At 40.8% G+C, this 57,671-nt stretch carries 37 protein-coding genes and 1 pseudogene (2 of these 38 cut by a window edge); 15 read left to right on the plus strand and 23 right to left on the minus strand.

Annotation, left to right across the window (positions count from 1 at the left end; all coding sequences use genetic code 11):
• On the plus strand, nucleotides 1–1,841 hold the final stretch of the coding sequence (locus tag AC1F2U_RS04365) for an alpha-2-macroglobulin family protein (RefSeq protein ID WP_480260002.1). The gene continues 3,829 nt to the left of window position 1, outside the view; only the last 1,841 of its 5,670 coding nucleotides appear in the window; the start codon falls outside the window, past its left edge; the stop codon is at nucleotides 1,839–1,841.
• Nucleotides 1,842–1,918: 77 nt separating this feature from the next.
• On the opposite strand, the gene AC1F2U_RS04370 is transcribed toward AC1F2U_RS04365, so the two are convergent.
• Nucleotides 1,919–2,062: a type II toxin-antitoxin system HicB family antitoxin gene (locus tag AC1F2U_RS04370; protein ID WP_480260003.1), complete on the minus strand. Its 144-nt coding sequence runs from the start codon at nucleotides 2,060–2,062 to the stop codon at nucleotides 1,919–1,921.
• A gap of 159 nt (nucleotides 2,063–2,221) precedes the next feature.
• Here AC1F2U_RS04370 and AC1F2U_RS04375 point away from each other — a divergent pair.
• The 4 genes and pseudogenes from AC1F2U_RS04375 to AC1F2U_RS04390 form a co-directional block, all read left to right on the plus strand.
• A pseudogene (locus AC1F2U_RS04375) lies at nucleotides 2,222–2,400 on the plus strand (alpha-2-macroglobulin family protein); the annotation flags it as partial.
• Nucleotides 2,401–2,912: 512 nt separating this feature from the next.
• A complete protein-coding gene (locus tag AC1F2U_RS04380; RefSeq protein WP_480260004.1) occupies nucleotides 2,913–3,626 on the plus strand; it encodes a hypothetical protein in 714 nt (237 codons plus the stop codon).
• A gap of 67 nt (nucleotides 3,627–3,693) precedes the next feature.
• The gene (locus AC1F2U_RS04385) at nucleotides 3,694–5,358 is read left to right on the plus strand and encodes a tryptophan halogenase family protein (RefSeq protein ID WP_480260005.1); all 1,665 of its coding nucleotides are present in this window, start codon (nucleotides 3,694–3,696) and stop codon (nucleotides 5,356–5,358) included.
• 353 nt (nucleotides 5,359–5,711) lie between these two features.
• Entirely contained in the window at nucleotides 5,712–7,214 is a 1,503-nt protein-coding gene (locus tag AC1F2U_RS04390) for a flavin-containing monooxygenase (protein ID WP_480260006.1), read from the plus strand.
• A 24-nt stretch (nucleotides 7,215–7,238) separates the two neighbouring features.
• Here the strand turns inward: AC1F2U_RS04390 and AC1F2U_RS04395 are convergent, their stop codons facing one another.
• The 9 genes from AC1F2U_RS04395 to AC1F2U_RS04435 all read right to left on the minus strand — a co-directional run bounded on the left by AC1F2U_RS04395 (nucleotide 7,239) and on the right by AC1F2U_RS04435 (nucleotide 22,022).
• On the minus strand, nucleotides 7,239–12,860 hold the full coding sequence (locus AC1F2U_RS04395) for an ATP-binding sensor histidine kinase (RefSeq protein ID WP_480260007.1): 5,622 nt from the start codon (nucleotides 12,858–12,860) through the stop codon (nucleotides 7,239–7,241).
• A gap of 428 nt (nucleotides 12,861–13,288) precedes the next feature.
• Complete coding sequence (cbiE, locus tag AC1F2U_RS04400; RefSeq protein WP_480260008.1) at nucleotides 13,289–14,500, minus strand: precorrin-6y C5,15-methyltransferase (decarboxylating) subunit CbiE; 1,212 nt, start codon at nucleotides 14,498–14,500, stop codon at nucleotides 13,289–13,291.
• A 45-nt stretch (nucleotides 14,501–14,545) separates the two neighbouring features.
• Nucleotides 14,546–14,950, minus strand: a complete 405-nt coding sequence (locus AC1F2U_RS04405; RefSeq protein WP_322672331.1) for a VOC family protein — start codon at nucleotides 14,948–14,950, stop codon at nucleotides 14,546–14,548.
• An 18-nt stretch (nucleotides 14,951–14,968) separates the two neighbouring features.
• Nucleotides 14,969–15,565, minus strand: a complete 597-nt coding sequence (locus AC1F2U_RS04410; RefSeq protein ID WP_480260009.1) for a MiaE family protein — start codon at nucleotides 15,563–15,565, stop codon at nucleotides 14,969–14,971.
• Nucleotides 15,566–15,734: 169 nt separating this feature from the next.
• Complete coding sequence (locus AC1F2U_RS04415) at nucleotides 15,735–17,630, minus strand: CheR family methyltransferase (RefSeq protein WP_480260010.1); 1,896 nt, start codon at nucleotides 17,628–17,630, stop codon at nucleotides 15,735–15,737.
• Between the two features lie 438 nt (nucleotides 17,631–18,068).
• A complete protein-coding gene (locus tag AC1F2U_RS04420; protein WP_480260011.1) occupies nucleotides 18,069–18,695 on the minus strand; it encodes a chemotaxis protein CheB in 627 nt (208 codons plus the stop codon).
• Between the two features lie 147 nt (nucleotides 18,696–18,842).
• A complete protein-coding gene (locus AC1F2U_RS04425; protein ID WP_480260012.1) occupies nucleotides 18,843–19,712 on the minus strand; it encodes a polyphosphate kinase 2 family protein in 870 nt (289 codons plus the stop codon).
• Nucleotides 19,713–19,931: 219 nt separating this feature from the next.
• Nucleotides 19,932–20,408 carry a hypothetical protein gene (locus AC1F2U_RS04430; protein ID WP_480260013.1) on the minus strand — a complete coding sequence of 159 codons (477 nt, stop codon included), beginning with the start codon at nucleotides 20,406–20,408 and terminating at the stop codon, nucleotides 19,932–19,934.
• A gap of 351 nt (nucleotides 20,409–20,759) precedes the next feature.
• A complete protein-coding gene (locus AC1F2U_RS04435) occupies nucleotides 20,760–22,022 on the minus strand; it encodes a proton extrusion protein PcxA (RefSeq protein WP_480260014.1) in 1,263 nt (420 codons plus the stop codon).
• 535 nt (nucleotides 22,023–22,557) lie between these two features.
• Here AC1F2U_RS04435 and AC1F2U_RS04440 point away from each other — a divergent pair.
• Entirely contained in the window at nucleotides 22,558–23,745 is a 1,188-nt protein-coding gene (locus AC1F2U_RS04440) for a tetratricopeptide repeat protein (RefSeq protein ID WP_480260015.1), read from the plus strand.
• A 385-nt stretch (nucleotides 23,746–24,130) separates the two neighbouring features.
• Nucleotides 24,131–24,388 carry a helix-turn-helix domain-containing protein gene (locus AC1F2U_RS04445; RefSeq protein WP_480260016.1) on the plus strand — a complete coding sequence of 86 codons (258 nt, stop codon included), beginning with the start codon at nucleotides 24,131–24,133 and terminating at the stop codon, nucleotides 24,386–24,388.
• A 297-nt stretch (nucleotides 24,389–24,685) separates the two neighbouring features.
• On the opposite strand, the gene AC1F2U_RS04450 is transcribed toward AC1F2U_RS04445, so the two are convergent.
• Nucleotides 24,686–25,852 (minus strand): pyridoxal phosphate-dependent aminotransferase, encoded by a 1,167-nt coding sequence (locus tag AC1F2U_RS04450; RefSeq protein ID WP_480260017.1) that lies wholly within the window; start codon nucleotides 25,850–25,852, stop codon nucleotides 24,686–24,688.
• Between the two features lie 293 nt (nucleotides 25,853–26,145).
• On the minus strand, nucleotides 26,146–26,271 hold the full coding sequence (locus tag AC1F2U_RS04455) for a hypothetical protein (protein ID WP_480260018.1): 126 nt from the start codon (nucleotides 26,269–26,271) through the stop codon (nucleotides 26,146–26,148).
• Nucleotides 26,272–27,724: 1,453 nt separating this feature from the next.
• On the opposite strand from AC1F2U_RS04455, the gene AC1F2U_RS04460 reads away from it, so the two are divergent.
• A complete protein-coding gene (locus AC1F2U_RS04460) occupies nucleotides 27,725–28,894 on the plus strand; it encodes a PAS domain S-box protein (RefSeq protein ID WP_480260019.1) in 1,170 nt (389 codons plus the stop codon).
• 30 nt (nucleotides 28,895–28,924) lie between these two features.
• On the opposite strand, the gene AC1F2U_RS04465 is transcribed toward AC1F2U_RS04460, so the two are convergent.
• The gene (locus AC1F2U_RS04465; RefSeq protein WP_480260020.1) at nucleotides 28,925–29,614 is read right to left on the minus strand and encodes a CPBP family intramembrane glutamic endopeptidase; all 690 of its coding nucleotides are present in this window, start codon (nucleotides 29,612–29,614) and stop codon (nucleotides 28,925–28,927) included.
• A gap of 676 nt (nucleotides 29,615–30,290) precedes the next feature.
• Here AC1F2U_RS04465 and glpK point away from each other — a divergent pair.
• Together glpK and argC are read left to right on the plus strand one after the other, a co-directional pair.
• Nucleotides 30,291–31,805 (plus strand): glycerol kinase GlpK, encoded by a 1,515-nt coding sequence (glpK, locus tag AC1F2U_RS04470; RefSeq protein WP_480260177.1) that lies wholly within the window; start codon nucleotides 30,291–30,293, stop codon nucleotides 31,803–31,805.
• 390 nt (nucleotides 31,806–32,195) lie between these two features.
• Nucleotides 32,196–33,170, plus strand: a complete 975-nt coding sequence (gene argC, locus AC1F2U_RS04475) for an N-acetyl-gamma-glutamyl-phosphate reductase (RefSeq protein WP_334900252.1) — start codon at nucleotides 32,196–32,198, stop codon at nucleotides 33,168–33,170.
• 99 nt (nucleotides 33,171–33,269) lie between these two features.
• On the opposite strand, the gene AC1F2U_RS04480 is transcribed toward argC, so the two are convergent.
• The 6 genes from AC1F2U_RS04480 to AC1F2U_RS04505 form a co-directional block, all read right to left on the minus strand.
• Nucleotides 33,270–34,259, minus strand: a complete 990-nt coding sequence (locus tag AC1F2U_RS04480; RefSeq protein WP_480260021.1) for a DUF1350 family protein — start codon at nucleotides 34,257–34,259, stop codon at nucleotides 33,270–33,272.
• Between the two features lie 161 nt (nucleotides 34,260–34,420).
• Complete coding sequence (locus AC1F2U_RS04485) at nucleotides 34,421–37,288, minus strand: hypothetical protein (RefSeq protein WP_480260022.1); 2,868 nt, start codon at nucleotides 37,286–37,288, stop codon at nucleotides 34,421–34,423.
• 196 nt (nucleotides 37,289–37,484) lie between these two features.
• Complete coding sequence (locus AC1F2U_RS04490) at nucleotides 37,485–41,366, minus strand: Ig-like domain-containing protein (RefSeq protein ID WP_480260023.1); 3,882 nt, start codon at nucleotides 41,364–41,366, stop codon at nucleotides 37,485–37,487.
• On the minus strand, nucleotides 41,363–42,799 hold the full coding sequence (locus AC1F2U_RS04495) for a hypothetical protein (RefSeq protein ID WP_480260178.1): 1,437 nt from the start codon (nucleotides 42,797–42,799) through the stop codon (nucleotides 41,363–41,365). Before AC1F2U_RS04495 ends, AC1F2U_RS04490 begins: the two co-directional genes overlap by 4 nt.
• 269 nt (nucleotides 42,800–43,068) lie before the next feature.
• Nucleotides 43,069–43,632, minus strand: coding sequence for a hypothetical protein (locus AC1F2U_RS04500; protein ID WP_480260024.1), 564 nt, complete (start codon nucleotides 43,630–43,632; stop codon nucleotides 43,069–43,071).
• A gap of 177 nt (nucleotides 43,633–43,809) precedes the next feature.
• A complete protein-coding gene (locus AC1F2U_RS04505; protein ID WP_480260025.1) occupies nucleotides 43,810–46,332 on the minus strand; it encodes a beta strand repeat-containing protein in 2,523 nt (840 codons plus the stop codon).
• Between the two features lie 829 nt (nucleotides 46,333–47,161).
• Here AC1F2U_RS04505 and thrC (AC1F2U_RS04510) point away from each other — a divergent pair.
• Both thrC (AC1F2U_RS04510) and AC1F2U_RS04515 read left to right on the plus strand, forming a co-directional pair.
• Nucleotides 47,162–48,478 carry a threonine synthase gene (gene thrC, locus AC1F2U_RS04510; RefSeq protein ID WP_480260026.1) on the plus strand — a complete coding sequence of 439 codons (1,317 nt, stop codon included), beginning with the start codon at nucleotides 47,162–47,164 and terminating at the stop codon, nucleotides 48,476–48,478.
• An 89-nt stretch (nucleotides 48,479–48,567) separates the two neighbouring features.
• Nucleotides 48,568–48,843 (plus strand): ubiquitin-like small modifier protein 1, encoded by a 276-nt coding sequence (locus AC1F2U_RS04515; protein ID WP_289795521.1) that lies wholly within the window; start codon nucleotides 48,568–48,570, stop codon nucleotides 48,841–48,843.
• 252 nt (nucleotides 48,844–49,095) lie between these two features.
• On the opposite strand, the gene AC1F2U_RS04520 is transcribed toward AC1F2U_RS04515, so the two are convergent.
• Both AC1F2U_RS04520 and AC1F2U_RS04525 read right to left on the minus strand, forming a co-directional pair.
• On the minus strand, nucleotides 49,096–49,449 hold the full coding sequence (locus tag AC1F2U_RS04520; protein ID WP_480260027.1) for a hypothetical protein: 354 nt from the start codon (nucleotides 49,447–49,449) through the stop codon (nucleotides 49,096–49,098).
• A 545-nt stretch (nucleotides 49,450–49,994) separates the two neighbouring features.
• On the minus strand, nucleotides 49,995–51,662 hold the full coding sequence (locus AC1F2U_RS04525) for an iron uptake porin (protein WP_480260028.1): 1,668 nt from the start codon (nucleotides 51,660–51,662) through the stop codon (nucleotides 49,995–49,997).
• Between the two features lie 254 nt (nucleotides 51,663–51,916).
• Between AC1F2U_RS04525 and AC1F2U_RS04530 the strand changes: the two genes are divergently transcribed.
• Complete coding sequence (locus tag AC1F2U_RS04530; protein ID WP_480260029.1) at nucleotides 51,917–54,277, plus strand: hypothetical protein; 2,361 nt, start codon at nucleotides 51,917–51,919, stop codon at nucleotides 54,275–54,277.
• Between the two features lie 100 nt (nucleotides 54,278–54,377).
• Here the strand turns inward: AC1F2U_RS04530 and AC1F2U_RS04535 are convergent, their stop codons facing one another.
• The gene (locus AC1F2U_RS04535; RefSeq protein ID WP_292778303.1) at nucleotides 54,378–54,572 is read right to left on the minus strand and encodes a hypothetical protein; all 195 of its coding nucleotides are present in this window, start codon (nucleotides 54,570–54,572) and stop codon (nucleotides 54,378–54,380) included.
• A gap of 932 nt (nucleotides 54,573–55,504) precedes the next feature.
• Between AC1F2U_RS04535 and thrC (AC1F2U_RS04540) the strand changes: the two genes are divergently transcribed.
• Entirely contained in the window at nucleotides 55,505–56,596 is a 1,092-nt protein-coding gene (gene thrC, locus AC1F2U_RS04540) for a threonine synthase (protein ID WP_334898845.1), read from the plus strand.
• 65 nt (nucleotides 56,597–56,661) lie between these two features.
• On the opposite strand, the gene AC1F2U_RS04545 is transcribed toward thrC (AC1F2U_RS04540), so the two are convergent.
• Nucleotides 56,662–57,162: a hypothetical protein gene (locus tag AC1F2U_RS04545; protein WP_480260030.1), complete on the minus strand. Its 501-nt coding sequence runs from the start codon at nucleotides 57,160–57,162 to the stop codon at nucleotides 56,662–56,664.
• Between the two features lie 132 nt (nucleotides 57,163–57,294).
• Here AC1F2U_RS04545 and AC1F2U_RS04550 point away from each other — a divergent pair, with 132 nt between their 5' ends.
• Nucleotides 57,295–57,671, plus strand: partial view of a YihY/virulence factor BrkB family protein gene (locus AC1F2U_RS04550; protein WP_480260031.1) — the start only. Its footprint extends 535 nt past the window's final position; the window shows 377 of its 912 coding nt (coding positions 1–377); its start codon is at nucleotides 57,295–57,297; its stop codon lies beyond the right edge, outside the window.

Here is a 57,671-nt window from a genome sequence, read left to right on the forward strand (position 1 = left end):
CAATTAATGGCGAACTTAGCGGTACGGTGAAGTTTGCTGACAAAAACCCCACAGCGGCTTCTTTGCAAACCAAAGCTGAATCCGCAACTCATGCTTATCGCTTTCCCATACTGGCGGATAGTGTGGGAACTGGTAAAGTTCGATTTAGCACTCAGCTAAATGGTACAGCCGCAGATGCTTTTGAAGTACCTTTGGAAATTAAGCCAATTGAAATTACAGAACAAGTCGTTGAATCTGGTGTTACTGAAAAACAGGTGAAGATTCCTTTGAATGTTGATAAAAATACCTTCCCTGATGCGGGAGGTTTAGATATTCAATTGGCGAGTACTTTGATTCCAGAAATTAAAGCACCAGCAAAACAGGCTGTAGAAGATGATGATTTACCATTTACAGAACCGGCGGCGAGTCAATTAATAATTGCTGCTAATTTGCAAACTATTGCACAAAAATATGGTCAGACATTTACAGAATTTAATCCTAGCCAACAAGCGAGTCAAGTAATTGAAAAATTACAAAAACTCCAAATAGCCGATGGTGGTTTTGCTGCTTTCCCCGGACAAGAAAAATCCGACCCTTGGGTTTCCTCCTATACGGGTGAATCTTTGGCTAAAGCTAGTCAGGTGTTCCCTAATTTAGTCGATTCTGCAATGGTGTCTCGCCTCAAACCTTATTTACAAAAAGTTCTAGCAAACCCCGGAGAATACGACTTTTGCAAACAACTACTCTGTAAAAGGCAACTGCAACTTAATGCTTTAATCTCATTAGCAGAATTAGGAGACAAACGCAATACTTTCCTCGCAGATATTTATGAACAGCGCAATAATTTTGATGTAGCAACTCAAATTAAACTAGCGCGATACTTATCTCAATTCCCAGAATGGCAAGATGAATCTCAACAATTAGTGAACAAGCTGCAACAGAATATCTATGAAACTGGTCGTACAGCAGTTGTGAGTTTACCAACTAGTTGGGGATGGATGAGTTCATCTACTACGACGCAAGCGCAAGCTTTACGCTTATTTATTGCCAAACAGAGTAAACCCGAAGTTATAGATAAATTATTCCAAAGTCTTCTGGCATTACGACGCGATGGCACATGGCAAACCAACTATAATAATGCCCAAGCTTTAACAGCTTTGGTAGATTATAGCCAACTGCAACCCACACCACCTAATTTTGTTGCCACAGTGGAATTAGCTGGTAATAAGTTAGGAGAAAATAGTTTTGATGGCTACAAAAATCCTACCTTACAGCTAAATGTGCCGATGAATAAATTACCTCGTGGGCGTAATGATTTAACGCTACAAAAATCAGGTAATGGCATTTTGCACTATTTGGTTGCTTATAATTATCGCTTGCAAGGAAATCAACCAGGTAGATTTAATGGTTTACGAGTAACGCGAGAAATTAGCAAATTAAATGAAGAGAAAGTTTTGCAAAAAACAGGTCTTTACGCATTTGATAAACCCTTGACTTTAGCCTCTGGACAAGTGTTTGATATTGGTTTAGAAATCATCGCCGATCGTCCTGTGGATCATTTAGTGATTAAAGATCCGCTACCATCAGGTTTTGAGGCGGTGGATGCGAGTTTTCAAACTGCTACAGCTGCATTACAAGCAAAAGCCGATAGCTGGGAACTTGGTTTTAGAAATATCTACCGCGATCGCATTATCGCCTACGCCGACCACCTGGAACCAGGAGTTTATAGCTTGCATTACTTAGTCCGTTCTGTGACACCTGGGACATTTTCTTGGCCTGGTGCTGAAGTTCACCTGCAATATGCGCCAGAAGAATTTGGGCGAACTGCTGAGTCTACATTAATATTGGAGGATGGGAAGTAATTATTTATGCCATTGCTTACAGTAGCAATTCCCTGACTATTACGCCTTCTTGAGTAATCCATTCATCTTCCAATGGCTCAAGGTAAATGTTCTATTGCTTCTTGGATATTCTCTAATGCTTCTTCTAATGTTTCTCCTTCACTGATACAGCCAGGAAGTGAGGGAACATGGACGGTGTATCCGCCTTCGTCACTGGGTTCTAATACAACTCTGAGTTTCATAACTTGACAATCAAGTTACTTTTTTATTTTCAATGATTTATGGCGATGGCACTACCACTACTGAGAGAAAAAGACTCGCTGCTGGAATTCAGTTGTCATTACCTCTAAGTATCTAAATACTGGTAGGTATCACCATATATCTGCCTTTATTGTAAAGGCGATCGCATTATCGCTTACGCCGACCACCTGGAACCAGGAGTTTATAGCTTGCATTACTTAGTCCGTTCTGTGACACCTGGACATTTTCTTGGCCTGGTGCCCAAGTTCACTTGCAATATACGTCAGAAGAATTTGGGCGAACTGCTAAGTCTACATTAATACTGGAGGATGGGAAGTAATTATTGATACTATTTTTAGCGACAACAAGTCTAAAAATCTTTCCAAGAATATACTCAAATTTTAGCTAGGTAGAAGGCCTAACTAGCCGATTTGGTTTTTATGAGCGCAGGAAACGCTCATATAAGACCGTTTCTTAACAAGCGTACTTAAGTAAAGGCTACGTTTATTACATAGATATGTTGAAGTTAAAGTAAAAACAATAACAGTAAATTAGCTGGTTACAATTTAGCGTTAGCCTCAATACGATATAACACAATACACCTAAAACCCTGATGTAGAGGTGAGATTTATCGTGTCTTCAAAGACCAATTATCTACACACTCTTAACTAAACCTGCAATACAACAAATTAGACATTATTTGCTATTTAAATAGTGGGTTTTGAGCTAATGACTATCAAAAAAACTTTGGGAATTGAAGAACCAAAGCTTGGGCAGATTGTCCTTTCCACAACAAAGTCGGAAAGTTACTTTTGCTTGAATATTAAACATTGAAAATTGACACAATTAAAAATGCAACAAGTACTAGCACTGATTGAACAAAAAAAACAAGAATTTGCTCAATTGCCCTTGTTTAATTTTATGCAAGATAAAAGTATAAATCCCAGACAAAGGTTAGCTTGGGCACCATGCGCGGCTCATTTTATTATGAATTTTGGAGAACTGAATAAGTATTTTTTGCGAGTAGAATCAACAAACGATCCAATTCAGACATTAATTAACAAGCATACTTATGAAGATGACCATCACTGGCTGTGGTTTCTGGAAGATTTGAAGAATCTAGAATTTGACAAAACTTTGCAATTTAGTGATGCATTGAAATTTCTTTGGAGTGAAGAAACTCAGAATGCTCGCTGGTTGAGCTATCAACTCTATCGATATACTTTGCAAGCTACTCCTATTCAAAAACTAATAGTTATTGAAGTTACCGAAGCAACAGGCAATATAATGTTTTCTGTAGCAGCAGAGATTGGCAAAGAAATTAAAGCAATTACCCAAAAACCATGCCGATATTTTGCAGATTTCCATTTGGATGTTGAAACTGGTCATCTGACAGGTTCATCTGGAATAGATGAATTGTTACAAAATATTCAATTATCAGAAGCAGCCCAACAAGAAGCTTTTGAACTGGTTGAAAACTTATTTACAGTTTTTACCCAATTTACAAATGGTCTTTTGGTATATGCCAAAAATCATAAGATTGAGCAACTATTAAAAGCTGTATAAATTAACTAGCCAGCTTCTTGAAATTGATAATTAATACCTAATTAAAGCCGGAAGGAGAAATTTTACTATGTCACAGTATGTACAAAATGTTGTAATTGTCGGTGGTGGTTCAGCAGGTTGGATGACGGCAGCTTATTTGAGCAAAGCCTTGAAAAAAAATATTCAGATTACCCTGATAGAGTCTTCTAATATTACAAAAATTGGAGTTGGCGAAGCAACTTTTAGTAGCATCAAGTCATTTTTTGATTTTCTGGAATTACAAGAGTCTGAATGGATGCCAAAATGCAATGCTACTTATAAGATGGGGATTAAATTTGTTGATTGGAATTCAGATAGAAGACACTTTTACCATCCTTTTGAAAGATTTGACTTTATTGATGGATTCAGTATCTCTGAATGGTGGTTGAAACTTAAGAGTGCCAATGAGCCATTTGATTACTCCTGCTTCATGGCACCGACGCTGTGCGATCGTCAAAGGTCTCCTAGATATCTTAACGGCAAAATCTTTGATGACAGAGTAGAACATTTATTCTCAGAGAAACATTTTTCTGAAAAAAATCTTATAACACTTGCTAATGCTGAAGGGCAGTATCCTTACGCCTACCATTTTGATGCGAATCTAATTGCTAGATTCTTGAAAGATTATTCAATACAGAGGGGCGTAAAACAAATTGTTGATGATGTGTTAGATGTAAATTTAACCGAGGATGGAAGCATAGATAGTCTCAACACTAACGAGCATGGCATTATCAGTGGAGACCTTTTCATTGACTGTACTGGTTTCCGTGGTCTTTTGATTAACAAAGCTCTTGGTGAGCCATTCATTTCTTATTCAGAGTCGCTACTGTGCGATCGCGCGATCGCTATACAGATACCAAGCGATATTCAGAAAAATGGCATCAACCCTTACACAACTGCAACTGCTCTCTCATCAGGTTGGGTCTGGAATATACCTTTGTATGGCAGAGATGGTACAGGATATGTTTATTCTAGCGCCTTCATCTCTGCGGATGAAGCAGAACAAGAATTTCGCCAGCATTTAGGAAATGTCGCTGATAATTGCAAAGCCTCTCATATCCAGATGCGGATTGGACGTAACAGAAACTCATGGGTGAAAAATTGTGTAGCAATAGGGCTTTCCAGTGGCTTTGTTGAACCATTGGAATCTACTGGGATATTTTTTATTCAGCATGGAATTGAAGAGTTAGTCAATCACTTTCCAGGGAAGTCGTTCAATGAAGAGTTGATCCGCAACTACAATAGAGCGATCGCTAACTGTCTAGATGGTGTTCGGGACTTTTTAATACTCCATTACCGTGCTAGCGATCGAGCAGATACAAAGTTTTGGCAAGCAACTAAGCAAGAAATTAAAGTTCCTGCGGAACTGCAAGAAAAGTTAAAGTTGTGGAGAAGCAGATTACCAAATAAAAAGAATATCAATCCATATTTTCATGGATTCGAGACATACTCTTATTCGGTAATGTTACTTGGACTCAATCATAAGCCTGAAGGCAGTTTACCTCTGCTGGAGCATCTTGACGACGAGAAGGCGCTAGCTAAATTTCAGGCAATTAAGGAAAAAGCCAATTACCTGAGCAAAAATCTGCCCTCTCAATATGAATACTTAACTTATGTAATCAAGTCTCAAGAACAGTCAGAATACCTCAGCGACAATCATTTATTTAGTTCATTAGTTAACAATAGCGCACAGCAGATACCTATACAAATTTAACCCTCTCCTAAGAAAACAGAATGGTTTCTTTCATCCATAGTGGGCGATCCGCTCATGAACAGCTTTTGTCACTTTGGCAGAATCTAATCGCCCAAACGTTTACGGGGCTTTAGTTTTCACTTTTGTCTATAAATTTTAGTTTCTGTTAGGAAATAAAGCCTCAAACCTAGATTAAATCGAAGTCCCAGAATTTGGCTGAGATTCTTGTTTTCCGAGAATGACAAAACAGGGTTAATAATAAAAGCTAAAAAGGACTTGTATTTTGCCAAAGTGCTAATACAAATGAGGGATTTTCAGAAAAAGCAATCTAGTCTTAATGAACTACCTAGCGTAATATACCCCCACAACTAAACATGAATATTCAGCATATTGGTATCATTGGAGCTGGTATTAGTGGTCTAGCCGCAGCTAAGACATTTATTGAAGAAGGCTATAAAGTAACTGTGTTCGAGAAACACAAAGGACTCGGTGGTGTATGGGAAAAATCTCGGACTTATCCAGGAATGACCGTCCAAAGTCCGCGTGACACATATACTTTCTCTGATTATCCCATGCCTGCATCCTATCCAGAGTGGCCTACAGCAGAACAGATAAGGAATTACTTGGAGTCATACGCCCAGCAATTCGGCGTTTTGGAGCATATTCGGTTCCAAGCCGAAGTTATTAAGGTTAAGAGGAATATACAGACACGGACAGGGTGGGTAGTAAGCTTTAACTACAAGGATGATAGGGAGGGTAAGACAAAACAAGAGGAGCAGGAATTCGATTTCATCCTCATGTGTAACGGTATTTTTAGCATTCCAAAAGTGCCTAATTTACCTGGTAAAGAGGATTTCATCGCATCTGGAGGCCAGGTGATGCATTCTACGGACTTTCAGAACTCATGCGTCCTTGAAGGAAAACAGGTAATAATTGTAGGTTTTGGCAAATCTGCCACTGACATCGCTACCCTTGCTGTCCCTCTAGCCTCCGAATGCACTCTAGTATTTCGGCAAATACCGTGGAAGGTTCCCAGATTCTTTTTAGGTCTGGTCAACATGAAGTACATTCTTTTAACACCCTTTGCCGAGGCTTGGTTACCTTATCGTAAGCTTAAAGGAGTGGAGCGATTTCTACATACTGTGGGAAAGCCTATGGTGTGGGCTTTCTGGCGCATTAACGAGATGTTATTGCGTCTACAGTTTGGTCTTGATGCTTGTAGAATGTTGCCTGACAAACCTCTGAATAAATGGGTTATATCTACTATCGGCTTGGAGTCTAAAGACTTATATAAATATATCCGCTCCGGAAAAATCCGTGCTAGAAGGACGCAGATAAAAGGGTTTTTTCCTAACGGTGTGGAACTGGACAATGGCGAACGATTGCAGGCAGATGTTGTAATCTTTGCTACTGGATTCCAGCAAGATATCTCTTTTTTAGAAGAAAAGTATCGCCAACTGCTGATCGACGATCTGAGTAATTTCCACCTTTACCGCAATCTCATTCACCCTGATATTCCGCAGTTAGGTTTTGTCGGCTATAATTCCAGTAAATTTTGTCCTTTGACATCAGATATTAGTGCCCAGTGGCTAGTGGAGTATGTAAAAGGGAACCTAGTTTTACCATCACGCCAGAAGATGTTAGAGGAGATTAAAGCAGAATGGGACTGGAAAAAAATAGAATGGGAATCTGGTTTAATCAATGGGGTATCTGTATTCCCTTTTAGCTTCCATTATATCGATGAGCTAATAAACGATATGGGAGTGAGGAGTTACAAAAAAGGCTGGAAGCGGATTAAAGAAATTATGATGCCAATCGATCCATCCGCATACAAAAAGCTCCGGCAGGAATTACTTCCAAAAAGATATCAGCCGTAAAATAATTCTGCTTAGAAATTAAATTTAGGACTGTTGCATTGGAATCTCAATCACAAACTCAGTTCCCTTTCCCGGAGTTGATTCACAGCTTAACTGACCTTTATGTTTGTCCACTACCACTTGATAACTAATTGACAACCCCAACCCCGTACCACTTCCTACTGCCTTAGTGGTAAAAAATGGATCAAATATTTTCTGCATCACCTGTGCAGTCATGCCATAACCGTTATCAGCAATCCGAATCTTCAACGTGTTTACTTCTCCTAGTTCAGTACGAATACGAATTTGAGGATTTTTGCTGGGAGAATCTTCTTTATTCTTGTAGTCCTCTAAAGCATCGATCGCATTACTTAAAATATTCATAAACACTTGGTTAAGTTGACCAGCATAGCAAATAACATCCGGCAGTTGCGCGTATTCTTTAAAGACTTGAATTTCTGGGCAATCGCTCTTTTCCTTAAGTCGGTGTTGCAAAATCATTAGAGTACTATCGATGCCTGCATGGATATTGACAGGCTTCATTTCCGATTCATCTAAACGAGAGAAGTTACGTAAGCTCAGAATAATATTTCGGATACGGGAACTTCCCACCTTCATCGAGTCGAGAACCCTTGGGAGGTCTTCTGTGAGGAATTGTATATCCATTTCCTCGATTTTTTGCTCCACTATTGCTGAGGGATGAGGATATTGTTGCTGATAGATATTAATCAAATCAAGCAATTGTTGAACATAATCACTTGTGTAATTAATATTACCATGAATAAAATTGATGGGATTATTAATTTCATGGGCAATTCCCGCCACCATTTGCCCTAAAGAAGACATTTTCTCACTTTGGATTAATTGACTTTGGGTACTTTGTAATTCTTCGAGAGCTTCTTGCAGGTGCTGATTTTTTTCGTTGAGTTCTGCTGTTCTTACTATTACCCTTTCCTCTAGGATATGACTGTATTCTTCCAATTGCTCGTTTGCTTCAGCCAAATTATTGTAGAGAATGGCATTTTCTAAAGAAATAGCAGCTTGGATAGTTAAGAGCTTGAGAACTTCTAGGCGATCGCGTGTAAATGCTCCTGTAGTTAAATTATTTTCAAGATAAATCAGCCCCAGCAATTTACCTTGATTGAGCATTGGAATACATAATATGCTTTTTGGTTCCTCACGGTTAATATAATTATCTACTGCAAAATAAGCTTTATCTGTAATGTCATCAATTACTAATATTTCTTGGGTTCGTTTGACATAATTAATCAAAGAAATAGGAACAAGATCGGTAGACTCGAAAGGAATAGATAAAAACTCTGTGTGAGGATCTCTAAAAGTGGAAGCACAACTAATTGCTGCAATAGTTAAGTCTAAGTTATTAGCTTCACTCAATATCAGCACACATTTAGAAGCTCCTGCATTCTCCATCACAACTTCCATTAAAGTAGAAAGGAGTGCCTCCAATTCAATCTCTCCAGATACTGCTTGAGAAGCTTTAATGACAGTTCCCAAATCTAACATATCTGAAATACTAGTGTTGGAGCCAATGACAGTTTCATTCGTCACCAGAGTAGATTTATTGCTAAGTGTAGATAGGTGTAGACCCAGTTCAGGTAAATTATTGTTACTGTAAGAATAGCTAAGTTCTTCTTGCTGAATCGTGGGGAGAAGTAATTGAGGATAGCGTTTTTGCAAGTCATAAACTTTGGCTAAAGCTCCCCAGCTAACATAGCAATAGTAAGCATCATTGAGGTATAATTGGGCAATTCTTTGTTTACCCCATTCGAGATAAAATTTAGCAGCTAATTCACAAGCAAGAGCTTCTTCATTAATGTACTTATTTTCTTTGCTAAGGGAAATAGCATATTCATAATTATCTATTGCTTCAAGATATTGACCAACAACTCGATGCCGTTCTGCCTCTACTAAATAAAATTTATGCAAGTGATTCATGGGAGCCTGATCTGCCCAGTTTTGCATTTTTTTCTGATTTTCTGTCACTCTATGCAGGATTTGTTTTTGTTCAAATTCCTCGAAATCAGAATATACTGCTAGATGTGTTAATGAATCATAGAAATAGAATTGAGCAGTAACGAACATGCCTACACCAGCATATAAGTACTTTTCTGTCATTACTGTATTTTTAAGAGCTTGAGAGTAATCGCCCAGCAAATAAGATAGGTGAAGTTTGCAGAAATACAGGTAAAACAGTGCTACTCCATCTTTAGCTTTCAGATGAAGTGGGAGCATTTTATCCTCATTATACACTTCACCAATTAAACTCTGTGGATTTTTAACATTTCCTAGAAGATTCAAGACTGTCTGCCGAAATATTTCATTCCAATAAAATACTCTTTCTTGCTTTATTTGCCTAATAGTATTGCTATATATTTCTATATCTTGTTCAAGTTTTACAAGTTCTTGTCCGATAAAATATGCATGTTGGCAGTAAGCAGAAAGAGCATAAGCTGCAAATTCCATATCTCCTACTTCGAGATTAATAGTATAAGTCTCAAGTAAAGGTTTTAATGTTTGCTTTAGATGCTCTTTCCAATGTCTGATAAAATGATTAAATGGTTCCATAACCTTGCCAGTTACTTCTCTTGTTTGGAAATTAGACAACAAACTATCAGCTAGTTTCCCAAATTTATATCCAGAATCAATGTCTCCTATTACCCCACACAACATTACTCCATACATCACATATGCAAAAGCAGAGAAAGGAGAATTACCAAATTTGATAGATAAATTGATCTGTTTCAGAATAATCAACAGGAATAATTCCGGCGCAACTGTATAAGCAAAACCAATTGTACAAGATAGAATACGCATGATTATCAGTGGTTGTGCTTCTGTAATTTCCGGCAGTTCAATTAAATCTTGAATGGATCTATTAGCCATTGTTACAGATGTTGTTTCTATTGCTAACTGAATATCTGATTGGCTGGGATTTGTAGGAAACTCTACTCCCAAAGTTTTCAAAAAGGTTTTTGCAATATGGACAGCTTCTAGTTCTTTTCCTTGCGCACCATAAGACTGTATTTCAACTTCATAAGCTTTCGCTCGATCTAGTGGAGTTTTCGCTTTTACCAACACAACCTGGACAAATTTCTCTGTATATTCAAAGTCACCACTAAGATATGCCGCTTCTGCTGCCGTATTATACAAAGCTAAGGTGATATTATATTTAGTTTCCCAACTATCATCTGCTAGTAGCTCAATTCCAGTAGTTAAATACTTAAGTGCCGATGAATAAGCTGTTGATACTAAAGCTTTACGCCCAGCAATTAGATTCATTTCAGCTAACTCATTACGTTTAGCTTGATGGGTGATAAATTCAGCTGCAATATTCAAATGATTGACAAGCTCAAAAATATTTTCTTCCCGTTCAGCAACTGGGCTATTTTTCAAAAGAAGCAGCCCAATTTTTAAGTGCATTTGCTTGATTTGGTCTTTGGGAATTAGAGAATAAGCTGCTTGCTGAACTCTGTCATGTACGAATTTATATCTGGGGAGTTGATAATTAGTTGCTGAGAAATTTTCTGAGTCTCTAGTTGAAAAACTTAATAGTTGTCTATCATTTTCTGGTACAAAATTACAACCATCTTTTTGAGGAATAATTAGTCCTTCAAGCAACGCTTGCCATAAGTCAGATGCAGTATCTATTACGGATTTTTCATTAACAAGTGACAATGTTTTTAAGTCAAACTCATTACCAATACAAGCAGATATTTTTAATACATTTTGTACATTTTGGGGCAATTTTTCTATTTGTATGCCCATGAACTCTACTACATCATCTGTAAGAGATAAAGTTTTGATTTTGGTAATATCGTACTTCCAATAACCAGCATCAACATTTAATTCAATTAATTCGTCATCATATAATAACTTGAGAAATTGAGATGCAAAGAAGGGGTTTCCTTTAGTTTTGAAAAACACCATTTGAGTCAGAGGCACAGCAATGACTTCTGGACAGCGCAGCGTATCAGCAATTAGATGATTTAAATCAATCTGGCTTAAAGGTAAGAGTTTAATTGTATTAATTACGCCTCCTGTCTTAGCAATCTCTTGTAGTGTTAAATGTAACGGATGTAGATTTGAAACTTCATTATCCCTATAGGCACCAATTAGTAGTAAACTACCTTTGTTTTCAGATAGATTTTCTGTATCATTAGCAAAGCCAGAAGAAGTTCCATCCATTAATAATTGAATAAACTTCAAGGAAGCCGTATCAGCCCATTGCAAATCATCTAGAAAGATGGCCAGAGGATGATCTTTAGTAGAGAACACTTGGATAAATCTCTGGAACAATAAATTGAAACGATTTTGAGCAGCGCTACCAGTAAGTTCAGCAGATGCAGGTTGTTTGCCAATAATTATTTCCAGTTCAGGAATTACATTAATGATTACCTGAGATTGCGTACTCAATGCCGATAATATTTTGGTTTTCCACTGTTGAATTTGGGCATCTGTTTCGGAAAGTATTTGACTAATTAAATCTCGCAAAGCTTGCACCAATCCTAACAACGGGATATCACGTTGGAATTGGTCAAATTTTCCTTTGATGAAGTAACTACGCTGTCTAGCAATGGGTTTGTGGACTTCATTAACCACAGCAGTTTTGCCAATCCCTGAGTAACCAGAGACTAAAATCATTTCCGTGCTTCCCTTTGTCACTCGGTCAAAAGTAGTGAGGAGAATTTCAATCTCTCTTTGACGACCATAAAGTTTTTCAGGAATGGCAAAATTATTTGAGATATCTCGAATTCCTAATTCAAAAGTTGTAATTTTTCCTTTCTCTTGCCATTGGTTTTGACATTTCTCCAAGTCATACCTGAGTCCATGAGCGCTCTGATATCGGTCTTCGGCATTTTTTGCCATCAGCTTGCTGATAATATCAGATAAAATTGTAGGAATATTGGAGTTAATATGGCTAGCTTTTGGCGGCTCTTTAGCAATGTGAGAGTAGACTAACTCCATCGGTTCAGTAGTACTAAATGGTAACTGCCCTGTCAGGAGTTCAAAGAAGGTGATACCCAAGGAATAAAAGTCGGTACGGTAGTCTATACCTCGATTCATGCGTCCTGTTTGTTCAGGGGAAATATAAGCTAGAGTACCTTCTAGGACGTTGGGATTTGTGAGAAATTGAATTTCTTTTGGTAATAGAGTAGCAATACTAAAATCGATGATTCTCGTCTTACCTGTGCTCGGATGAATCAAAATATTAGCAGGTTTGATATCTTTGTGAATGATGCGATGGCGATGTAGCTGTTCTAAAGTTGTACTAATTTCAATGGCAATATCGAAAAACTCACTCAATGAAACAGGATTATTTCCTTTTTTCTCCTCTTCTTGCTGCCAGATATTAAGGGCAATACCACCAAAATCTTCCATTACTATCACATATCTATTGTGATATTTTTCTATGTTTATTGGTTTGATTATGCCTGGAATTTCAAGATTTTGGGTAATAGTGTATTGATTGTGAAACTGATTAATTTCAGCAAAATTAGGATCTTCATTACGCATCAGTTTTAAAATAACTGATTGCCGATCTTTTTCTCTGATAGCTCGATAAACTAAGGTTTTTTTACCTGAATATAATTGCTTAATAATGCGATAGCCAAGTATAGGAAATATTTTATCTGATTCTACTAACATTGCATCTAGTGATGATAATTTTCTTTCTCTGGTTTAGTATACCCAGAGCATAGTAGCTACTATCAGTGAGTAATGGAATTTTGTAAGGTGTTCAAAATTAGGGTTATTAATCACTGATTGACAGCAGATTGTAAGTAATTGAGGTATAATAATATCAGTGTATTAACGGTTGATGAGCGGCTATTTATGTTTAGTTTCTTCAAAAAGCGAAAATTGAAAAATGCTGCGATCGCACATAAATATTAAACATTTTAACCGCAGACAGATATTCATTTTGCTGTTTGTAGAGGTAGAGAATATACTCACAATTGTTCATAGTTTTGACAGCAAGATACATTTTACAAAATCTATAGTGTATAAAAAATTAAAACTTACGTAAGCTGTCACCAAATTACAAAAGCGATCGCACTCATAACTTTATTCAATTTTTAAGACTTCACTACTACCCATTGCGTCACAGCCGCCATTGCTCGCCAACCTAAAAATTTACCAATAGGTTCCGCTCGCTGAATGGCAATACGAGTTAAATTGCCACCGACTCGTTCATGCCATTGAAATAAAGTTTGCTCGCCCTCTACCGTGACAACATTCGCTACTAAACGCCCGCCCGGCCGCAGTGCTTCCCAGCAAACATCAAAAAGTCCCATTGCTGTAACCCCACCACCAATAAAAATGGCGTCTGGTGCTGGCAAATCTTTCAGAGCATGGGGCGCTTTCCCTTCAATGATTTGCAGATTTGGAGTACCGAGAGTGGCGGCGTTGTCAGCAATATACAGTAGTCTAGAGGAGTTTTGTTCGATCGCGATCGCTCGACATCGCGCATTACTCCGCATCCATTCAATTGAAATTGAGCCGCAACCCGCGCCTACATCCCACAATAATTCTCCTGGTGTGGGTGCTAAAGCTGCTAGGGTGATTGCCCTAACTTCACGCTTCGTTAACTGTCCATCGTGGTGATAGGCGTTATCTGGCAATCCTGGTAATCTTGGCAATGGGATAACCCCAGCATCGGCAATACAATTAACTGCGATCGCATTCAAAGCCGCTACTTCGGTTTCACTCCAAGATGCAGCCGTACCTTCCACAATTCTTTCATGAGCGCCGCCCATACGCTCCAATACGGTAATTTTACTGTCACCATAGCCGCGATTTGTCAAAATTTGAGCAACGATCGCTGGGGTGTCTTTACCCTCACTCAAAATCAACAGCCGCGCTTTTGGGTAAATGTAAGACTGGAGTAGGGAGAATGGACGACCATTCAAACTCAAGGTTTCTACCTCAGTCAAAGACCATCCTACCCTGGCACAGGCGAGGCTGAAGGCTGAAGGTGCGGGGATAATCGTCATTTCAGAGACGGGAATTCGCCGTATCAAGGTGACACCAATGCCGTAACACATGGGATCGCCGCTTGCGAGTACGCAGATTGACTGGCCGCGACGCTGGATGATTTCCTCTACAGAAGTACTAATGGGAGATGTCCAGACTAGTTTCTCACGTCGATCGTCTGTAGGGAGCATTGCTAAATGGCGATCGCCTCCCACAATTACTTTCGCTCGATCGATTAAAGAAAGAGCGATCGCGCTTAACCCCTGTAATCCATCTTCCCCAATGCCAACAATAGAAAGCCATTTCTGTATCATGCTAATTCATGATTAATTACTTCATAACCTTGTTGGCAGGAACTTTTAACTGATAATTCCGAGATTGTTGTAGATTTCGATCAGATTGCCATCAGGATCGCGCAAATGAGCTGTGCGGATTCCCCAGCTTGGGCGATCTTGTGGTTGAGTCACAACGAGCGCATTTTGAGCCTTTACTTGCTCATAGACCTCATCCACATTATCCACTGCCAAAATCAAGACTATTTTATCTCGATTGACAACGTATGAAGGCTGTTCAATTCTTGGGACTACTTCAGCCATTAATTCTTGTTTGAGTAAACCCAGCTTGAGATATCCGGTATTAAACTCAGCATATCCGCTATTTTCATCGCCCCAATCGACATCAAATTTCAGCAGATCCCGGTAGAACAGAAAAGAATCTTTGTAGTTGGAGACAAGCAGTCTCAGGTGTGTTAGCTGAAGCTTCATATCTGTTGGGTTAGTCTACTAACTGTGAATTCTAGGTTCTGGGTGCAAAGTCGCCAGCAACTCGCTTTCGACAATTGCTAATTCATCAAGTCGCTGCATGACAATTTCTTTGTCGAAATAAGTAGCAGCTAAAACCCAATATATACCGTAGTGACGCGCTTCGGATGCCATTAGCCCACGATAAAATTTTGCTAACTCTGGCTCTGGACAGTGAGCAGCTAATAGTCCCAGGCGTTCGTGAGAGCGAGCTTCAATTAAACCAGTGACTAGTAAGGAATCCAGAAATCGCTCAGGTTCTTTGGGGCGTACTTGAGCTTTTAAACCCGCGCCGTAGGGAGGCGGTGGTAGGGGAGCTAGGGGAATATTCCGGCGTTCTAACCATTGGTTAACTAGCTCAAAATGTTCTAGTTCTTCGCGGGCGATCGCAGTTAACTCCCGAACCATTTTAGTATTGGAAGGGTAGCGAAACATCATGTTCAAGGCCACGCCTGCTGCTTTGCGTTCGCAGTGGGAGTGGTCGAGTAAGATGATATCTAAATTAGCGATCGCTTGTTCTACCCAAGCAGTACTAGTGGGCTGTTTCAGGGCGTTGATAGTCGGTAACTGAGTAAGCACAGAGTCACAAAACTCCAGAATTTAAATTTGGCTGAGTATCGTAGCAAATTGATTTTAACGGAATATCCTTAACTTCTCCCCTGCTCCCCTACTTCCCGGTCACTGAGCGCAGCCTCTCGTAGAGAAGTGCTGCTCCCCTGCTCCCCTGCTCCCCTGCCCCCTGCCTCCCTCATTCCTGCTGCTGCCGTTTCTCCATTTCTTGAGTAGAAATCATACTGCTGACTCTCTCTACATCTACCATCATCAAAACTGCTCCTTGCATTTCAATCCCAAGCAGCGGAGTAATTGCTAGGTAACATTTTATTTGCCTACCCCGACGATTGGTAGCATCGAGGATCATTTCTTGAAACTGCTTTTTACCGGATAGGGATTCCCGAATAGGCGATCGCAACTGCTCGACGGGTAGCCCAATATCTAAGCTGAAGATAGACTTGCCGAGCACTTCTTCAGTTCGCAAGCCCCATAAATCTTCTACCATGTAATTCCAAGTAGAGATATTAAAGTTGCTGTCAATTACCACTACTCCCGTTTGCAGACTTCTAAGAATAGAGATGATAAAAATATTTGTGCGATTGAGTTCTGTGGTGCGCTCGCTCAGTTCGTTATTAATTGTCTGTAATTCTTCATTAGTAGATTGGAGTTCTTCATTCATCGTCTCCAATTCTTCATTGGTAGATTGTAATTCTTCGTTGGTAGTTTCTAATTCTTCATTGGTAGATTGTAATTCTTCGTTGGTAGTTTCTAACTCTTCATTGGTAGATTGTAATTCTTCGTTGGTAGTTTCTAATTCTTGTTGGGAACGTTGCAGGGCATCTTGGAGTTTAATATAACGGGTGACATCATGAAAAGAGATACTGACCCCTAAAAAGCTAGTGTCTGTTTCTTGTAAAGGCGTAATTTGTACATCTAGATATTGGGTTTCTGTGTTAGACAAATAGCGCTCTACATTTGTTAGGGTTACAGGGCGGCGTTCGTTATAAGCCCGTTCAATTAGCGATCGCAATTCAACAGGACGATAGGAAAGTTCTAGATCCTGGAAGGGACGAGCTAAATCTTTGGGGAAAAGGCCGAACAAAATCCGCGCTTGCTCGTTTACTAATACCAGAGTGCCATTGATATCAACGACTATTTGGGCGATTGGAGCTGTATCAAAACCCAAATCTCGCAGCCGGAGATTTCTAGCCAAACGGCTGCTAGATTCATCATCTACTGAATTTGCCATAACTAAGAGGCGATCGCGTAAATTCACCGTCGATACCTTAGTAAATATCCGGTTTTTCAAGTCCAGCGGCGTAAACAGACTAGAATGCATCAATAGCATCTCTGCTTTTCCCAAAAAGAGATAGCCATTATCATTTAGTGCAAAATGAAACCGGGCCAGAATTCGCCCTTGAGTTTCAGAATTAAAATACATTAATGTATTGCGGCTGACTAATAAATCTAAGCGCGAAATGGGCGCATCCTGAAGTAAATCGTGGCGACCAAAAATCACTGAGCGGCGCAAGTCTTGGCGGAAAATATAGCGATTTCCGACAATATCAAAGTATTTCTGCCGCAGTTCATCTGGCACATCTTGGACATCTTTTGCTGAAGAAACCGCTTGCCTAGCCTGGTTGAGAGCATCTTCATCTACATCTGTGGCGTAGATTTTCACTCGTTGGCGAAATTCCTCTGCTCCCAATATTTGGGCCATCAACATTGCCAGGGTATAAGCTTCTTCGCCAGAAGCACAGCCAGCGCTCCAGATGCGGATTTGATCGGAAGCTTTTTTATTCTTAATCAGATTAGGCAGTATTTCCTCTGCTATGTATTCCCAAGCTGATGAATCTCGAAAAAAAGCAGTGACGTTAATTAAAATCGTATTGAAAAGATAATTAAATTCTTCTGGATAAACTTCTAAATAGTCTTGATACTCTTCAAAATTTTCTATGGTTAATGACTGCATCCGCTTGAATACTCGACGTATCAAAGTCGAGCGCTTATAGCCTGTAAAATCAAATCCCCGGCTTTGTCTTAGATAAACCAGTAGATTTTCAAATTTAGGATCTTTTTCTGCGGAAGTCATAGGTTAGGGAGGGGCAGGGGGGCAGGGGGGCAGAGGGGCAGGGGGAAAAGTTTCAAGCTACGTCTGCAAGTATCAAAGGCTCATTAAAGGAGTTCAAAGGCTCATTAAAGGAGTTCAAAGGCTCATTAAAGGAGTTCAAAGGCTCATTAATGAGTATCAAAGACTCATTAAAGGAGTTCAAAGGCTCATTAATGAGTATCAAAGCCTCATTAAAGGAGTTCAAAGGCTCATTAAAGGAGTTCAAAGCCTCATTAATGAGTATCAAAGGCTCATTAAAGGAGTTCAAAACCTCATTAATGAGTATCAAAGGCTCATTAAAGGAGTTCAAAGACTCATTAATTTATAGTGACACTAACTTGCATTCTAAAACATATCTCCCCTGCTCCCCTGCTCCCCTGCTCCTCTGCCTCTCTGCTCCCCTGCCCCCTACCCCTCTGGTTAGTTAGATTCTCCCATGACCAAAGTCACTAGGGTGCTGGAAATTTCATCAAGGGGGAGAATAAAATCTACATTGCCAGTGTTAATTGCGGCGGAGGGCATTCCGGAAAATTCGGCAGTTTTTACGTCTTGGACAATGACAGTACCACCCATTTTTTTGATCGCTTCTACTCCCATCGCGCCGTCGCTACCCGTTCCACTTAATACAAGGGCGATCGCTCTGTCTTTGTAAGTGGCTGCAACTGATTCAAATAATAAGTCAGCCGAAGGACGTAAAAAATGTACTAATTCAGACTGTGATAAGGAAAGTGTACCGTCACCGTTAAGCAACAAGTGACGATTAGGTGGGGCAACGTAAGCCGTTCCTGGGGTAAGGTAATCTCCTTCTTGTGCCTGTTTGACAGTAATATCTGTGCGCCGACTGAGAATTTCTGCCATGAACGACGGATGTTCGGGAGCAAGGTGTTGCACAATGGCGATCGCGGCTGGAAATTTTGCAGGTAGAGTCGATAGCACTTTAACTATAGCAGTCAGACCGCCTGCTGAGGCTGCGATCGCCACTATATCAAAGGCAGCATTAGTAAAGTGAGGTGGATGATTTTTGGCATTTTCTGCCATTTCAATCATGATTTTGCGCTTATGACTATCCGCGTAACTTCTTTAGTTACAAATAGCATTAATTAAGTTACATTTTTGTATTCTTATTTATATATATCATACGGTATATCTGAGCTACTTCAGTATTTTTTTGCCTTTACCGAGCGAATTCACAGGTTAATCTTCCTGCTCTAGAATACGTTTCGCTTCCAAAAGTTGCTGCTTATGTTCCTCACTAACTCTTGGGTATTGCAGATTTAGTTCTTCTAATTTTGTGCAGATAATATTAGCAACAGTCAGGCGTGTAAACCATTTGCGATCGGCAGGGATAATATACCACGGTGCCCATTTAGTACTAGTATTATTAAAAACTTCTTCATAAGCATTCATATAATCATCCCAAAAAGCTCGTTCTCGGACATCGTTATCTGAAAACTTCCAATTTTTATCAGGAGAGTCAATCCGTTCTAAAAAACGTTTTTTCTGCTCTGACTTAGAGACATTTAGAAAAAACTTCAGAATAATTACGCCATTATCAACCAGATATTTTTCAAAGTTATTTATTTCTTCAAAACGCTGTTTCCATATCTTATTTCCATTAGGAATGTGAGGAAGTTGTTGTTTCTGAAGCATTTCTGGATGTACGCGAACCACTAGCGCTTCTTCATAGTATGAACGGTTGAATATACCAATTCTTCCTCTTTCTGGCAGAGCTTTCATTGAGCGCCACAAGTAATCATGGTCTAATTCTTCCGCACTGGGGCCCTTAAAACTAAACACCTGAAATCCCTGCGGATTAACACCAGAAGTTACGTGTTTAATAGTGCTGTCTTTGCCAGCAGCATCCATTGCTTGAAAAATAATCAACAGAGCATAGGTGTTTTGAGCATAGAGAATATTTTGGTAATTAGCTAGTCGTTCAATATCTACCTGTAATTTGGTTGCAGCATCACTTTTTTGATGAAAATCAGTTTTATAAGCTGGGTCATAGTTTTTTTTCAGAGAAATCTTTGAACCTGGCGGAACAATGAAAGCATCATGATTCATGTATAAAATCTCCTAGCAACTATTTAATACACAAGCACATTTTGAAGCGTTAATTCCTGAAAGTTAAGTAAAGCAACGTAAATAATTAAAAGTTTGTAATGAGGACTTTAGTCCTCTCTGCGAGACGCTACGCGAACAAATGATGGCTTTACCCCTGACTAAGAACTAATCTCAAGATTTATTACATTACTTAATCTACTTCGATTTATTCTCATCTACTTACTTCCGCCGCTTGGGCATAGGACGCATTGCTTCACGACCCAAGATAAACATCCCTGTGATACCTAAACAGACAAACCAAATATATTGATACCAATATTCCCGAATCTGTACAACTGTACTGGTTTTTGGATGCAATGTATTTAAATATAGCAGCAGCACCAATATCATCAGCGCCCCAAAACCAACAAGGCTCAAGCCAATAAGAATTCGTGCAGAACGCAGTTCAAAATCACTAATAGTATTTAGGTCAATTTCTGCTAGTTCCTTAAAGGAGTCATCCGCCAAAGATGAGGCTGCTTGGAATCTATTACTCAGTTTTGATGGCAAAATCGGCGACAGTTTCGCTACAGTTGGGCGACGAAGTAAAGCCTCAGTATCTCGCAGCAGTTCCAGTGGCTTACGGGTAGTAGTTGGTTGAGCAAACTCTATGTTGTCTGTAGGAGTTGAGGCATTAGCTTTGCTTTCAAAATCCATAGTATACTTCGGAAAAACCAGGATATACATAGCCTAGCGAATCAAAAGACAATTGCGTGAAAATAATTCGTAATTTGTAATTAATTGATTTCTGGAAAAAAATAGATTCTTTGCTCAAAGTAAGTGAATTTGGGCGTTGGATAATTACAAAAAAAGGCAGGAGGCAGAAGGCAGGAGGCAGGAGGAAAGAAGTATTAATTAAAACTAAAGTTTCAGGGTATAAAGCCCAGTTTAAAAGAGGGATTGTATCAGCAAAAAATGCGCGAGGTACAAAGCGTCCAAGATAAATTCCACGTTTTAAAACGTGGGTTCCTCCTGCCTCCTGCCTCCTATCTCCTGCCTCCTGAAAAACTATTCGTCCATCTCTTTTAATGTAGCTAATGCCGATGGAGATAAACGACTGAGATAGCGGAATATCCAGTATTTAAAGATCGTGTTTAAAATCACAGGAAATGTAGCAATAAAGAAAAAGATTACATTTCTAGTGGCTGGTAGACCTAAATGTTCTGCCAATCCCGCAAGCAGGACTTCCCACCCATCTGGTGAGTGAAATCCGACAAATATATCTGTAAACAGAATAATTAAAAAAGCTTTGGCACTATCGCTCAGACCAGAGACAATGGTATCCATAAAAGACTTAAGGATCGCAATTTCTTTTTTGCTCATGGCAATAACTATGCCAAAAGAAAAAAGTGATATTAAATCCGCAAAAGCATTACTAATGCTACTATTACTTTTTCTGCTAAATGCTTCCGAGATTTCAATTGCTTTACTTTTGACTTTTTCTTGTGTTAACTCTGAAGAAAGTGGTGGTGCTTCATTAATAAAATATTCAAATCTCAATTCTTCTTGAAAATTATGTAATTCATGGAGAGCTTCTTTTTCCATGTCAGAATTGATGAATATTTGAGTTACATTATCTCCTCTAACCCTTTCTAATATTGGAGTTACGATAAATTCTTTAGATAAATACTGAGTTAAAAGCGGTACAATAATGAGAACTATCAAAAATCGCAGGGCAATTATTGTTCTACCTTTAGAAAGGCGATAATTCCTGATAAATTCTTCTTCTGTCTGCGGTGCAAAATCTGCTTGAATTTTATTAATTCTTCTGCCAACAGAACTCTTAGGCACTCTAGGTTTTGGAATTGGAGGGTTAATTTGAGGATCGTTTATATGAGATGAATTTAGCTGTTTTTTTATTTCGTTATCATTAATGTTTAAAGGCTGATAATTTGGCACTAAGGGAGTATTATTAATTACTTCACCTTTGATAGCATATTTCTCTACTACTTCATCAATAACCTTCAATTTTTCTAACAAAACAGAATTAGAAATATTGACAATTCCCCGACTAAGCTGGAATTCTGCAAGCCTGATCTTAATAATAGTTAGGTTCTTATTAAGATATACTTGCCAATAAGACATTACATTTTCAGTATAATTTACTGATTGTAAAGATATTTTTTTGTTATCAAAATGTTCGTTCTCAATATTTTTAATTCTCTGAGCTGCTTGGTAAGCTTCTAAAAGTGCCCTCTCTGGCGTATCTGAGAACCAACGCTTAAGCGATCGCAAATATCTTTGGAATGTTCTGGTAAGTGAGTTTTTCATTACATATATGACTTTTAGATAATGTGTATTATAGTTATATAATCATAAAAAATGGGTAATAACAGCTAAATAGTTAGTCCAACCCAGATTCAGTTAATATTCCCTGATGCGATGTCTCTGATGGTAACAGACTTGTACTGAGCGACTTGCCCTGAGCGTAGTCGAAGTAGCTTTGTCGTACCACTTGCCTAACCCACGCTCCGCGAACTTGGAAGCAAGCTACGCGCAGCATCTCGTAGAGAAGTGCGTGCTACGTCTACGCTAGCAATTTTATATTACCTGTAAACTCAGATGGATCGGCATAAATTGACACTGGTTATTTATATTGACAGTTTATCCATTACACCGTCATCATTAATACCATCTGCCAGTATTTATGCTCTATACAAAAGCCTTGATTGTAACATTTCACAATCAAAGCAAATTTTTTAGTATGCAGAGTCTATCCCTGTTAAAGGGAATAGAAAGTAAAGATGTTGCTTTCTCATCTCCCTTATCCCTCTATTCACTACTCCCTACTCCCAAGTTTTAAATTATGAGTTTGAGTCTATGCATGATTGTGAAAAACGAAGCAGCAACACTGCCTAAATGCCTGAGCAGTGTGAGAAAAGTAGTGGATGAAATGATAGTCTTGGATACAGGGTCAATCGATCGCACTCCCAATATTGCCCAACAACTCGGTGCAAAAGTTCATCATTTTAAATGGTGTAATGACTTCAGTGCTGCCCGCAATGCAGCTCTCAAATATGTCACTGGTGATTGGATTTTGGTATTAGATGCTGATGAAACTCTGACTCCAGCAATTGTACCGCAGTTACGAGAGGCGATCGCAAGAGATGAATATTTGCTCCTCAACCTCGTCCGCCAAGAAGTTGGTGCAGAACAATCTCCCTATTCTCTGGTTTCCAGGCTATTCCGCAATCATCCAGATATTCGTTTTGACCGGCCTTACCATGCTTTAGTAGATGATAGTGTATCAGAAATTTTAACCAAAGAACCCCACTGGCAAATAGGTTATTTACCTGGAGTTGCACTTATACACACAGGATATCAAAAAAGTGCGATCGCTCAAAATAACAAATATGCCAAAGCCACTACAGCGATGGAAGGGTTTCTCGCAACTCATCCCAACGATCCCTATGTTTGCAGTAAATTAGGAGCGTTGTATGTGCAAACTGGGAAAATTTCTCAAGGTATGGATTTGCTCAGACATGGAATCACCCTTGCTGAAGACAACTACGATATTTTATATGAACTCCATTATCATTTAGGCATTGCCTACAGTCGGTTGCAAAAATCCCCACAAGCGATTTATCACTATCAAGCTGCCATCAAATTGCCAATTTATCCCATGCTCAAACTAGGAGCATACAACAACTTGGGTAACTTACTCAAAGCAGCAGGAGATTTCAACGGTGCAAAAACTGCTTATGCCACAGCTTTGAAAATCGATCCTACTTTCGTTTTTGGACATTATAATTTGGCGATGACATTTAAGGCTTTGGGTTTATTTGCAGATGCGATCGTATATTATCAACATGCAATTACCTTAAATCCCAACTATGCTGAAGCATATCAGAATTTGGGGGTAGTGTTGCTGAAAGTTGGCAATCATCAAGATAGTTTAACAGCTTTTAAAAAAGCGATCGCCCTTCACGAAAGGTATAATCCCGAAGAGGCAAAGAGACTACGCCAGGGATTACAAGAGATGCAGCTGATGTAGAGGTGATGGGGCAGAGGGGCAGAGGGGCAGAGGGGAAAGACTTACTGCAACTTCTCCTCTGCTCCCCTGCTCCCCTGCTCCCCTGCTCCCCTGCTCCCCTGCTCCCCTGCTCCCCTGCTCCCCTGCTCCCCTGCTCCCCTGCTCCCCTGCTCCCCTGCTCCCCTAGTTCTCCCCGATTGTTACCTAATCTAAAAATATCAACCCAAAAGTTTAAATCAAAATTTTTGGCGGTATCAAACTTTTCATTTTATAAATGAAGAGATAAAGTTATTTCGTATATTTTGTTCATATTCGCTGGTGTTGGCAGCATAATTGCCCACACGTCCATAATTATTTAAAGAATACGAGAACGTAGATGTAATAAGTATTTGAAGGAGAAATACCTATGCTTGAACCCCATCTTATCCATACCGAAGCTGATTATCGTGCTGCACTTGATGAAATTGAAAGATTGTTTGATGCAGAACTAAATACACCAGAGTTTGACCGCTTGGAAGTTTTAACTACGCTTGTGAAAGCATACGAACAAAGGTATTACCCAACCGAAGCACGAGATCCTATTGAAGCAATCTTATATTATCTTGAATCCCGTGAGTTGTTTTTAGATAACATAGAGCCAATGAAACAAGCGATGTTTTACTAAAAACCCCTAGAACTTGAACTTCGGAACACGAAATTTCAGCTTCAGAACACGAAACTTGAGCTTCGGAACACGAAACTTGAGCTTCGGAACACGAAACTTGAACTTCAGAACACGGAACTTGAGCTTCGGAACACGAAACTTGAGCTTCGGAACACGAAACTTGAACTTCGGAACACGGAACTTGAGCTTTAAAAATGAACTCCACCAGTTCTAAGTCGAAAAGGTGGAGTTAAATAGTTGAAGAGTAGAGAAATACTCCTCACAAATGACAAGTGACAACTGACAAATGACAACCAACTAAATACGCGACTTGACAAATTTCTCTAATCTATCCATTCCCTTTTCAATCGTTGCCATATCTGTGGCGTAGGAAAGGCGAATGTTGTCATCAGCGCCAAAAGCAATTCCGGGAATGACAGCAACTTGATGTTCTTCTAGTAAAGCGTCACAAAATTCTAGGGATTTTAGACCGGTTTTGCTGATATCAGGGAACAGATAAAAAGCGCCATCTGGTTTTACAGTACTCAATCCGGGAATGGCGTTGAGTCTGTCTAGCATCACCTGTCGTCGTTTGGCGAAGGCTTGACGCATTTCTTCGACACAATCTTGAGGACTTTGTAGCGCCGCGATCGCACCATATTGGGCAAAGGTACACACGTTAGATGTACTATGCCCTTGGATGGAACTCGCTGCTTTAATGATTTCTACGGGCCCCGCTAAATAGCCGAGACGCCACCCAGTCATAGAATAAGCTTTCGCAAACCCATTACTAATCAAAGTACGGTCAAAAATTTCCTTCCCAAGAGAACCGATGCTGATATGTTCTGCACCGTCGTAGAGAATCTTTTCGTAAATCTCATCAGAGACAACAAAGATATCTGCATCAACTACTACCTGCGCCAGTGCTTTGATTTCATCTGGCGTGTACACCATCCCAGTGGGATTAGATGGAGAGTTGAGGATAAATAACTTCGTCTTCGGCGTAATTGCTTTACGGAGTTGTTCGGGAGTAATTTTATAACCCGTCGTGGCATCTGTAGGCACAATCACCGGGACTCCACCGACCAAAGTCACCATTTCGGGATAACTTAGCCAGTAGGGTGCAGGGATAATTACCTCATCACCTGGATCGATCAATGCCACGATTAAGTTGTACAGAGAATGCTTACCGCCATTGGTGACAATCACATTCTCTGACTTGTAATCAAGACCATTGTCGGTTTTAAGCTTGTGGGCGATCGCTTCCCTTAACTTTGGTTCTCCGGCTGCTGCACCATATTTGGTTTTGCCTTCATCCAAAGCTTTTACTGCTGCGGCTTTAATATGCGCTGGGGTATCAAAATCTGGTTCTCCAGCGCTAAAACTACAAACATCTATTCCTTCCGCCTTCAGTGCCTTAGCCTTGGCTGCGATCGCTAAGGTTAATGAAGGTGTTACCTGACTTACTCTTGCTGCCAGCTTCATTCTTACTATTTTTGGCAAATCTTTCACTTATCTAAGGATATCCCAGAATCCCTACCAAGATTTGCTTTTTCTAAATTCATTGATAATCGGGGATTGGGGAGATGAGGAAGCAGGGGAGGCAGGGGGAGCAAAGGGAGAATAACTAATGACAAATGACTCCCCAAAGCAGTTTGATTCTTGACCCTTAACAATGTATCGTATATAACTTTATTTTTAATGGAAACTAACTGTTTTTATGCAGATTAAGAAACTTTTGATTGCATCTTCTCTGCTAATTACTGGTCTTTTTATACCTAATGCTGCCATTGCTCAAAATCGCGGGACTCCGGGTAAATTTGATTTTTTAGTAATAATGCCTCGTTGATTATCTGTGCTTCGCTCAACTTATTGCCGTCTTCATCAACAGCTGCTAGCAGCAATCCTAAAACATCTTTTGATTCTTCTAAGTTACCCTACTCAATACGCTGTGCGATCGCTTCATGCAAGAAAAGTTGGGTTGAAACTTTGCGCAACCCAACAAAGTCCTGCAAATGTTGGGTTTCGTTCCTCAAACGCCACTTGCTACCTGAAGGGAACGCTAAAAGCGTAGCTTGCTTCCCCGTAGGGGTACAAGTCGGCAAACCGCAAGGGCGCAGTGGCTTCCCAACCTACGTAGTTTAGGGTTTTTGGGGCTAACCCAAGCGTATTGGCTCATAAACTGATGTAAGTAAAAAGGAATGATGAGATTTTATCGCATTGACACCTCACTCATCACTCCTTGTAACTTGCGCGTTGATTAGCTGTTACGCATTGTTAAATTACACCAGCTTACTACTTCATTTATCCTCTAACTAAAGAGGCGGATAATTATTAAGTTCATACGTGATTGGCTATACAAAGCTTTTTAACTTATTAATATTTATCTTTGCAATTCTAGATATAGTAGTTTGACCATTGCTTGTTCTCAGTAGTTTTACTCTTACCCGCGTCAGATAGTTTTATAATGAATTTGAAAATGGAAAGGCAGACCTTCCCAACTTCTTAAAGAAATTGGGAAGGTCTGCGCTAAAGGAGAAGTACCTAGCGTAGATATGAAATCTAAGCCCTACCAAGGAGTAAGGTTTAGATTTCTAAGCTTTTGGTGTTAGCAATAATACTTTTAAAACGTTCTCTTAAAGAAGTTGGGAATCTTGTTATGAATTTTATTAATAGGCGAAGTATTCAGAATCACCAACGAACTTAACTTAGATTCTATATCTTTGGTAGTAGTCGCTTGATTCTTGTGACGGAAGTTAGGGAAGGTCTTATCAGTTATTCTTAGTAAAATGGAAACAATTATTATTAGCAACTAAAACATTTATTGGGGGAATGACAAAACGGATTCAACAATAATAGTCAGAAATGAAGGTTAAGATGTAAGGTTTTCCGAGTGTGGTCTCTGCTCTTTGCTAGTGCCATCATTTTGACTGGCTTATCAGTTTAGTCAAAAATTAGCATAATCTTAGATGGCAGATTTGGTACTCGTATTTAGCTGAGTTTACAGAATTTTACCACCAAGGGTAGAAGTAATACTTAGCAAAACCCTGTAAACTTTTTAGTAAACAAATATCTTAGGAGATACTTTGTAATTTGCTAGATTCAATTTTACTTTGAGCATCTAGGTTGAATGCTACACATGCCATTTAAAAACTGGCCCATCTGTAGTGCCTGGAGGATATAAATTGTCCAAAACCTAAAATAAATCTAAACTTTATGACTTCAATTGCATAAAAATTGCAATTTACAATAAGTTAAATTTATCATTCAATAAAATTAGGTATGCCGCAATTTTTTCTAGAATTTACTTAGTAGATTTTTTGCTCAACTTCTGCAAGCAAATAGCGAGAATTTAAAGTGAACATAGAAAAATTTGTCCAACGTACAGAAATATTGCACAAGCGTTTAGCAGATTTATACCAAACTGCTAGTTTATTACCTTGGATTTCCCCTGATTTGTTGCCGGAAGCTTTTAAGGAACTCCATAACACCTCAAAGATAGTACAGTTAGCGGCAGAGGAACTTTATCAGCAAAACGAGGAACTAGCAAAAACACGGAATTGGCTAGAAGCAGAACGCTATCACTACCAAGATTTATTCGAGTTAGCGCCAGACGGCTATTTAGTGACTAATACAGAAGGAATCATCCAAGAAGCTAACCTCACCGCAGCTAAGTTGTTGAATGTTTCCAAGCATTTTTTAGTGGGAAAACCAATAGTTAACTTTGTGCTTGTAGAAGAACGTCAGCAAGTTCGCAACGAACTGATACAGGTATTGCAATCAGACAAAGTTAAAGAGTTATTGGTACGTTTGCAACAACGTTATGGCGAGCTATTTTATGCAGCTTTGACAGTGACAGTTGTCCGCAATCAGCAGGGTAAGGCAATTTCTCTGCGCTGGATGGTGCGTAATATAACCCAGCGTCAGCAGTTAGAATCAGCAAGAGTTAAAGACAAGAGTGACATTTTCAACAATCGCCCCCTACATAAATATGATAAAGGAGAAACTATTCCCCTCAACCCATTAGTAATTTGGTATGTTTCTCAAGGTTTGGTGAAACTCAGTACCTACTGTGAAACGGGTGAAGAAGTGCTAATCGGATTGGCAACAGCAGGAATGGTTTTTGGCTCTAGTTTGACATCTTTAGACATTTACCAAGCAACAGCGCTTGCTGATGTTGAGTTAGTGTCAATTTATGCAGCAGAAGTATCAGCTTCTGCAACACTGAGCCATATACTTCTACCAAAAATTAAGCAGCGGTTACAGCAAACAGAATCTTTTTTAGCAATTTGTGGCAGACGGCGGGTACAAGAACGCTTGCACCATCTATTACAATTTTTGAAACGAGAAATGGGTGAAACTGTACCAGAGGGAACTCGCCTAAATGTTCGCTTTACTCACGAAGATATTGCTAGCGCCTGCTGTACCACCAGAGTAACAATTACACGATTGATGGGTAAATTACAAGAAGAAGGTATAATCAGTTTTGACTTAAAAAAACATATTATCTTGAGAGATGTTGATTGATTAGTTCGCTATAGATTGATTACATTTTTGTTAAGCAAAGATCAGTTGCCAGCCAATTAGGAAAATTGCTATATCTGCAAAAATATGGCTGATGTATCCAGGCCAAATCGAGCAATAATTTAAGTAGCACCATGACCAAACCGCCCCTGCTATAAACACTCCCAATGAGCATAATGTTGTCGCACGCCAATCGAAGTAAGCTGCTAAACCAACAACATGATGAATCGTAAAAAATAGTGCAGACAGTACTACAGCTAAAGGACTTGATACTAAAATTTCACATTTACGATAAACAAACCAACGCCAGACAAATTCCTCAAGTAAAGAGTTAACAAATATCCAATACACTGCACCTATTAAATAAATCAAAAAATTGTTCAATCCAACTTGTATTGCGCGATCGCGAACATATTCAACGTCTATCCATTTTGCGCCCAGCAGCCAATAAACAATCAAGATGATGCCTAGCATTAATAGTCCTAATCCGACTCCGGCTAATAAATCGCGTCTTTTAGGATATTCAAGTTTTAAATTCTCTTTATCAATAAATAATAACCAAATTATGGGTAGTACCAACAACCATATTTTAGCTAATAAAGCTACTAAATGTCCTTGAAAGCCAGGGAGTATATATAATTGAGTTGCAATACCAATACTCGGAACTGGCACAAGTAACAACAGAGCTAGTAGTGCATTTTGATTTTGGTTAGCTTTTAACATGGGAAAGTTTTATTGTATTTCGATGGCTTTAACTTTTAAACCATACCTAGTTTTAAATCCATAGTTTTTATATCAAGCTAAGATGATTACTTGTAATAAAATCTATATTAACGAGGTTTACTCTCAATACTGTTCGGTTAAGTAAAAGACGCGATGAATCGCCGTCTCTACAATAATTAGTCTTTTGAGAGAGGAGGATTTGCGTCTTTGCAATCTAGAATTTTCATCAAAAAACCTTAACCAAACTGTATTGGTTTTACTATTAATTTTTATATGCAAACTATAAAACATAAGTATCATAATCAGACTTGAATAAAGTGACACTTTGTATATTGCCACATAAATTTAATACTAAAACTTGTATTAATTTGTGTGTAATATTCCTGCGATCGCAGCATTTTGATAATGATTTACTGTGTCGATATACTTACACATAATTAAAATTCACAGCCTCTTGCAACGTTGTGAAGGTCTGGGATTTGAAGCGGAAATCAATACCCATTGTGCTAAGTACAACTTCGCGTAAAATTGTAGCCTTTTTAAACTTACAGAGACGTAACGCTATCCAAACAAGAAATTCAAAATGTACCCAAAATAATGTATATGTGATTGAAGGCGTATTGCTAAAATCGGGATGTCTAGGTTGGGCTACGCCTACGCAACATTTAAAGCGGCTATGCACACACTTGGGAAAAAAACTCCATCATCGGGCTACATTTTAGCACTGGATTTAGGTACGACAGGCAACCGCGCCTTTGTATTTAACGCAGACGGCAAGATTGTTGGGCAGGCATATAAAGAATTAACTCAGTATTATCCTCAGCCAGGATGGTTAGAACATGACCCTCAACAAATCTGGCAGGATACCTGTTGGGTAATGCAAACCGCAATTGAAAATGCCCAGATTGCACCATCAGCGATCGCAGCCTTGGGACTAACTGTACAGCGCGAAACCTGTTTGATTTGGGACAAAACTACTGGTAAACCACTCCATAGAGCGATCGTCTGGCAAGATCGCCGCACTGCTCCCCTTTGCCACCAGTTACAAGAGCAAGGTTACGCTGATGAAATTTACGATCGCACCGGATTAATCATTGATGCTTACTTTTCTGCTACCAAACTCCGATGGCTATTAGACAATGTTACTGATATTGACCTGAATAATGTTTTAGCAGGTACTATTGATACCTGGGTGTTGTGGAACCTCACAGGTAGAAAAGTCCACGCCACTGACCACAGCAACGCCAGCCGTACAATGTTGATGAATCTCAAAACCTGTGAGTGGGATGAGACTTTACTGGATCTGTTGCAAATTCCAGCGCACATTTTGCCCCAGATTCAGCCGAGTTTAGGAGTATTTGGAGTCACTGATGCGACTTTGTTGGGTACTGAAATTCCGATTACTGCCATCTTGGGAGATCAGCAAGCGGCTCTATTTGGTCATGGCTGCGATCGCCCCGGTTTGATGAAATGTACTTATGGTACTGGTAGCTTTTTAGTAGCTCACACAGGATCGAAAATTGTGCGATCGCACCATCAACTCATTTCGACAGTGGCATGGACACAAGCAAATACCAGCGATACTTTAGATGTCGGCTATGCCCTAGAAGGCAGTATGTTTACTAGTGGAGCTTGTATTCAATGGTTGCGCGATCGCCTGAAGTTGATTAAAACTGCTGCTGAAACTGAAGCGATGGCCAATCAGGTAAAAGATAATGGCGGAGTCTATTTTGTGCCAGCATTTAGCGGACTGGGCGCACCCTACTGGGATATGAGTGCCAGGGGAGCCTTTTTCGGCATTACTGCTAGCGTACAACCAGAGCATCTAGTTCGCGCCGTGTTGGAAGCGATCGCCTATCAAGTTTTGGAAGTGGTGCAGGCGATAAATTCATCTTGCAGTACTCCAGTTGGGCGATTAACCGTAGATGGTGGTGCTTGTGAAAACAATTTTCTGATGCAGTTTCAGGCTGATGTATTAGGTATTCCAGTTGAACGTCCGATAATCCGCGATACGACCGTTCAGGGTGCAGCATTTGCGGCAGGTTTAGCTGTAGGATTTTGGGAGAGCTATGAAGCACTGGTGGAACAACGGAAAATTGAGCGTGTGTTTGAGCCAAGGAGCGATTTCCCCTTGTCCAACTTTGGTACTTGGCAAAAGGCAGTGAAACGTACTCTGGCTTGGGAGGAGTAGCCCATCCAAAAACGAGTTAAAGCAAAAATTCCTAGTTATGAAAAGGGGAAGGCAAAGAAACAAATAATCATCTATTACAATTAAGCAAATTGATGGAATATTGATTTATCATGCTCTACAGTCAATTTAATATTGACTGAGTGAAACAAGATTTTCACCTGAATACTGTGGAACTAATTCTGAGCTTTTTGGTGTGGATGATGAAAGCAGGTTAATTTCATTCCAAAATTGATCGTTAAAATAACTCTTACTTTTATAATTCATTAGATAGCTGGTGAAAAAGTAGAGACATCGTACTGATAAATCTCTACAAGGTTTCTGGATATATCTATTTAGCAGAAGTAAAGTAAGTATTAATCAGTTAAAATATCACTCACATATAAGAAGCGTATGACTACTAAACCGAAAATTTTCATTGATGGGGAATCGGGAACCACAGGCTTACAAATTTACTCACGCCTGAACCAACGGGATGACATCGAGTTAGTTAGCATTGAAGCATCTAAACGTAAAGATGCAACTGAGCGAACCAAACTAATCAATGCTGTTGATGTTATCATTCTTTGCCTGCCTGATGATGCAGCCCGCGAAGCTGTTAGCTTAGTTAGTAATACTAGAGTTAAGATCCTTGATGCTAGTACTGCCCATCGCACCGCTAAAGACTGGGTATATGGCTTTCCTGAACTAAATCCAGGACAGCGAGAGAAAATCGCCAGCGCCCAGTTTGTCAGCAATCCGGGCTGTTATCCCACAGGATTTTTAGCTTGTATTCGTCCGTTGATTGCTAAAGGACTCCTGAACAGTAACTTTCCCATCACCGTTAATGCAGTGTCAGGTTACTCTGGTGGCGGAAAGAATCTTATTAAACAATATGATACCTTCCACGAACAGCAAGCCGGGGCAGAATCACTCTACCCTTATGGCATCTACGGTTTGCAGTTTGGGCATAAGCATGTCAAAGAAATGCAACATTATTCAGGGTTAGCATTGCCGCCGCTATTCGTACCCGCAGTGGGAGATTTTGAGCAGGGGATGCTAGTACAGATACCTTTGCCACTGGGAAGTTTAGATAATCCACCATCAGGTAAGGTTATCTATGAAGCGATCGCTGACTATTACCAAAGTGAAAAGTTCGTGCAGGTTGCTCCATTCCAAGATTCTACACTGCTCAGAGACGGAACATTTCTGGATGCGATCGCACTGAACGGTACTAATATTGTTCAGGTTTTTGTATTTGCCAATGACACCACCAAAGAAGTCTTGTTAGTTGCTCGTCTTGACAACCTGGGTAAAGGCGCATCAGGAGCCGCAGTCCAAAACCTAAACATCATGCTCGGTTTTCCAGAAGAGTTGGGATTGTCATGAAAAAGGGTTAAACGGTGAGGAGTGGGGAGCAGAGGAGCAGAGGAGCAGGGGAGAAGTTGTAGTAAGTTTTTCCTGTCTGCCTCTTGTGCCCAATGCCCATTATCTTGATTTTTCTTTCAGTTCTTCAAGCAATTGAATTACATTATGCTCAAATGCTTTGTTTCGCTCTTGAACTGATTCAATTAATGGTTTATCAAAAAGATTAACGACATATTTAGCTAGCTGAATACCTAAAGGTGTTAAATGTCCACCTGCTACAGTTTTCCGAAAATCTTGCGGTGGCTTTTGCAGAATATTAGTAAACCATTCACAAGTTGATTTAGCAATATTGTCTGATTTGAAACAGACTAAACCCATGATATTAAATAGCCCACTATCCTTGATTAAATACTGAGTTTCTTCAACAGTTGGTTTCACACCCCAACCAAGATTGTCGATGATATCCGCTAAAAATTGAGGACGAATTGCACTCCCTGTGTCAGCAATGGCAGGTGCTAATAGGATAGAAACCTGTCCTTTAATGAAGACACTGTTAATGTTGATGTCCTTATGCACATAAGTATAAATTAATTTTTTAACTTCATCCCTTTTTCGCGTTAGTTCATCAAAGAGAATATTAATGTCTGCAATTACACTTTCTATCTGTGACTCATCGGAAGTTTTAAATAGTAGCTTCCGAATAAACTGTTCTCTATCTTGAGCATCTGGAGGTAGAGCAGTAAATCCTTCTAACAGCGAGATATATTTACAGCCAAGGCTATGTCCAATCCAAGAAAAGTTTTTATCATCTAGATAGGCTTCATAATCATATCCTGCAACACTTGCCATTTTCACAAGCTCTGGCAGAATTTCATACTGTTCTCTCATGAGAAAACCAGCTTCTACATAATGGTTAAAAGTAAAATTAAATGGCAAAAGAATAATTGTATATCCCTGCTCAAATAGAGATTGAAGCAGGTAACGATAAAAAAGCATAGGGCCAAATGTACCAAAGAAAGCCCCAGCAATAAATTGAATTACCCCTTTAGGCTTTGGATGTAAAGCAACCCAACTGTGAGAAACTGGTTTAAATCTCAGTTTTAGATTCATATTTACCATGACTTATTTGTAGGTATATGCTGAATCTCCAAACTGAAGTTACTGCTTTTCGGATTATTCAAAAGATATTTTTATAAAACTGCGATCGCATCTTACCGTAAAGCCGAAACTCTCCTAATCGCCTTAATTCCACTAGTTAGCCGTGGTTAAAACTATTTCACCTTAGCGCGGAAGCGGACAAAACCATAAGAATTAGCTGGTGTGCCAGATCCCGTGGCTGCGGGTAGATTAGGAAAACTTGGGACTGTAATATTGACCACTACTGCTCCATTGGTGTTAGTACCGCAGTATGATGGTGTACCTGATTCATTAATTGTATAAAAATGCCCGCGATCGCTATCTCCTACATTAGTGAGATAAAGCGTAGGTGTAGTAGAACCAATAGCTAGGGCAATTCCTCGATCTGCTCCTGGTAAGCCACCATCACTAGGAGTCATACCATTAAAAGCAGTAGGAATCAAACTAACATTAGTTGGAACTAAGTCGCAGAATTTCACATTAGTTGCATTACCAAGACCATTGGAAAGAAAATATATAGTGTATTCCAATTCATCTCCCGGTTTGACAGTGCCAGCATTAATTAATCCTCGCAAGTAGCCAACAGGCCATTTAGGATCGCTATCATCAGTAGCATAAGGTTCTGGTACATAGTTACTGGCATTAGTAGCAACGTCACTGCGACCATCCACAATATCAGTTAAATCTTGGTTGTTGAGGCGGGTGATGCGTTTAATTAACAACAACTTAGGATTAGAACTAATATTTAATACTGTAAATAAAGTGGGGTCATCATCTGCCGTACTGGCAGGATTATTACCAGTATTTACACCATTATCAGTAATTTGCAAGAACGAATTACCAAGAGTAGGTGGATTATTAGTAGCACCAGCAGAGTCTGCATCTGTGAACACTGTGCCAACAGTTCCTGTAGGATTATCAGGTGTGTTAAAAGTAGCATTTGCTTGATTACTAATTGGATTACCGCTATTGGCATTATTAATCGTGGCAGTAATTTTAATGGTAATTGTATCACCTACACGGAGAGTTCCAGAATTTGTCACAGCAACAACACTAGTACCGTTGTAACTGGGATTGATTGTGATATTATTTCCTGAAGTTGCAGCACTAATTGCCGCACTCACAAAGGTTAATTGTGAGGGTAATGAGTCGTTAATAGCAAAGTTAATTGCATCGCTATTACCTGGATTCAGGTTGGAGTAAGTAATGGTATATTCGATGCGATCGCCTACAGTCACTGTTCCACTACTATCATTGTCTGCGAGGAAACGAACAGATTTTGTTCCTATAACATTTGCTTGAGTGTTAGTAGTAATTACCAAGGGAGTAAGGATTGCTTGACTTGGAAAATATGTCCAAGTATCTATTCCCTTAAAGTCACCATAATTACTACTAAATTCATGCTCTCCTAACGCACTATTAATCCCTCTAGCAGCATTACGCGGGTTAGTAGCTCCCGTACCATTTAAGTTAATCGCCGTACCATTGGCAGTAGTATAATTGTTGTCGTTGTAATAAATGGTAGTCGATCCAATCTGCTGGCCATTTTGATCTACAAGGGTAGGAAAACCAGCAGGAGGATTTTCCATTGTGATTTTAAACCCCAGCGGATTATTCTCAGCATCCAACATGGGAAAGTGATATTCACCCGAACGTGTTGTGATTATGGCATTGTATGGTGCATTTCCTGCTAGAGGTTGGAGATTTGTCCCACTTGCATCCTTTCCATTCCAAAGCACCACATTTGAGCCAACAGATAGCACATTTTGTAGTACTCTATCGCTACTAGGGTCAAAAATGCCATCATTGTTGGTGTCAATAATTATTTGATAGCTACCAGTTGAGATAGCGCTGAAACTAAAATTGCCTCCCACACCTACAGACGTTTGGTTTCCACTACCTCCATTACCCCCAGTGAATTTAAACGAAGTCGGTACTGTGGGAATCGTCGCTGCTATAGGAATACTCAAAGCATTAAGGGTTGTGGTGTCGGGTCGATTGAAGAAAACTAAGTGGGTAATATCTGTTGATGTATCAGCAACACTTGGGTCTTGGACTCGCACATTGCCGCTAAAGATCAAATTATTATTAGTAGCGCCGCCAGCAGAATGGTAGACAGTGCTGTTATTTGTTTTATCAAGATATCCCCGATTATTAGCAAAAAAGATAAAGCCAAAGGGATCGACTCCATTCATGTCAGTTTCATAACGATACCCATCTTTGGTTTGAATATAAAGCTTAGAATTGAGTGCTACGGGATTACTACTACTGGCATTTGCCCCCATATTCATAGCAATATAGTTGGTAAATACTCGCCCTTTTTTGGCAACACCGTTACTATCTCGAACTGTGATATCCCAAGCAGCTACCCCCGAACGTTGGTTAATATCTGTAGGAAATGCCGTTAATGTCGTTCTTGGTGGCGGATTGCTTGCACCACTTGTATCTGGAGAATGAAATTCAACTTCGTAAATACCTGTTTCTGTAGCGACGAAAGTACAAGGGGTATAGCCACCAGCATTAGGTAAAGGGCCGACCGCTTCTTTGGCAAGGGTGTCAATCAAACCAAAACCAGAATTTAGAACATTACAAGAGCCATTTTGAGTACCAAAGGGACTGCGGTAAACAATATCTTGTGGGTCTGAAAAGCTAGTATGCACGCTAGAGCCAAGATTAACTGTTTCTCCTTGTTGAACATAAACTTTGAGTATAGTTTTCCGAACAATACCTGCCAGTAATAAATCTGACCATTCCAGGTAAGGTCTGTATCCGCCATCAGAAACTAACTCTTTGCTGCCTTCAGCCAAGCTAGGTTGGATATTATTTCCTAAAATACACAAAAAAAAGCCCAAGCTACTGAGCCATAGTTTTTGGCGTCTACTTGTTAATGGCTTTTCCATAGTTTTTTTGACTGGGTTATCGACAGTCAGAGAAAATTTATCATTTTCATCAATATTTACTGTGGCGATCGCTCTTAATTTATTAAGTAAATATTTCATCATTTATTTCCAATAAAAATACATAATATGTAAGTAATGATATTGAGTTTATAAATATACAAATACCAGAATTAAAATTAAAACGTTTTTGCACTAGGTTCAAAGCGGATAAAAATCGTTACGACAATAGTATTCCCACAGGGAAGGGTTAAATTCGTAAGAGAGGTTCATTGCAACGTCTTTACATCAAATAACCCTTTTATATTTCACGCCTTTGCATCCCCCTGATTGCAGCCTTGAGTTTACCGACCAAAGTTTTCATCGCCGATTCCTGTGGCTGGCGCGCTACAGGTTTTTGTTGTCCAAAGCCGTCAAACAATTCGTTGAGCTTAACCGTAAACCCTAAATACGCGCCTCCCGCAGAACGTGTTCCTGAAAAATCTCGGTCATCAACTTTACCAAAGACGTAACCAGCCGAAACGCGCAGGTTAGGCGTGAGGTAGTAGCCTGTTTCCAGAACAAAGCCTGTCTCACTGTAGCTAGACTGACTAATTACACGAGCCTCACCCACCAAATCCCAGCTATATCCCAAACGATAGGTAGCGCGTACTTGGGCCAGATTTACTGTGCTAGTACCGGCTAAATCGTTAGCTATGTAAGAGGTACTGTTACGCAACGCATACTTCCCGTAGAATTCCCATTGCCAATTAGGAGCGTAAATCGCTTCTAAAGCAAAGGTATGGTCTTGAGAACCCGTACCACTTCCTAACAGGATAGTCTCAGGGATGGTTGATGGATTTTGGCGATATTCATAACGCAATAAAGCATTAAATTTATCGCTATTGGGGTCGCGGTAGGCTAAACCAAGCTTGAGGTTAGCGGTATCTCCCAATCCTGAAAGCTTTTGATTGGAAGAACCGGCTTGTTGATAACGTACCAAAGCTGTGAGAGCCGGAGAAATTTTACCCGCAGCACCTGCGGTAATTACTGTATTACTACCACCAGAAGAAGAACGATGTTCATAACGGACGCTGGCTTGAAATTGCGGATTATCACTATATTCCAGCCCGACACTGTAGCTATCGCCACCATCAAATCCGATCGCAGATGCTGATTGACCAAAGGCATAAGGTTGGGCATATTGTTGACCTGCCGCCGTGCGTCCGAAGAAGTTGCCAAATACGTGTTCGTAAGCAACATTCAGCCGCAATCCCGAAGCAATAGTCCAACGGTTATTTATACCAATTGCACCTTGGGTAGTCATTTCGTTAGCACCACCCAAAATTGAGTAACGACCAGTCAAGGTAGTATCCGAACCGAGTTTGTGTTCGCCGTTGACACTTAAGCTGGTGATGGAATTACCCGAATATTGACCACTACTGTAATACTGTTGGGCTAGACTAACGCTGACACCAGGAATTACCGCCCAATTCAACCCCAAAATGGTACGGTCTGGGTAAACAGTATCTTTTTGGGAAGATAAGCTGAGTTCATTTTGGGCTTGGAAGGTCAGGTTTTTAGCTAGAGGAACTGAAAAACGCGATCGCAGTTGATTAGAATTACTACTCAAGCTACTGTCGGGGATACGGTCTTCCCGACGACGATGAATCCAATCCAGATCGATAGTGGCGCTACCCAGACGTTGTTGAATCCCAGCAGAAATCGTCGTCAGCGAATTATCAACCTTGCTACCAGGTATTGCCTCATAACGCGGTGCAAACAATTCTTCAAAGGTGTCTAGGGGTTGGGGAGCAATCCCAAAATTGTCTTCGTGGTCGTATTGCGCTCTGACGTTGGTAGTTGAGGTGAGTTTAGCTGTAACCTGCGCTCCATAACGGGTTTGTCCTGGGACAAAGCTGATAGTGGCATTATTGGCAAAACCCGTATCAGCAAAGCGATAATAGGCACGACCTTGAATCCCATTAGCAATCTTTCCTTCAGCTTCTAAACGGTAAGCATCACCTCTGACCTTTCCCACAACATCAGAATCATTTGTGGAATGGGCATATTCTGCGATTAACTTACCGTTGTCACCCAAAGCAATCAGCGCATCTGCGCCATAGAGTTGAAAGTCGCGCACCCCATGATTTTCTTGAACGTAAGTTGCCCCTATCCAACTTTCCTGGTTAAGTTTGCGGGAAAGATTATATTGCAAACGACCAGCATAGATGCTCCCGTCAGAGTCTTCGCTGTCATATTGATAGCTAACAACAATCCGACGTACCAACACTTGTCCGGTTCGATCGATATCGGTACGAAGAATCGGTTCGCGGAATAATAAAGTACCGCGATCGTAGTCGATTTCGTAGTCTGGGCCTCGGTTAAGCTGTTTGCGTTCTAATACAGTCCCAGGACGATTGAGTTCTTCTAACTCGATAAAGACATTTTCACTACCTGCTTGTAATAGTCTGCGAGAGAGGAAGTAATAGCCACTAGTACCATCGGGAGCAATGGTGTCTCGTTGAAACCCTTCTAAGTGGTCGCCATAGAAACCTGTAATTTGTAGGTTTCCTAAGTTGTAATTAGCTTTAAAACCGTGGAGTTGACGGGTGATAGAAGTAAATTGCTGCGATCGCCGCGCAAATTCTTCTGTATTATAGTCACCCCACATAGCATAATCAGGATCGGAGCCAGGGGTACGAGCTGAACGCTCAAAACGCAAAAATACACTGTCAATCGAAGGAGCAACTACATCAACTTTCGAGCTATCGCCGTAAACAGGATAGTTTTGTTCGCTGAATTGGTAAGTTCTAAACAGGCGATTATCGCAGTTGCAATCTTCATTGAGACTACGAGAACTGTTGTATGCGCCTGTAAATAACCATTCTCCGATCGCACCAGTGGCAAATATCGCTGAATGGAAATCTAATTGGGTTCCGTTATTTTTGTCAGGAGGGAGGAAATCACGGAAACTGCCGTAATAATTTGTACCTCTAGCACCCAAACGTAAATCTATGACTCCAGTAACTAAACTCGGACGCAGTGCCGTTTCAAATTGTAGTTGAGTGAAGGCTTCTAAATCATTAGCGATCGCGCGAATTGTGACAGTTTCAGCCTTCAGTTGCGATCGTAACGTCGCTGTAAATTGCCCCGCTTTCGCCTCCACTTGAAATCCGGGTTCATCAGGCTTGAAGTCTTTCCCGACCAACTCCCCAGCAGTGGGTATGAGGGTGACAACAGCATCACGATTCGAGCGATTGCCACTTGCATCAATGAGTTGACCCCGGATTGTAGCCGTAGAACGTCCATCCGCCGGGATACGAGACTCAACTGTTTCTACAGTTAATTGCTGCGGCGCTCCCCGAACTGCGACTTGCACTGTTACAGGGGGTTCTGTTCCTCCAACAACTTGTGCAGAGATGGTGTTTGCACCTTCTTTTAACGAGACACCATACCATGTCTGCGTTATTAAATTGGTGGTAGCATCAGTTTCCGTCCGTCCCACTAAAGAAGGATCGACCAACGCACCATTGACCCGCAATTCCACTTGACTACCAGCAGGAAACTGCACAATTACGGTGCTAGCTTGTACGTCTACAACACTGTCAGCCGTCGGAGTCAGGATTTTGATTGCTGTAGAGATAGGGACTGTGGGGGATACGGGAAGATTTTCATTTACCCCTTGTCCCCTTGTCCCCGCGTCCTCGACTCCTGCAATTTTGCCTAATCCTCTAGGCAAACCTACAGAAGTTGCTGGTTGAAATAGTTGTATTTCTGTTGGAGAAGCATGAAATAGTATTTCAGTATTTTTGCGTTCGTCGTTCTTGTCCTCTATTTCTGCTATTTTGCCTAAGTCTCTGGACAAATCTACAGAAGTTTTTGGTTGAAATAGTTGTATTTCTGTTTCGCTTGGCTGGACATTTGAAATTTTAGGGATCGATGCTGAAGAAGTTGAGGCAAATTCGAGAGGTGGAGAATTCAAAGCCTCTCCCTTAGAAGAAGAGAGGTTTTCCAGATGCGCTGAAAAATCAGGATCTTTAATACCCTTTTCTGCTTGCAAAGGGGAATCAGAGAAAAGGAGTTTTTCACTAGTGATTTCTGCTTTGACAATTGTAGGGTACAAAACAAGGCAGAGAGCTACTGGCATCACCCCCATCAATCTCAGGTTAAATGTAGTTTTACAGTGCAGTCTGGTTTTCATTTCTTGACTGGCTCCTGAAATGTGGGGGTGACACCGAAGTTCATGCGTACTAAGCCACCAGGCTCTAAATGCACCAAGCGAGATTGGCTATTTCGTTCGCGGAATTTTTCGTTACGAGCTAGGGTGTAACCCGCTACACTGCTAAGGTCAAGTACACCTGTGTGGTAGCCAGGTAAGGCATTAGCTAAGGAGAACAAACCATTAGGATCTGTAGTGATGCGGTTTCCATCCTCCAGAAAAATCACTGCATTGGGTACTCCAGGCTCACCACGCTGTTGTTCCCCGTCAAAGTTTTTATCAACAAACACCCGACCGATAATCGTGCCGCAGTCAGAAACGATTCCTGGACGAATTTTCAATTGGTGAGTTGCTGGGCCATCCTTAGTACTAAAACGGTTATCAGCTCGTTGAGCATTAACGATCGCAGTGTTGCGACCAGTACCACGCAGCGCATCAGCTGTTAATTGAGCAGCGTAGGCAATATTCAAGACTTTCTCTGAGGAAATTGTTACGTCTGTGCGGAATGTCACTGTGTTACCGTTGCGTTCTGAAGCGATCGCGACTGGTTGACCATCTAGCTCTCCTTGCACAGATTTCGGTAAAAATTGGAATCCTAAAGGTAGGTCGTCGGTGACAAATATATTACTCAAACCAGCATCAGCAAGATTTTTTACCGACAGGCGGTAGATTACCGTATCTCCAGGTTCAGCAGTAGCGCGATCGCCTGTTTTGATAATCTGTAACTGATTGGCTTGACACAAATTTGTGGTGAATTCAAAGGCTAATAAATCTAGTCCCACTGTTTCTGCATTGGGAACTAAAACAACTGTTTGCTCTATCCTGGTTTCGCCTGTAAGACTGATTGGTTGACCATCCAGAGAACTAGCGACATATCGTACAACACCATTACCTTGTGTGCCATTGTTAGCAAGGATTTCAATCTTGACCCGCCGCTGTCTATAGATAGAATTTGGTGGTGGATTAACTACAAAAATGTAGGTTCTACCTGGATCGGTTTGACCCTTATTCGGATCGAGTAGGAAGTTGTAGACACCCGCAGGGTTATTCGTAACGAAGTAGGGATTACTATTCTCGGTATTTGGCGATTTTCCACCAGGAACGTTGTTATTAGGAATATCTGGTAACTCTGTTCGAGTCAAAGCAACCAAGCTGCCCAATTCTGTCCCTGTTGGATCGCTAGAGTTTGGTTCGTATACCCCAACTGAAAAACCTGTATAGTCAGGTAAAATTGTGCCAGCGCAACCTAAAATTCGTCCTAATGGATCGAGTAAGGGTATAGGACTAACATTGATTTGCTCAGAACTTCCTTGATATTGATAATTGCTAGCAGAATCTGTATAAGTATAAGTAGCTTGATTTATTAATGGCAAAGACGCAACCAGATTGTTAGTCTGTTGCGCGATCGCTGGCATAGATATAGTAGTATGCAAAAAACTTCCCAGAAGAACAGTAGCTGTTAACCGTCGCCACCAGCTACCGCTAGAAGTAATTTGCTTTTGGTTTTGAGGATGGCTCACTTACCACATCTCCTCTGAAATGTCAAGCTTGTTGTTAATAAAAGCACTTATTTATTTGGGAAAATCCAGTTAAGCTAAAACTCTTTTAAAATCTCGTTTCCAGATGGAATCTAAAAATATTCTTGATTGCGGCTCTTTTCCGAGTTAGCAAGGCGGCGTGTTAATCAGCGCACTTGGGTTTGATAAGTTGCCTTGACCGTTGTCTTCGCTGCAAGTGATGGAATCTGTAAACGGATATGAGTGTAAGCAGTGGCTGGCGCTGGTTTAGTTTCCACTTTGCCGCCAGGAAGAGTAACTTTAACAGTGGGATTTTCGACGAAGCTACGCCCACCATCAATGCTGTAAATCACTTTTGCATTTTTGGCGACATTGGTAGAATTCAGTACGTATACCATTCCTTTGGGAATAGGTTGATTAAAAGTCAAATTCTTCACTGGGCGATCGCTCTGATTTTCGCCACTCAAGGTATATCGCAATACATCTCCTGGTCGCACCACAACTTGACCTTTCAAAGGTTCCCATTTCTGGCTTTGCTTACCCTGCTGATCCTGTGCCACCACTTGCTTTTCTGCTTCTAAACGCAATTGAATTTGCCCTTGAGTTTTGATATTCTGAGCAACAGCACTTTCTAAATGCCATACATTTGCGATTCCCGGAATTTGACCGACAAATGGAACTGTAGTAATGAGAGCGAATGCTCCTAAACCTGCAAGAGAAACACGCTTCATATAAATAACCTCAAAAAAATTCCAGAATGTGAATTGTTGACTTATCTTTCCCAGCTTTTGCTAAGAAAAAGTCACTCTGCTATTTGCTTGCTGTTTGGGGTTGGGGATAAGGTCAAATGCTTCGCAGACTCTTCTGTACTAGAGTCTGCAAACTTCAAAGTCCCCAATCCCAACGAATTAGTTCACCTTGCGCTGGAAGGTAAATGTTCTTTGAATACCCGGTGCGATCGTGCCAGTGACAGTATCCACATACTTGGCAACATCAGTATTTGCCGTAGTTCCAGTTTGGTCGATGCCAGAGTTAGTAGCTGGATTACCACTGAAAAATTGGATGGTTGCAGTTCCAGAATCCTTAGCTGAACCAACAATGTTGCTAGTATCAATTTGACCGCTGGCATCGTTGTCTAATGCCCAGTTATTGGGGCTTTGCGTACCATCTTCAGTAATCACAACTTTGTTAGCATTCAAAATCACATTCCCGGTTCCAGATTGAGGATCGGAAATATTTGTGTATTGAATTTGGTACTCAATAATGTTTCCTGGTGCAGGCTTCTTCGGATCGATACTGAATGTGCCATCATTCCCCTGAACTACAGGCCCAGTTCCTTGTAAAACTCGTGACTGTTTCAGCAGTTTCAAAAAGCCAGTGTACACGCGATCGATAGTAGTGTTGGTTGAATCAAAGATATTATCGTTCCCGGTATCCTTAATTCCATCACTGTTGGTATCTGTCGTATAATTGTCAATCGAAGCAATGATGGGTACTGGGAAGCCTTTACTAATATCAGTAGATAACTGCGTGCCTGGAGGTAAATCAACTTCCACACCATAGTTGATACTTGCACCAGGAGCAACGTTGGGTATTGTAATTGCTGCACCAGGTGTTGTAAATGCTCCATTATTATAGGTATAGACAGCAGACTGACTACCGTAAGTAATAGTCACCTTCGTATTATTCGGTAAATCTCCTGGAATCGCTGGTGGCGTTGGCTCTATCTTCAAAACACCTGAGTCAGTACCACTGTTCTTAACTGTATTGGTGAAGCCAACTGATTGTGGATCAAGTGTACTACCAGGTGCTGTACCAGCAGGAACAAGGGAGGATTTGTTAGTGAAGTCGTCGTCGGTTCCACCTGACGGACCAGTAGCGTCCGGCGCATTTTGCGGCCCGTTGAGTAACGCTGAAGCAATAGGCGCTTGCACTGTGAAGACGTTCGCCTCACCACCTGTACCAGTACCACTGTTGTTATTACCTGCGTCAGTTCCAGTTTCTGGAGATGCTGGAGTATTAATATAGCCATCATCAACGTTGGCAGGTGGTAGAGTATCGGGAATACCATCACCATTGGTATCTGTACCCGTAGGAGGTGTCATACTGCCTGGGGAACCGTCGTAGTTGCTGGGATTTTGGTCGCCAGAATCGTCGTATACTGGGAAATTGCTACTGGGTGTTTGACCAAATAATTGGGCAATGTTAGCGACGGTTAAGGGTGAAGTTGCAGTTGATTCAACAGCTAGCTGAATCGAGAAGCCATTTACCGTTGTACCAGGAGCGATGGAAGTAATAATCGCTGGATTATTGATAAAACCAACGCGAGTGACTGAGGCCAAGGGTGGTGCTGTCGTAGTCCAACTAGCTGTATTAGCATTAGTTGTAACTGGATTAGTGGTGTAGACAGTTTGCCAACCAGGAGGTGCAGTTGGTGCTACTGCTAAATCTGTACCCGCAGGAATCGCATCAGAAACCAAGATATAAGTACCAGCAGCACCATTAACATTGATGCTTGTACCCGTCAAAGCTGATGGTGTAATTCCCTGTCCTGTGGGATCGTTGGACTCAACTCGCAAATTCAAATCGTAGGTCAATTTATCATCTGTAATCGCAGTTGTGCCAGCATTGTTATAGCCACTGCGAATTTTCAGAATGGTGGCTAAAGCATAGGTCTTCACCGTTAAACCAACCTTAATTTGCTCGGTGGCGCTAGCTTCCCGTGTACCATTAACTGGTGTGCCAGATACCTCACCAGTACTACCATCGGGGTTATCTACCGTGAATACGTCACCACCATCAGGACTCCGCAGTTGGTTTTGAGCATCACCAGGAGTATTACCAAGAGTAACAGTAATGACATCATTGGTTTGAGCGCCAGCTTGTACAGTTACTGGCACACGTACTAACACAGTACCGTTAACCGGAACAGAAGGTGTGTCTACGCCACCTTGAGGGACGTTTATCCAAGTTTGACCACCATCAGTGCTATATTGCAGGCTATTAACTGTACCACCATTTGGTAATGTGCCAGAAACTGTACCCGGCCCAGTTGTTGTCGCTTGGTTGGGAATGTGGAATTTGGTGGGGTCATTACCTACGTTGGTCAAGGTGTAGGTGTAGATTAGCAAGTCGCCAACTGCAACATTACCGCCATTGTTATCTGTGACTCCAGATCCTGTGACGGTGATTCCAGCAACCTCTGCTACAGTGACAACGACAGTGTTGGAAGTGGCATTTATAGTTGTCCCTGGGCTGTTAGGATCTTCGTAGGTTGCTGTTGCAGTGTTACTGATAGATGTACCCGCAGTCGTTCCGTCAGCTAATACGGGTGCGAGAAATTGGAAAAGGCTACCAGTTAATAATGCTGTTGCTACTAGAAATTGGTAAAGTTTACGCTGCTTATTTACGGATTGATTTCGACTTACCATATAAGTAGTTTGTTTGCTGAACTTGTATCTCGGATTTTGAGACAGGATAAAGTTCGGCAATTCCCTTTAAGGAATTACCGATTATGGCTGCCCAAAACGTTGAAGTTTTGGGAATGCATATTTAAGGAGTTGAATTATTGACACTCCTGGGAAATTATATTGAGACAATAACCAGAAATAACTTGTCTAGTTTTTTTACGCTTACCCTTGAGAATCAAAGCTGGCAATCGCAAATATGTGTAATTTATTACTGTATTTTGCTTAGTTAGAGATGTAAATAGCAATGTAGCTTTTAAAGCAAAAAAAGTCTTCCGTATAAATAAGTAACTTCTATAGCTGTGAATGAGTGCATCAAAGCTGGAAAATGAACTTTATTGTGGCAACACACATAGCAATTTTAGTGGGTTGATTCAGATGCTAAAAACACTAAAACTTATATATAAAAATGTTTTTGAGTCTTTGGTATCAGAAATACATACTGCCCTGGAGAGTTATTTAGATAAAAAAAATTGAAAGTTAGCTAAGCGATTTAGATCGCTTAAATAGGATAGCAATTTCAACAAATGCAAGTTCGTCATAAAAAAATGCGATTTAATCATAGCACTTTTCAGTGTTAATACTGCACAATAAAAGCTATTTTATTTTTTCATAACATTTATGATATACGTGTAAATACTAAAAAGGGAGATTACTAGTATTAAAGTTTTACAAGAATCATTCCTCTCAATACCAAACATACCCGATATTTTTAGTCGGGTATGTTTGACTGGTATTTTTGCTCGTGTTAGTATCAGGCGACAAGTGACAGACAAACAGGGAAAGCTAGTTTATGACTCAGGCAATCAAAACCCAAACCCAAACCCAAACCCAAAGCAGCACTGCCTACTTTCAAGCCTTGAAGTGTAAGGAATGTGGTGCGGAATATGAACTCAAAGCCAGTAATGTTTGTGAGTTATGTTTTGGCCCGTTAGAAGTCAAATATGACTACAATGCCTTACGTCTGACTGTCACTCGTGAAACCATTCAAGCTGGGCCCAATTCAATTTGGCGCTACCGTCCCTTTTTGCCTGTTGCAACTGACAATGTTATAGATGTGGGAACTGGTATGACTCCCCTAGTTCGTTCTCACCGTCTTGCCCGCCGCCTGGGTCTAAATAAGCTTTATATAAAAAATGATGCCGTGAATATGCCCACCCTGAGCTTTAAGGATCGGGTGGTGTCAGTCGCTCTATCCAGAGCGCGGGAGTTAGGTTTCACTACTGTTTCTTGCGCTAGCACTGGTAATTTGGCAAATTCTACAGCTGCGATCGCAGCTCATGCTGGTTTAGACTGCTGTGTGTTCATTCCCGCAGATTTAGAAGCCGGGAAAATTATCGGTAGCCTGATCTACAGTCCCACTCTCATGGCCGTCAAAGGCAACTACGATCAAGTCAATCGTCTTTGTTCGGAAGTCGCTAATACACATGGTTGGGGTTTTGTCAACATTAATCTGCGTCCTTATTACTCTGAAGGTTCTAAGACGCTAGGTTTTGAAGTTGCGGAACAACTAGGCTGGGAATTACCCGATCATGTTGTTGCTCCTTTAGCATCTGGTTCGCTCTTTACAAAAATTTATAAAGGCTTCCAAGAATTTGTCGAAGTTGGTTTAGTAGAAAACAAGAGCGTCCGTTTCAGCGGCGCTCAAGCTGAAGGTTGTTCGCCCATCGCCCAAGCCTTCAAAGAAGGACGCGACTTTATTAAACCAGTTAAACCGAATACAATTGCGAAATCGCTAGCGATCGGCAATCCAGCAGACGGTATTTATGCTGTGGAGCTAGCTCAGAAGACTGGTGGTAACATTGAATCAGTCAATGATGCCGAAATTATTGATGGCATCAAGCTGCTGGCAGAAACCGAAGGCATCTTCACAGAAACGGCTGGCGGTACAACCGTGGCCGTGCTGAAAAAACTGGTAGAAGCTGGCAAAATCGATCCAGATGAAACTACCGTGATTTACATCACAGGCAATGGTTTGAAAACCCAAGAAGCAATCCAAGGCTACGTCGGTGAACCCTTGACTATTGATGCGAAACTCGATAGTTTTGAACGTGCGCTAGAGCGATCGCGTACTCTCGATCGCTTGGAATGGCAACAAGTCCTCGTTTAGTTATGAGTTATGAGTTATGAGTTTTTTATATTCATAACTCTTTACTCTTAACTTTATTCCTAACTCTCCACTCTTCACTTTTTACTTCTATGGCTGTAAAAGTTTTAGTTCCTACGACTCTTCAGAGTTTTACTAATAATCAAGCTACTTTAGAATCCAGCGGTAACACTATTGCTGAATTGCTAGATTCCTTAGAACAAAGCTTTCCTGGCATTAAATCCCGGTTGTGCGATGAACAAGGTAAGCTACGCCGATTTGTAAATTTTTACGTCGATAGCGAAGATATCCGACATTTAGATGGTATAAACACAACTCTGAAAGATGGTGACGAAGTAAGTATTGTCCCAGCTGTCGCTGGTGGTTAATACACCAAACACCAAATTAAGATAGAAGCCTAACGAGACAAACCTTTGCAAGATTGCTTCATTCCCAGTCGCAGACTGGGAATGCCTAAAGGGCTGCGGTCTCTGTTACTGGCGGTGGAGAGAATAAAGCCAGCATTTCCAGATGATTAATTATAGGTGAAAGCGAAATTTTATCCCGTATTTTGGCTTAACTTGATACTAATAAGCAATGTCGTACAACTTAATCTTGTGAGACTTATTTTGATTGGCTAACTATACAGCAATGATCTGAACAAGTCTTTGTTGCCAAGACTCATTGTTATCAATAGTTAAGATAATCCGCTTGTAGGATTCATCTAGCAATTCAATCGTTAAATAATTTGTCTCTCGATTCACATACCAAAACTCTTTACCCCGGTTAGTGTAATAAGTTCCAGCCTTAACCACTCCAGGAATAAAGCTACCAGGGGCACGCAATTCTCGCCAATTACTTTGGGGATCAGCTGTTGTAACTTGTTGAATATGGGCTAGTGATATTTCCCAAAGCTTATTCAAACGAACAGCTAGCAGTTGCTCTTTAAATGTAAATTCTATCTGCAATTTATCATCAACGATACTTAGGTTCATGAGTAACTATTAAATTATGTTGATTGTAAAATTCATAGCTGATAAAAATATCCAATTACAGAGAAATTAATATTTGTGTTTTATGGGTAAGTCTTTGGCGATTTGGCAGATTGTAATTAGAGTAGCTTGATATATTGCATAAATTACCAAGATGTTTTTACTTATTATACAGAAGGCGGGCTAAACCCGTCTTTTTTATTGTTGATTATTAGGCTACGGTAGATTAATTTTATATTTTATGTATTCAGTAATACTGAATAAATGTATCAGGTTTCAACATATTTGCACACATCCTATAGGAAGATGCCCGATGAATATAATAATTAGTAAATTAATTTGGGATATTGTTATGCACTGGATTTATATAGGTTTGGTGGTGAGCCAAACCTTTTTTATATCTATTGAAAATATAGCATTGGGCATAAAAGGAGATATGTTGATTATTTATACCAAATTTATAACATTTCCCCATAAATCAATGTCCGCATCTTCCAAAGTTATGAGTGCTAGCTTGCGCAGATGCTTCTTATTATGTGAAACTAAAATTAAAAACTAAAAGTACTCCGCAGAATGCCGATAGTAACTGAGTCACTATCTGGTGTGTTACCAGGCTGGATAAGATGAATTATTCCTGGTGTAATGCTGATATTATCTGTTAGCTGAAAACGATAAAATGCTTCGATTTGAGTGGTCGTACCTGGTTGCCCACCTGCACGTCCTAAACCTGTATTGATAAAATCAGGGACATTATTTCCTACAGGTAAGTCACTACTAGTGATTTTAGGAGGTTGACCGACATAAAGTCCTCCTAAATTTCCTTTAGCAAATAAATCAGGAAAATTTAGAAACACCATATAATTTGTCGTTTCTACACTTCCCGATTGCCCAGGAATATAAGATTTAGTATAACCACCCCACGCACCTGCGCTAATGCGAGGAGAAATTTGCCAAGTGAGAGTTGCACCTATCGCGTTAGTTTGTAGCGGTGCTGATTTGCCGGTAGTGGTATTAACTGTAGTTAAGCATTCATCACCAACAAAGGTTAGCAAACAACCATCTGAAGCGTAATTGTTAACGTAATATAAACTTAAATCTAGAGTATCGGTTGGTGTTAGCAGTAATTGTACGCCTGTAGTAGTGGTTCCATCAAATAAACCGCTACCTTTACCGGGATTCCCTGGTTGATAACTAGTATAAATTGCCTGCAAACTAGCGCGTTTAGCAAATTGCCAATCAATAGCTATACCGCCGTGACCATATCCCATATTTAAAATTGGGTTTCTTTGGGCAAAATAAGATAATGGCCCTGTTGCAGCACTTTCTACCCGATTGGGGCCTCGGAAAGCAGCTGGCATACTTACGCCTTCTGTTCCTACCATTACTGCTAATTTATCTGTCACCAGCCAATGAAAATTTAGGTCACTTACAATCAAGCTATCTGTAGGAAATTCGTAGCCAAGAAAAACATCATTCCGGGAAACACTATTGGTAAATCTAGGTGTAGTTTTTCCGTTACCATCTAAAAGACCTGTAAACAAGTAACTACTGGGAGTGATTTGACTAGTTAAATACAGCTGTGCCAGAGACATAAGATTAATATTTGTCCCTGCATCATCTGTATCCTTTTGTCCATCTCTAGGATTAACATCACCACGATTGTTAGTTCGTCCTTGAATGCCAACTATCAGTAGTCCACTGAGTTTAGTTGTTGTTGAGAATTGGTTGGCTTCGATTTCAGCAGTTTTGGCTTCTAAATTATCGACACGACCCCGCAAAGTTGCTAATTCAGGGGCAAATTCTGACTGTAATTTTTGTAATATTGCTAAATCTTCGCGAGTGACTAAATCGCTGGTGGCTGTAGTGATTAATTCGTTGACTCTATCTAAACAAGCGTTTACACCCGCAGCAAATTCATACCGAGTTAAGGCGCGATTACCGCGATAGCTGCTATCTGGATAGCCGGCTATACAACCATAACGTTCTACCAAAGACTGCAAGGCTTGGAATGCCCAATCGTTGGGTTGTACGTCCTTGAGTTGAGATACAGATGTAACTTGGGACATCGGTTCTTCTGGAGAGAGGGAAGGGGACGAGGGAATAATATTATCGCCCTTAACTCCTATCTCCTGAGTAGTTTCTGGATTGATGTACTCTTGTGCTAATGCTTTTTGTGCAACTCCATTTATTCCCGCAATTACTAACGATGCGAGCATCCAGGTTTTGCAATAACTGCGGCTAATAAGTCTACCTTTCAATTTTTTACACTCTGCTCACATACTTAAGTGAAGAGTGTATTCGCGATCGTTTAGGGTTCACATGGGGAGATTTACGGATTTTGTCCCAAATTAGACTTAATGCTTCTGGGCAACTTTTGAAAGGGCGAGTATAACAGGGTATTGGGTATTGGGGACTGGGGACTAGGAAAGAGTTTCTCAATCCCTATCCTCAATTCTCTAATCTCGAATTTATGGCAAATCGTTCACGCAAGCTGAAGCCAAAAGCCTCTAAACTAAATCAACCTCCTGCTGGTGCGATGAAACGCGTCGCTAAAAAACCCCAGAAAAAGCTAAAACGAGGAAGTTGGTTGTCGTCAATATTAGCGATCGCAATTATCTTAAGTAGTGCTAGTCTAATTATGGCTTTTGCCTGGATTAGTGTTCTCTTCATCTTCAATCCAGACGAAGTAAGCTGGCTAAATAAAATTTTACCCGCATGGGCACAAATCCCCCTTGGTAAACACGAACGCCCCCAAACTCTCAAACAAATTCAACTCGATTTGAGTAAAAAAAACCAAATATTTGGGGAAACTCTGCCTTTACATCAGAATGTGAAAACCTCATTTTTACTACCAGTTTTTCAACAACGTGCTAATTGTCAATCTGATTGTGAAGAACTGGTGGAACTTAGGGTTTACGAGCGATCAGTTGAGTTAGAGTTTAAATCTCAGTCAGAAAATTACTACTATTTAGCGACTCAATTACCTGTAACTGGCCCAGATGAATCCTTTGTAATTTCTTCTTTACTTGATGGAACATCAGAACCCCAGGATATCAGTACTCCCCTACCTTTAACTGAAGTGCAACGCTTTGAAGGTAAGACACCATCATCAGGGGTTTGGTTTGATTTGTGGGGTAAACGCCCACAAGGAGCTGGTGCGATCCGCTACGGTTACGTCGTATACTACAATCCAGAACGCACGAATTTACTACAAATGTTGTCTTGGACTAGTCCTAACGGACAATTGCCGAAATGGCAGCAGGTAACTGGTGATGGTACAAAAGAGTTAGTTGTCGATCAAACAGTAGGTTTAGAACCGCACTTACAGGTTTACCAAGTCAAACCTTTGAAGTTATTCCTCAAACCAATTCAATTGGAGGCGATTAGCCTCAAATCATCGACCTTCAAAGATTCTGGATACCAAAGTGCCTTGTCAATTGCTCGTAGTGGATTGTGGACACCAGCCTTTGAATGGTTGAAATTCATCAAGAAACAGCGCAAAGGAGTTTTACCAGAAGCGGCGCAAGCACAAATGGATTTGATTCGCTTGCATTCTCAACTTACTAAAACCCAAGCCCAGAAAATTTGGGCAAGTCCTAGTCAAGAAGTGCTGGCAGATTTGATTGATGGGCGCTGGGAGAAAGCTTTACAGGTGTTTGAAACGTCGCCACATAATGCCCAAGAAATTGCTACTCTACTCAAAGCTGATGAAAAACGGTTGTGGAATCGCACAGTGGCGGCGTTACAGGTAAACCCAAATAGACGAGAGGTGCAAGCTTGGTTCGTGTTGATTTTGGCAGTTCAGCGGGGAGAAGGACATGCTAATTCTTGGTTAAAGGCGCAACCAAAAATTACCAAAGAAAATCTTGCGTATATTCAAGGTTTGTTGGCAAGACTCAATGGTAAGGGTACAAAGTCGCAAATATCCTCTACTCACCCTAGTCAGATTGTTGGTACGGTGCAACCAATTACTCAAGTTACCAACACCGAATGGCTACAACCAAATTCCCCAGCAGATTTGAAACTTACGGATAACCAAGTTTGGTATCAGGTGGAGGTGAGTGCATTTAATGACGGGAAACGCTGGCTAAATTTCCCCTTTGAGAATTTCAACCCCCCGAAAACTGACGCCGCCAAATTTTTCTGGAAAACTTTGGGAATCACTTCTGACCCGGAAATCCAGATTGTAGTCTGGTTGCCAAATGGAGAACAAAAAATCACTATAGCTGCTATCAAAGCGGTGCAACTACGGGGTAAAGTTTTGCGCCTATTAGCTGCTGGGCCAAAAATCCCAGATCATCAAAACGATGTTCTCCAACCCAAACCTTTAGCTTTGACTAATGCAGCACTGGAATGGGTGCAACCATCTCCTATTACTCTACGAGAGCTGCATCAACAAAATCCCCAAGGGGTGAAGGTAATGTTATCGAGTCTGTGGCAATCTTTGCAGCAATCTGGTGAATTTCCGGCTGGTGCTATTCCTAGCTTTGAACAGATGCAGGAAAAATTGGGTGATTGGCCCGTTCAAGTGATTGATTTAACAAATAACGCTCAATCAGAAATAATACTGACTATCTCACCAGAAGCAATAGCATCCTTGAATCAGGCGACACCTGAGATTCAAAGAGAAAACACAGAGCAGCGCCGCGACCGGACTATAATTTTGTCTGATGCAAATAAAGTTATTTACACTGATTTTACAGGAAATTACTTACAAAGACTCTCTGCGATCGCCAAGCTTTCAGGGGTGCAATCCTTAGCTTTACTGGTAGAAAATGCTCATAACTACAGTTTGAGGCGCTGGTCAGAGAAAAATCAGCGCTTTGAATAACGCACCCCTGACTCAAATTTCCCCTTTACTCAAATTTAAATTAAAGAGGGGAAAAGCGTAGGCATAGCCCGTCGTAGACATCGCTATCTAGAAGACGGACTTATTCTTCTTTTTGGTTGGTTTCGGCTAGACGTTGGTGCTTCAGGTTTTCCAATTGCTGCAACAGAGAGTCTACCTCTGCTTGTAAATGCATCAATTTAGCTTGCTGATCGTCTTGATAATAAGACTTGGTTAACTTACTGACCCAGGCAGTCTGGGACTCGCGATCGGAAACGTTAGATAAATAAGTAGGCATCGCTAATTAAATCCACAATTTAACTCACACCATTAGAAATATTATAATAATGCTATTTTAAGCTTTATTACATTATTGGATATTTTCAATCAATTACTCTAATGGATTTTGGGTTCAATCATAAAAGACGGTGATTATAATGGCTGTGTTCCAAAAAAACACTGACCCAAGTGTGTAAAGCTTCCTTCTACTGGACGGTACTTAGGAATAGTTAATTTATACTCTTGTCAATTATGGTTGTACTAATGATTATCGCTGTTTTTAGGGAATTTACGCAAGAAATTATATGTAGACTATATCAAGAATTATGCTAAATCATGAAAAAACGTAGGGCGAAGCACTTGCACTTGGTGCAGTCTCTCGTAGAAAGGGAGGTGGAAGGCTAACATCAAAAAGAGACAGGCTCTTAAGTATTTTCCTATCTTCACTGAAACGCATAGGGTGGGAAAATACATAGATAAACTTGAATAAAATAATTCACTTAATGCGACTTTAACCACGGGTAAATAAGAGTTTCAGAGAGTTATGACGTAAGTCTGATATGGGAATCAGGCTTGATTCCTAAATTTACTTGTATAGACAGGGAACAGGGAATAAGGAATAGGATAGATACGTACTCAGTCTTGTTCAAAAATTAAATAAGAGTCCTATAGATTTACAGATGATTTTTCTCGTCGTCATTCTCCTCTAAGGTAATTTGTTGAACCGAAGGTCGCCGTGGCGGTTTATGATAAATTAACGTTCTAGATAAAATAGCAAGTGAAACGCCTGCACCACAAAAAATAATATTCTTAACAAGATTCTTTGGGATTAGGGAACTCTGAATCGGCAACTGGTAACGAAAAATCTACTTTCTTCCTCTTCCCATTTGGCGTTTCCCGATCCCACCCTTTCTAAATATCCAATCCTTACATTAAGAAATTTTAAATCCCGTGACTTTGAGCCTGTCTGTTGCTACATCTCATCGCCAACCCTGGCCCGGACTGATAGAAGCCTATCGCGAATACTTGCCTGTCAGCGAAGAAACACCGATTGTCACTCTATTGGAGGGCAACACACCTCTAATACCAGCGCCAGCGATCGCAGAACGCATTGGCAGACAAGTACGGGTTTTTGTAAAATACGACGGTCTCAATCCTACCGGCAGCTTCAAAGACCGGGGGATGACTATGGCAATTTCCAAGGCCAAGGAAGCAGGGGCAAAAGCAGTAATTTGTGCCAGCACGGGCAACACCTCAGCCGCCGCCGCCGCTTATGCCAGACGGGGAGGGATGAATGCCTTTGTACTGATTCCCGACGGTTATGTAGCGCTGGGCAAGTTAGCTCAAGCGTTGTTGTACGGCGCAGAAGTATTGGCAATTAAAGGTAATTTTGACCAAGCGCTAGAAATTGTCCGCGAGATGGCCGAAAGCTATCCGATCACTTTGGTGAATTCGGTCAATCCCTACAGGCTAGAAGGACAGAAAACAGGAGCCTTTGAAATTGTCGATGCATTGGGTGATGCACCAGATTGGTTGTGTATTCCCGTGGGCAATGCGGGAAATATCACAGCATATTGGATGGGATTTTGTCAATATCATCAAGCCAGAAAATGCGATCGCTTACCCAAGATGATGGGATTCCAAGCCGCAGGAGCAGCCCCGTTGGTACACGGTCAGCCAGTGGCGCATCCCGAAACCCTAGCGACAGCAATTCGTATTGGCAACCCTGCTAGTTGGGACTTAGCGATCGCAGCCCAAACCGCCAGTCAGGGAAATTTCCACGCCGTTACCGATGCCGAAATTCTCGACGCTTATCGACTTTTGGCAGCATCAGAAGGTATTTTCTGCGAACCTGCTAGCGCCGCTTCTGTCGCTGGGTTGTTGCAGGTGAAAGACCAAGTTCCCACAGGAGCGACAGTGGTTTGTGTACTCACAGGCAATGGACTAAAAGACCCAGATACAGCCATTAAACACAATCACAGTCAATTTCAACAAGGTATCGCGGCAGAACTGGGTGCAGTAGCTAAGGCAATGGGATTTTAGGGCATTTGGCATGAAGAGGCAGAGGGGCAGAGGGGCAGAGGGGCAGAGGGGCAAAGAAGAAAAACTTACTGCAACTTCTCCCCTGCTCCCCTGCTCCCCTGCTCCCCTGCCCCCCTGCTCCCTCCCCCTGCTCGTTCATGTGCCAAGCTATCAATAGCATCACCCAAGGCAGTAGTCAGGTTATTGCGGCTTTGGGCGTGATTATCCTGCTCAGTTTTCAAAGCTTGCAAAAGGCGATCGCGTTCTTTAATCGCGGCGATCAGTTTAGCTTGCAAGTCTTCCACAGATTTTAGCTGTTCTATTTCTTGTTGAATCGCTATTGGTGTCCCAGCAGGCAGTGTGTCTACTTCAAAACCTTGGAGTTTATGCAGTTCTGCCTTGAGGGAGGCGATCGTCTGTTGGGACATTTGGGCATCTGTGCGGCGTTGTTCTGCTTCTGTGTTGTAAAGCTGACGCCATTTTTGGGCACTTTCCCAAGCTGTATCGCGCTCGTGTTGCAGCTGTGCCATCTGCTCTTTGATTACCTGGATTTCTGTCAACCACTGTTGTGTTAAATCTTGATTCATACATTAATAGTCATTAGTTAGGAACTCTTCCCCACTTCGCACTCGGTATTCTTGCGGTAGAAAGATAGATGCGATCGCTACGCAAAATTTAGCACAGTAGTTAATCAACCCAACCAGTTTTAACTCTAAATTATGCCAAAGCTTCGTTTTTTTCGCTTCTTTCGCCACCTCAATTGGCGCACAATTAAAAAAACTTTTTCCAGGACAATCGAAAGGCGACTTTTGGGACTCGCCTCGGAAATCGCCTTTAATGCCATGCTATCGCTGTTTCCAGCAATTCTTGCTATCATCACAGCCATTGGCTTATTGGCAGAATCTTTACAAAACACCTTTAAACAGCTGGCGGCACAACTAAGTCAAGTCCTACCCGAACAAGCCCTGGAGCTAATTCGTGATTTTGCTACCACAGAAATTACTAACTCCAAAAACAGTGGTTTATTTTCTCTAAGCTTTGTATTAGCAATTTGGACTGCTTCTGGGGCGGTGAGTACCGCAATGACAGCCCTCGA

The sequence above is a fragment of the Nostoc sp. LEGE 12454 genome (assembly GCF_056620565.1).

What these genes read in the sequence shown, in the direction of transcription:
- AC1F2U_RS04370 (WP_480260003.1), bottom strand. Translation starts at nt 2,062, where the DNA reads ATGAAACTCAGAGTTGTATTAGAACCCAGTGACGAAGGCGGATACACC.
- AC1F2U_RS04380 (WP_480260004.1), top strand. Translation starts at nt 2,913, where the DNA reads ATGCAACAAGTACTAGCACTGATTGAACAAAAAAAACAAGAATTTGCT.
- AC1F2U_RS04385 (WP_480260005.1), top strand. Translation starts at nt 3,694, where the DNA reads ATGTCACAGTATGTACAAAATGTTGTAATTGTCGGTGGTGGTTCAGCA.
- AC1F2U_RS04390 (WP_480260006.1), top strand. Translation starts at nt 5,712, where the DNA reads ATGAATATTCAGCATATTGGTATCATTGGAGCTGGTATTAGTGGTCTA.
- AC1F2U_RS04395 (WP_480260007.1), bottom strand. Translation starts at nt 12,860, where the DNA reads ATGTTAGTAGAATCAGATAAAATATTTCCTATACTTGGCTATCGCATT.
- cbiE (WP_480260008.1), bottom strand. Translation starts at nt 14,500, where the DNA reads ATGATACAGAAATGGCTTTCTATTGTTGGCATTGGGGAAGATGGATTA.
- AC1F2U_RS04405 (WP_322672331.1), bottom strand. Translation starts at nt 14,950, where the DNA reads ATGAAGCTTCAGCTAACACACCTGAGACTGCTTGTCTCCAACTACAAA.
- AC1F2U_RS04415 (WP_480260010.1), bottom strand. Translation starts at nt 17,630, where the DNA reads ATGACTTCCGCAGAAAAAGATCCTAAATTTGAAAATCTACTGGTTTAT.
- AC1F2U_RS04420 (WP_480260011.1), bottom strand. Translation starts at nt 18,695, where the DNA reads ATGATTGAAATGGCAGAAAATGCCAAAAATCATCCACCTCACTTTACT.
- AC1F2U_RS04425 (WP_480260012.1), bottom strand. Translation starts at nt 19,712, where the DNA reads ATGAATCATGATGCTTTCATTGTTCCGCCAGGTTCAAAGATTTCTCTG.
- AC1F2U_RS04430 (WP_480260013.1), bottom strand. Translation starts at nt 20,408, where the DNA reads ATGGATTTTGAAAGCAAAGCTAATGCCTCAACTCCTACAGACAACATA.
- AC1F2U_RS04435 (WP_480260014.1), bottom strand. Translation starts at nt 22,022, where the DNA reads ATGAAAAACTCACTTACCAGAACATTCCAAAGATATTTGCGATCGCTT.
- AC1F2U_RS04440 (WP_480260015.1), top strand. Translation starts at nt 22,558, where the DNA reads ATGAGTTTGAGTCTATGCATGATTGTGAAAAACGAAGCAGCAACACTG.
- AC1F2U_RS04445 (WP_480260016.1), top strand. Translation starts at nt 24,131, where the DNA reads ATGCTTGAACCCCATCTTATCCATACCGAAGCTGATTATCGTGCTGCA.
- AC1F2U_RS04450 (WP_480260017.1), bottom strand. Translation starts at nt 25,852, where the DNA reads ATGAAGCTGGCAGCAAGAGTAAGTCAGGTAACACCTTCATTAACCTTA.
- AC1F2U_RS04465 (WP_480260020.1), bottom strand. Translation starts at nt 29,614, where the DNA reads ATGTTAAAAGCTAACCAAAATCAAAATGCACTACTAGCTCTGTTGTTA.
- glpK (WP_480260177.1), top strand. Translation starts at nt 30,291, where the DNA reads ATGCACACACTTGGGAAAAAAACTCCATCATCGGGCTACATTTTAGCA.
- argC (WP_334900252.1), top strand. Translation starts at nt 32,196, where the DNA reads ATGACTACTAAACCGAAAATTTTCATTGATGGGGAATCGGGAACCACA.
- AC1F2U_RS04480 (WP_480260021.1), bottom strand. Translation starts at nt 34,259, where the DNA reads ATGAATCTAAAACTGAGATTTAAACCAGTTTCTCACAGTTGGGTTGCT.
- AC1F2U_RS04485 (WP_480260022.1), bottom strand. Translation starts at nt 37,288, where the DNA reads ATGATGAAATATTTACTTAATAAATTAAGAGCGATCGCCACAGTAAAT.
- AC1F2U_RS04490 (WP_480260023.1), bottom strand. Translation starts at nt 41,366, where the DNA reads ATGAAAACCAGACTGCACTGTAAAACTACATTTAACCTGAGATTGATG.
- AC1F2U_RS04495 (WP_480260178.1), bottom strand. Translation starts at nt 42,799, where the DNA reads ATGCCAGCGATCGCGCAACAGACTAACAATCTGGTTGCGTCTTTGCCA.
- AC1F2U_RS04500 (WP_480260024.1), bottom strand. Translation starts at nt 43,632, where the DNA reads ATGAAGCGTGTTTCTCTTGCAGGTTTAGGAGCATTCGCTCTCATTACT.
- AC1F2U_RS04505 (WP_480260025.1), bottom strand. Translation starts at nt 46,332, where the DNA reads ATGGTAAGTCGAAATCAATCCGTAAATAAGCAGCGTAAACTTTACCAA.
- thrC (WP_480260026.1), top strand. Translation starts at nt 47,162, where the DNA reads ATGACTCAGGCAATCAAAACCCAAACCCAAACCCAAACCCAAAGCAGC.
- AC1F2U_RS04515 (WP_289795521.1), top strand. Translation starts at nt 48,568, where the DNA reads ATGGCTGTAAAAGTTTTAGTTCCTACGACTCTTCAGAGTTTTACTAAT.
- AC1F2U_RS04520 (WP_480260027.1), bottom strand. Translation starts at nt 49,449, where the DNA reads ATGAACCTAAGTATCGTTGATGATAAATTGCAGATAGAATTTACATTT.
- AC1F2U_RS04525 (WP_480260028.1), bottom strand. Translation starts at nt 51,662, where the DNA reads ATGCTCGCATCGTTAGTAATTGCGGGAATAAATGGAGTTGCACAAAAA.
- AC1F2U_RS04530 (WP_480260029.1), top strand. Translation starts at nt 51,917, where the DNA reads ATGGCAAATCGTTCACGCAAGCTGAAGCCAAAAGCCTCTAAACTAAAT.
- AC1F2U_RS04535 (WP_292778303.1), bottom strand. Translation starts at nt 54,572, where the DNA reads ATGCCTACTTATTTATCTAACGTTTCCGATCGCGAGTCCCAGACTGCC.
- AC1F2U_RS04545 (WP_480260030.1), bottom strand. Translation starts at nt 57,162, where the DNA reads ATGAATCAAGATTTAACACAACAGTGGTTGACAGAAATCCAGGTAATC.